Below are 55,600 nucleotides of genomic sequence, written 5' to 3'. Positions count from 1 at the left end.
GCTCGAAGGCTGCGCCGACGAAGATCGTCACCACCAGCACCGGACGGATCCTGCGCGTGAGCGCGGATGCGGAATCGGTTCCCGCCGTCCCGGCGGCCCCCACCCCGGCGCAGGCCGAGGCGTCCGACCCGGCGCGCCGCGCCGATGTGCTCTTCCGCAAGCGACGCGACGAGGGCCACGAGCTCAGCGCCTGGTGGATGATCGGCGCCTTCCTGGCGACCAGCGGCCTGGTCATCGTCCTGCTGAGCGGCGTGCCCGGCATCGCCTGACCTCGCCGCGGCACGCGGCTGCTCGACCGGCACGGTCGGAGCACCTCAGTCCCGGTCTGATCGGTCACCGCCAGGCGTCGCGGAACCGATCCTCCTCGGCCTCGGCCTCGGCCTCGGCCTCGGCCTCGGGCGGGGTCTCGTCCTGCTCGAGCGCCACCTCGACCGCCTCGGATGAGGTGGCGCTCGCAGCCGCATCCAGACGAGCGCGCACCTCGCCGATCTCCGCACGGGCCACCGCCGCAGGGGCGACCTCCTCGACGAGTTCGGGTGCCGTGAACCGCCGGGCTGTGCTCACGATGCGCTGCGGCTCGGCGTCGAGCGTCGTGCCCTCGATCCCGGGGAACTGGCGAGCCGTGACCAGCACCCGCGTCTCGAGCGAACCGGCGAACCGGTTGTAGCTGTCGACCGTGCGCTCCAGCGCTCGGCGCAGGTCGTCGGCGTGACCGGCGAGCGTGCCCAGGCGTTCGTACAGTTGCGTCCCCAGCGCGAGCAGCGTCTTGGCCTCGGCCGAGACCTCCTGCTGGGTCCAGGTGTAGGCCACGGTCTTCAGCACCGCCCACAGGTTGACCGGCGAGGCCAGGGCCACACGGCGACCGAATGCATAGTCGAGCAGGGTCGGATCCTCGTCGATCGCCGCAGCGAGCAGCGACTCGCTCGGGAGGAAGCAGATGACGAACTCCGGGCTCGACTCCAACCCCGCCCAGTACGCCTTCTTCGCGAGGGCGTCGATATGCGCGCGCACGGCCTTCACGTGCTTCTGCATGTGCCCGCGGCGCTCCACGGCGTGCGCGTCGCCGTCGGGGACCGCGGATGCCTCGAGGTAGGCGTCGAGGGGAACCTTGGCGTCGACCGCGATGGACGCCCCGCCCGCCAGCCGGATGACCATGTCGGGTCGCCCGCGGCCGTGGTCGGAGGAGATGGTGGTCTGCAGGTCGAAGTCGACGTGCCGGGTGAGACCGGCAGCCTCGACGACGCGGCGCAGCTGCGTCTCGCCCCAGACTCCGCGGGTGGCCGTCGAGCGGAGGGCGCCCGCGAGAGACTCGGTGGTGGCGCGCAGCGCCTCGTCGGACTCCTGCGCGCGGCGCAGCTGCTCGGCGAGCGAGCCGAACTGCGCGTGCCGCTCCTGCTCGAGCGAAGTCACCTTCTGCTGCATCTGCTGCAGGGATTCGCGCACCGGGGCGAGCGCCGTGAGCACGGCGTTCTGCTGCTGCACGCGCAGGGCCTCGGCGCGCTGCTCGGCGCGCGTGTGCTCGATCGCGTCGCGGTAGAGGTCGTACTGGCGGTCTCGGTCCTCGCGGGCGGCGTCGAGCTCGGCCCCGAGGCGGGCCACGTCGGCGGCGCCCCGTGCGGCGCAGACGAACCACCCGGCGGCGACTCCCGCGCACAGCGCGGCGAGGACGAGGAGAACGATCAGCGGAGCATCCATGCGCCCATGATGCTCCGGGCCTCCGACATCGGGGTGCGGGCTCGCGGGTTCAGGCGACCGCGCGTTCGGCGACCCCGGCCAGCACGGGCTCGGCGACCGCAGACGGCGCGCCAGACAGGCGCAGCCCGAGCAGCTCGGCCAGGGAGTGCACGTCGGATGCGCCCGCGCGCCGCGCCGCATCGATCACGATCTGGGCGCAGGCCCGGGCGTCGGCGAGCGCGTCGTGGTGCGCGAACTCCTCGAAGCCGGCCGCCTCGGCGGCCTTCGGGAGCCGGTACGACTCGAGCTGATAGGTCTTGCGTGCGACCTGGAGGCTGCACAGCGAGCGGAACGGAGGGCAGACGCCGCCCGTCGCCTCGGCCGCGCGGCGGAGCACGTTGAGGTCGAAGCCCGCGTTGTGGGCCACCAGCACGTCGGCGCCCGCGAAGTCGCACAGGCGCTCGAACTGGTCGACCCACCGTGCGGCCGAGAGCACGTGCTCGGGGCGGATGCCGTGGATGCGGACGTTCCACTCCTGGAACTCGTCGTGCCCGGGCGGCGGCTGGATGAGCCAGCCGGCGGTGGCCACGACCACCCCGTCGCGGACGCGGACCAGACCGACCGCGCAGGCGGAGGCGGGGCTGGAGTTCGCGGTTTCGAAATCGATCGCGGTGAAGTCCAGGGGCACGTCCTCACTCTCGCGCCCTCGGGGCTGTTCCGCCGGGAAGGCGCGCCGTAGGCTGACGACATGCCGGATCCGAGAGCCACGTCCTTCGGCGCCCAGGCCGGGGCGTACGAGTCGAGCAGGCCCGAGTACCCCTTCGAGGCCGTGGCCTGGATGCTGGACCTTGCTCCGCTCGGTGCGCGTCGGGTCGCCGACGTGGGCGCCGGGACCGGCAAGCTCACGCGGGCCCTCCTGGCTGCCCCGGACGCCGAGGTCGTGGCGGTGGATCCGGACCCCGAGATGCTGGCGACGCTCCGCGCGAACGTGCCGGGGGTTCCCACGTTCCTGGGCCGGGCCGAGCGGCTTCCGCTGCCCGATGCGAGTGTGGACGCGGTCGTGCTCGGGCAGGCGTGGCACTGGGTCGATCCGGAGCCCGCGTCGCGGGAGGTCGGGCGGGTGCTGCGGCCCGGAGGGGCGCTCGGCCTCGTCTGGAACCTGCGCGACGAGCGCGTCGACTGGGTACGCGAGCTGAGCGCCATCATGCATCGCAGCGCCGCCGAGGAGATGCTCTCCGCCGGGGACCCGGTCGTGGGGAGTCCGCTCGGACCGCTCGAATCCGCGTCGTGGGAGTGGTCGCGCCCGGTCACCCGCGAGGAGCTGCACGGGCTGGCGTCGTCGCGGAGCGCCGTGATCACGGCATCCGAGGAGGAGAGGGCGCGCATCCGACAGGAGATGGACGCGCTGTTCGACGACCTCGGTCTCGGAGACGGCACCGTGGACCTGCCGTACACGACCCGCGCCTTCCGCGCGCGGCGGGCGTAGCACGGCCATGGCACGGCGGCCCCGAGAGTATGCGGACGGGCGGCGTCGCCGTCGCCCCGTCCTCGTGGTCCTGGCCGCGGTCGCGGTCATGGCCGCCCTGGTCGCGGCGGACGGCATCCGCAGGTATGTCGAGGGCGAGGCCGAGCTCCGCACCGATCCGGCGTTCTACGCGCTGCCCACCGCGATCCCCGACGGGAAGCCCGGATCCCTCATCCGCAGCGAGCCGATCGCGAGCGCGCCCGCCGGTTCGACGGCGTGGCGCGTCGTCTACCGTTCCCAGGACATGGCGGGCGCCGAGGTCCCCGTGTCGGGCGTGGTGCTCGTGCCGAACACCCCCGCCCCGCCGGAAGGCAGAACGGTGGTGGCGTGGGGCCACCCGACCACCGGGGCCGCACCGCAGTGCGCGCCCTCGCTGGGGCTCGATCCCTTCCAGTACGTCGAGGGCATGCACGAGCTCCTCGCCGAGGGGTACGCCATCGCCGCGACCGACTACCCGGGGCTCGGCATCCCCGCGGCATCCTCCTATCTGCTCGGCATCCCCGAGTCGAACAGCGTCCTCGACATCGTGCGCGCCGCGGGGCACATCGAGGAGGCGCAGACCGGAGACGACGTGATCCTGTGGGGGCATTCGCAAGGCGGTCAGGCCGTGCTCTTCGCGGCCGAGCGCGCCGCGGAGTACGCGCCCGAGCTGACCGTCCGCGGAGTGGCGGTGGCCGCGCCCGCCGCCGACCTGATCGCGCTCATGAGCGACGACATCAGCGACATCTCGGGCGTGACGATCGCGTCCTTCGCCATCCCCGCCTACACGCAGGCCTATGCCGATCGTTTCGGCGAGGACGCGATCGAGGCGATCCTGACCCCTGCGGGCGCCGAGGCCACGCCCCGCATCGCGGAGCTGTGCCTGCTCACCCAGAACGAGAAGATCCACGCGATCGCCGGGCCGCTCGTCGGCGGCTACGTCACGAGCAACCCCGCGACCACGGAGCCGTGGAAGACGATGCTCCAGGAGAACAGCGCCGGGGGTACGCCGCTCACGGTGCCGGTTTTCGTCGGCCAGGGCGAGGCCGACGAGCTCGTCATCCCGGCCGCGACCGAGAAGTACGTCTCCCTGCTGTGCTCGCAGAAGGCGGACGTCTCGTTCCACCGGTTCCCGGGGATCGACCACGGGCTCGCGGCCTACGCCTCCGTGCCGGAGCTGCTGCTGTGGCTCGACGCGCTCGAAGCGGGCACGCCGCCGAGCACTTGCCCGTGAGCCGCCGGCGACGGGCCTTCCGAGCCGCCGGGTAGACTCGTACCCCGTGGCTCTCACTATCGGCATCGTCGGCCTGCCCAACGTCGGCAAGTCCACCCTCTTCAACGCACTCACCAAGAACGACGTGCTCGCGGCGAACTACCCGTTCGCGACGATCGAGCCCAACGTCGGCGTGGTGAACCTCCCCGACGCGCGCCTCGACAAGCTGGCCGAGATCTTCGGCAGCGAGCGCATCCTCCCCGCCGCCGTGTCGTTCGTCGACATCGCGGGGATCGTCCGCGGCGCCAGCGAGGGCGAAGGGCTGGGCAACCAGTTCCTCGCGAACATCCGCGAGGCCGACGCGATCGCGCAGGTCGTCCGCGGTTTCGCCGACGACGACGTCGTGCACGTCGACGGCGCGGTGAACCCGGCATCCGACATGGAGACCATCAACGCCGAGCTCATGCTCGCCGACCTCCAGACTATCGACAAGGCGATCGTGCGCTACGAGAAGGAGGTCCGCGGCAAGAAGATCGATCCCTCGGTCCTCGAGGCCGCGAAGGCGGCGAAGGATGCTCTGGAGCGCGGACAGCTCCTCTCGACGAGCGGTCTCGACCTCGCGCCGATCAAGGAGCTCGGCCTCCTCACCGTGAAGCCCGTCATCTTCGTCTTCAATGTCGACGAGGGCGTGCTCACGGACGACGCGCGCAAGGCCGAGCTCGCCGCCCTCGTGGCGCCGGCGCAGGCCATCTTCCTCGACGCGAAGATCGAGTCCGAGCTCAAGGACCTCGATCCCGAGGATGCCGCCGAGCTGCTCGCGTCCACGGGGCAGGACGAATCCGGCCTCGACCAGCTCGCCCGCATCGGCTTCGACACCCTCGGGCTGCAGACCTACCTGACGGCGGGTCCGAAGGAAGCGCGCGCCTGGACGATCCCGAAGGGGTCGAAGGCTCCGCAGGCCGCCGGCGTGATCCACACCGACTTCGAGAAGGGCTTCATCAAGGCGGAGATCGTCTCGTTCGACGACCTCGTCGAGACCGGGTCCGTCGTCGAGGCACGCGCGAAGGGCAAGGCCCGCCTCGAGGGCAAGGACTACGTCATGCAGGACGGCGACGTCGTGGAGTTCCGCTTCAACAACTGAGCCCGGATGCGGGTCGCGGCCCCGCGGCGACCCTCGCGTGTCAGTAGTGGTACCGCGCCTGGAGGAGTTGACGGGCGTTCTCCGGTGAACGGAGCAGGTAGCCCGTCTCGACCAGGGAGTCGTATTCGTCCTTGGAGAGGAACACGGCAGAGCCGCGCTTCGAAGTGATCTCGATCTCGGAATGGTCGAGGTTCACGCGCTCGATCAGCCCGAAGAGATCGCGTCGAGCCTCGCTCGCGGTGATCGCCATGTCTCCTCCTGAAGTGGTACCGGAAATGGTGCCATTCCGAGGCGGAGCGAGGTCCGCCGGATGCCGGGCGATCATCCGGTGCGCGTCGGGTCGATGATCTCGTCGACCAGCGACACGCCGCCGGTGCTGCTCAGGGTCTGCGACAGGGCGTTGATCCACGCCGGGTTGAGGGCCGGAGGCTCGGTCGCCTCGAAGACGAACCGCAGAGGGATCGAGGGGTGCAGCCAGATCGTGGATCGGCCGGGGGCCTCGCCGTCCTTGTGCACCCAGGAGAGGGTGAAGCTCTCCTGACGGCGCAGCTTCGTCACGATGACGACCTTCAGGTGCGCGAGCGCGCGGTCTTCGATGAGAATCGGGGTGAGTGAAGCCCCGTACATGAGCTTTCCCATCCCTCCACGGTACGCGCGCCGCGCGAGCGGGTGTAGTGGTCGTCGAGCGGTTCGATGCGGGCCCGCCGGGTCGATTACGCTGGGTCCGACCCCCCCTCACTCAAGGAGACTTGCCGGAACATGGTCGACACTCAGATCTTCGAGCCCGACGCGCGCGCCATCCCCTATGCCGTGGAGGGCGAGGGTCCCGCGCTCATCCTGATCGCCGGGCACGGGCTGAACGTCACCTACCTCGAGCTGCTCTCGCACTCCGTCTCGGAGGAGGACTTCCGGGTCGTGCGCATCGGCTCCCGTCGGTCGACCGACGCGTCCGTCTCGATGAACGACCTCGCGCAGGACGTCGTCGACATCATGGACCATCTCTCGATCGCCGACGCGTGGGTCGGGGGTCACGCCTTCGGCGGCGCCGTCGCCCGAGTCGTCGCGCTCGATCACCACGATCGCGTCAACGGCGTGCTGCTGCTGGGCGTCGATGAGGCCGGCCCCTCCGCCGAGGCGCTCGCCTCGATCCCGGCGCCCGCTCGGGACGCGGCGGTCGACGCCGTGCAGGCGGCCGCATGGCAGGCTCCCGCTCCGCTCGCCGCGGGCGTTCCCGTGCTCGTCGTGCAGGGCACGGAAGACCCGATCGCGCCGGCCGCGAACGGCGAGGCGCTCCAGGCCGCCGCTCCGGATCGGGTGAGCGTCGTGGCCGTCGAAGGCGGCGGCTACCTGTTCCCGTTCACCCACATGGGTGCCACCTCGTGGGCGATCGAGGACTACCTCGACTGGGACTGATGCCGGCGTCTGACGGGCGGAGCCGATGACCGCCACGATCGTCGCCCGCAGCCTGACCGGAGGGCACGGCCACCGTGTGCTCTTCGAGGACCTGGATCTCACGGTCGCGCCGGGCGATGTGATCGGCGTGGTCGGCGCGAACGGGGCGGGCAAGACCACGCTTCTGCGCCTGCTCGCCGGGGCCGATGAGCCGATCTCGGGCACCGTGTCTCTCGCGCCGTCCGATGCCTTCGTCGGATGGCTGCCGCAGGAGCATGAACGGGTGGAGGGGGAGACCATCGCCGCCTACATCGCTCGGCGCACGGGGTGCGCCGAGGCGACGAGGCAGATGGATGCCGCGGCTGCCGCTCTCGCCGATCCCTCGCTCGCCGCGGCCGGGGTCGATCCGGCCGACGCCTACTCTTCGGCTCTCGAGCGCTGGCTGGCCAGCGGCGCGGCCGATCTCGACGAACGTCTGCCGGCCGTGCTCGCCGATCTCGGCCTCGCGAGCGGGGGAGCGTTGAGCGCGCAGTCGCTCATGACCTCCCTGTCGGGCGGGCAGGCGGCGCGCGTGGGCCTCGCCGCGCTGCTGCTCTCGCGGTTCGACATCGTGCTCCTCGACGAGCCCACGAACGACCTCGACCTCGACGGCCTGGACCGGCTCGAGGCGTTCGTCCGCGGCCTCCGCGGCGGTGTCGTGCTGGTCAGCCACGACCGTGAGTTCCTCGCCCGCAGCGTCACCGACGTGCTCGAGCTGGATCTCGCGCAGGGCACGAACCGGCTGTACGGCGGCGGGTACGACGCGTTCATCGAGGAGCGGGCGACCGTCCGCCGGCATCTGCGCGAGAAGTACGACGAGTTCGCCGAGAAGAAGGCCGACCTCGTCGCGCGCGCACGGACCCAGCGCGAATGGTCGAGTCAGGGCGTGCGCAATGCCCTGAAGAAGTCGCCCGACAACGACAAGATCAAGCGCCGGGCGTCGATGGAGTCCAGCGAGAAGCAGGCGCAGAAGGTGCGGCAGATGGAGAGCCGCATCGCGCGCCTCGAGGAGGTGGAGGAACCGCGCAAGGAGTGGCAGCTGGAGTTCACGATCGGGTCCGCCCCTCGCTCCAGCACCGTGGTGGCGACGCTGAACGAGGCGGTCGTCCGCCAGGGTTCCTTCGCCCTCGGGCCCCTGTCGCTCCAGGTGAACGCCGGCGACCGTATCGGGATCACCGGTCCGAACGGCGCCGGGAAGTCAACGCTGCTGCGCACCCTGCTCGGAACGCAGCGGCCCGACGAGGGTGAGGCGAGCCTCGGCACCAGCGTGCAGATCGGCGAGATCGATCAGGCACGTTCACTCCTGGTCGGCGATGCGCCGCTCGCCGGCGCCGTCGAGGCGCTCGTCCCGGAGATGTCGTCCGCCGACGTCCGCACGCTCCTCGCGAAGTTCGGCCTCCGTGCGGATCACGTCACGCGCCCCGTCGACGGTCTGTCGCCCGGAGAGCGCACGCGTGCCGCCTTGGCGCTGTTGCAGGCCCGCGGGGTCAACCTCCTCGTCCTCGACGAACCGACCAACCACCTCGATCTGCCCGCGATCGAGCAGCTCGAACAGGCGCTCGAGTCGTACTCGGGCACGCTGCTTCTCGTCACGCACGATCGGCGGATGCTCGACACCGTGCGCACGACGCGGCGCTGGCAGGTCGTCTCGGGCCGGGTGGCAGAGCTCTGAACGCTCAGCGACCCTGACGCTTCTTGTACGGCTTGGGCTGTCCCTTGACGATGGGCGCGCGCCCCTTGCCCTTCGACGCCTTCGCCTTTCCGCCGGCGGGCGCCACGTTCTTGGGCGCGGGCGGGGGAGCCGCGGCGACGGCGGCGCGAGCCTCGACGAGGAAGAGCTCTCCGACGTTCGTCAGTCGGGGCGTTCCCTCCCGGTTCACGAGCGCATGCCCGACCTCGGCCTCGAGCTTGTCGAGCGAGGTGTAGAGCGACGCGAGGGGGATGCCGAGGGCCTCGGCGGCACGGGAGAAGTGCAGCGTCTCGGCGAGGACGACATAGCGGCGCAGCAGGGCGATCTTCATGGGTGTGCCTCCACGTCCGCGCCGATCGCGGCTCTTGTTCCAACCTACGGCGTCCGACGGGGGAGGCGGATGCCGCGGCTCCGGTCCGCGGCATCCGGGGTCCGGCGGTCAGTCGACCTGCGACATGACGGCGAAGGAGACGGCGCCCTCGTCGTCGACGCCGGCGTCCAGCACCTTGTCGTCGAGCGCGGCAGCGGCCGTCTCATCGAGGAAGAGGCGGGCGCCGGAGACCTCCACGACCTGGTCCGCCGGTTCCGGGTCGGGGGCGACGAGGACCGCCAGGCGCGATTCGCCGCTCGGACCCTGGCCTTCCGTGGAGTGGATGCGCAGGCCCGCGTCGGGCGCCTCGCTCTGTCGGGTCACCAGGGTGGAGACGATGGCGGAGGCGTTGTCGGTGAGGGTGAGCACGAGACTCTCCTTCCGGTCGGGGCATGCCGCGGTCGCGACACGTCCGGGCCACGATTCCCCAGCCCGCCGTCGCGATCAAGCCGGGCGCGCCGGTTCGGAGGACTTTCTCACCCGGCGAGGCTCTTGCGGAGGAAGACCTGCTCGGTCCCGTCCCCGTCGGGGACCCTCTCGCTCACCTCGTAGCCGCACGATTCGTAGAGGCGGAGGTTGGCTTCGCTCAGGCTGCCGGTGAAGAGCTCGGAGACCGGCGCGGAGGACGACTGCTCGGCGGCCTGCAGCAGCGCTCGTCCGATCCCCGACCCCTGCATGTCGGGGGCGATCGCGATCCGACCGATCAGCAGCAGGTCCTCGGTCTCGCGGAACCGGATGGCGCCGACCAGGCGGCCGTCCACCCGCGCACCGAGTCCGGTGCCCATGCGGAGCTCGGCGCGCATCTCCTCCAGCGTCTGCGTGAGCGGGGGCATGTCGGCGCTGCCGTAGATCTGCGCCTCAGACACGAAAGCCGCGCGTTGAATGGTCAGCACCTCCCCGGCATCCGCCTCGGTGAGCGGGGCGATGGCGATTTCGGGGTGCGGGTCGTGCGATGTCATTCGTGCTCCTTCCGCTCGCCACCTTCGAGCGCGGCGCCGCGGCTGTCAACCCCCTCGAACCGTCCGGGGAGAGCGGCTAGCGTCGCGATCAGGAGGTACATCATGGCAACCAAGACAACGTCGAAGTCGAAGTCGAAGTCCACCGAGTCCGCGTCCGCTCAGGCAGGGGTGAAGACCACCCGTCGTCAGAACGCCGAGAAGGGCTTCACCGCCTCGCCGACGCTGGCGGCGAACCTGCAGGCCGTGCTCGTCGACCTGCTCGAGCTCGCGTTGCAGGGCAAGCAGGCGCACTGGAACGTCGTCGGACGCAACTTCCGCGACACGCACCGCCAGCTGGACGAGATCATCGAAGACGCCCGCACCTTCAGCGACACCATCGCGGAGCGCATGCGCGCACTGCACGCCGTGCCCGACGGGCGCAGCGCCACGATCTCGGCCACCACCTCGCTGCCGGAGTTCCCGGCGGGCGAGGTGTCGACCACCGAGACCATCGACCTCGTGACCGAGCGCCTCGAGGCGTGCGTCGGCACGATGCGCAAGGTCCACGACGACGTCGACGAGGAAGACCCGACGTCGGCCGACCTGCTGCACGCCATCATCGAGCGTCTCGAGCAGTTCGCCTGGATGGTGAGCGCCGAGAACCGGAGCCCGGCAGGGCGATGACGCCGGAATGACCACCCGTACGGGGAGCGACGCGGTGGATCGCGGCCGGGGTCAGTCCGACGGGACTCGCCCCGGCCGCTCAGCGCGCCGGATGACCCGCGGCAGAACGAGCCACAGGGCGAGCACCGCGATGAGCGACGAGATGAGCGCGACGATCCCGGCGGCGCGGTCGACCGTGAAGTCGATGATGAGCGTCGTGACGCCCGCCGTGAGCGCCCCGATGACCACCAGGTCGATCTTCACGATCCGCGCGGCCACGCGGACGAGCTCCGGCTTGCGGCGTCGCCCGAAGAAGGCGCGGTGCATGCCGACGGGAGCGAGCGCCAGGATCGTCGCGAGCGCGGCCAGGGCCACGAGCACGACGTACAGGTCGCGCTGGAACTCGTCCATGTCCTCGAAGCGCGGCTGGAAGGCGACGGCGAGCAGGAATCCGGTCAGGATCTGCGTACCCGTCTGCATCACGCGCAGCTCCTGCAGCAGCTCGTCCCAGTTGCGGTCGGCGCGCTCATTCGCCGTCTCGTCGCGACCATCGGGTCGGTCGTCGTGGCCGACATCGGGTATGTTCTCACCACTCATGCGCTCAGTCTCCCGAACACCGGAGACGCCTGTCCAGACTCTTGCATTCACCGAAGGAAAGAGGCACTCATGACGCTTCCCCCCATCCACGAATGGTGGCCGCACCTCTCCGTCGAGGCGCGCCACGAGGTCATCGACGACGGTTCACCGCATCTCGGCGAGAAGGTGCGCGAGGAGATCCGCCAGATCACCGGCGCCGTAGTCGGTGTGCAGGAATCGCTCTCGGCGGAGGACGTCGAGTACGCGCGCACCCAGATCGAGCAGGTCGACTGAGCCCACGCCCGTCGGCGAGGTCGATCCGCCGGAGAGCTCTACGCCTCGGGCGTCGTCGCGGGGCGGGACAGCGCCTCGGCGAGGTCGGCGCGAAGGCCCGGCATCGCGTCGGTCGGCACGGCGAGGGCCAGCAGGGCCCGGCTGAAGTAGTTGCGCGCCGCGGCGGCGAGGGTGAGGTCGACGATCTGCCGGTCGGAGTACCCGACGTCGCGAAGCGCCTGCGTATCGGCATCCGTCATCGACGACGGATCCGTGGAGAGCTTCTCGGCGTACCGGATGACCGCCCTCTCCTCGGGGCGGAAGCCGCTGTCGTCACCGTGGGCGAAGGATTCCAGACCCTCTTCATCGACGACACCCGCGCGCAGCGACCGGCGGCCGTGGGCGAGCAGGCAGTGGGTCGATCCGAGGGCGCGGGCGGCTCCGAGCGTCGCGGCCTCGTACCCGCGGATGCCGATCGAGGGGACGACGGCGTGGACGAGGTCCTCGAACGCCGCGTAGGCCTCGGGATTCACGGCCATCGCCCGGGTGTGGCTGAAGACCAGCCCGTCCTCGGCGAGGTCGTCGGCGTACATCTGCGCCGCCCCGCCTTCGGCGGACTCCGGGCTCGGCGGAGTGATGATCATGCGGACTCCTTCCCTGAGGCGACGCCCGTGCGCTCGTCGCGGTAGTCCGCACGATACGCCGGGCACGACCGCCGGGGAAGTGGCCTCGGCGCCACCGCCCCCCGACAGGCGTAGCATCGAGGGATGACCGATTCGCAGGGACAGACCACCGGACAGGACGCGCCTCTCGGGCTGCAGCCGCTCTCCGGCACCCTCCATCTGCTCGACGCGGATGCCGTCGGCTGCTGCGGCGGTGGCGCCTGCCACCTTCCGTCTCCTCAGGCCCCGTAGAGCTTCCCCACCCGGCGACGTCCGCGGCCGCCGGGCGTTCGGCCTCAGTGGCCGCCGTGGAACCCGCCGCCGGCTTCTTCGACCGGCTTGCGCACGAACGGGCTGAGAGCCACGGCCGCGAGCGAGATGATCGCCGCGATGAGGAACGCCGTACGGGCGCCGGGCGCGCCGGCGACGGCGGTCGCGAGTCCTTCGTGCTCACCCGCGTGCAGGATCGACGAGTAGGTCGAGAGCAGCACGGCCACGCCGGCGGCTCCGGCGACCTGCTGCAGCGTGTTCAGCACGGCGGATCCGTGCGAGTACAGCGTGCGCTGGAGCGAGCCCAGAGAGGCGGAGAACAGCGGGGTGAACGACATGGCCAGGCCGACCGACATCATGGCCTGCACGATGATCAGCACCCAGGGCTCGGTGTGCTCGGTCACCGTCGAATAGAAGAACAGGGAGGCCGACACCATGACCGTGCCGGGGATCAGCAGCGTGCGCGTGCCGCGGGCGTCGTACACCCGCCCCATCACGGGTCCGAGCAGGCCCATCAGCACGGAGCCGGGGAGCATGATCAGGCCCGCGTCCAGCGGAGACAGCCCGACGACGTTCTGCAGGTACTGCGGGAGCAGCGTCAGCGTGCCGAACATCGACAGCGCGAGGATCGACATGATGACGACCGCGATCGAGAAGTTCGCCGAGCGGAAGACCCGCAGGTCGAGCAGCGCGTCGTCGACCCGCTGGAGCATCAGCTGACGCCAGACGAACAGGGCGAGCGAGACCGCGCCCACGACGAGCGCGATGATGCCCGTCACCTCGCCCGAGGCGCCTTCGCCGCCGAACTGGCTCAAGCCGAAGACCACGCCGCCGAAGCCGAGGGCCGCGAGGGGGATCGACAGAATGTCGAGAGGCAGGCTGCGCGTCTCGCCGAGATTCGTCATCCACCGCACGCCCATGGCGAGGGCGATGAGCGCGATCGGCAGGATGATCGCGAAGAGGGCCCGCCAGCTGAACACGCCGAGCACAGCGCCGGCGAGCGTCGGCCCGAGGGCCGGCGCGAGCGAGATCACCAGGCCGACGCGGCCCATCATGCGCCCGCGGGAACGAGCGGGGACGACGTTCATGATGGTGGTCATCAGCAAAGGCATCATGATGCCGGTGCCGGCCGCCTGGATGACGCGGCCGACCAGCAGCAGGGCGAACCCGGGCGCGACGAGGCAGACGAGGGTTCCGAGCGAGAAGGCGACCATCGCGGCGGTGAAGACCTGACGCGTGGTGAACCGCTGCAGGATGAATCCCGTGATCGGGATCACGACGGCCATCGTCAGCATGAAGGCGCTCGTCAGCCACTGACCGAGCTCGGGCGGGATGCCGAGATCCGCGTTGAGATGCGGGATCGCGATGCCCATCGTGGTCTCGTTGAGGATGGCGACGAAGGCGGCGACGAGCAGAAGCCAGATCACCCTCATGTCGCTGCGGGCGATGCCGGAATCGGCGGAGGCGTGGGTGGTCGGGATCGAACCGGTGTCGACGGCGGACATGCGGCCTCCTGGGCATGAGTGTCGTGGAGAAGAGGGCGCGAGCGCGCGGAGAACATTCAGCCTAACCACAGGTTCCGACATTTCATTCCGCGATCGGCGAGATCCGTCCGCGGCCCGCGGCCCGCGGTGTCCTCGGGCCTGGATACGCTGACGGGATGAGCATGGGTGGCATGGGCGGTGGCGGGCATCGCGCCGCGTTCCGAGGGGTGGACGAAGACGCGCAGCGCCGGCTCAACGCGGAGGCGCCGCAGATCCGCAACCTCGGCGGCCGCGTCGTCGCGCTGTTCCGCCCCTACCGGTGGCGCATCCTGCTCACCGGCGTCCTCGTCGTCGTCGGGGCCGGCGTCGCCGTCATCCCCCCGCTGATCGTGCAGCGCGTCTTCGACGAGGCGCTGTTCCCCGTCGACGGGGGCGGCCCCCATCTGCAGCTGCTGGTGGGCCTCGTGACGGCGATGATCGCCCTGTTCCTCGGCTCGGCGGCACTGGGAGTCGCCCAGACCTGGCTGACGTCGACGGTGGGCAACAACGTCACCGGAGATCTGCGCGTCCGGCTGTTCGAGCACCTCCAGGCCATGGAGCTCGGGTTCTTCACCCGCACGAAGACCGGCGTGATCCAGTCGCGCCTGCAGAACGACGTCGGCGGAGTCTCGGGGGTGCTGACGAACACCGTGACGAGCATCCTCGGCAACGTCGTGACGGTGATCGCCTCCTTGGTCGCGATGATCCTCATCGACTGGCGACTCACCCTCATCGCCGTCGTGCTCATGCCGTTCCTCGTCCTCGTGCAGCGCCGTGTCGGGCAGGTGCGCGCCCGCATCGCCGGCGAGACGCAGGAGTCGCTCTCCGAGCTGACCTCGATCACGCAGGAGACGCTGAGCGTGTCGGGCATGCTCCTGTCGAAGGCGTTCAACCGGCAGCGCACAGAGTCCGAGCGCTACCAGGCCGAGAACCGGAACCAGGTGGTCCTCCAGGTCCGCCGTGCCATGAGCGGGCAGGGCTTCTTCGCGGTCGTGCAGGTGATCATGGCCAGCGTGCCGGCGATCATATACCTCGTCGCGGGATACCTGATCGCGGGCGGCACCGGGGCGATCACGGCCGGCACCGTCGTCGCCTTCACCACGGTGCAGGCGCGGCTGCTCCAGCCATTGATGGGACTCATGCGCGTCTCCCTCGATCTGCAGACGTCCTCGGCGCTCTTCGCCCGGATCTTCGAGTACCTCGACCTCGTGCCCGAGATCCAGGACGCACCGGACGCCATCCCGGTCGACCGCGCCCCCGGACCCCGCGGCCGCATCGAGTTCGCCGACGTCGTCTTCCGGTATCCGGATGCCGCGGACGACGCGCGCCCGACCCTGGACGGGGTGTCCTTCGTCGCCGAGCCCGGCCAGCACGTGGCATTCGTGGGTCCGTCGGGTGCCGGCAAGACCACGGTGCTGTACTTGGCGCCCCGGCTGTACGAGGCGCACGGCGGTGCGGTGCTGTTCGCCGGCGCGGACGTGCGCACCCTCACCCAGGAGTCGATCATCGACGACGTGGGCATCGTCTCGCAGGAGACCTACCTGTTCCACGCGACGATCCGCGAGAACCTGCTCTACGCCAAGCCGGACGCGACCGAGGACGAACTGGTGGCCGCCTGCACCGCCGCCAACATCCACCACATCATCGCGGGCTTCGAGCAGGGCTACGACACGGTGGTCGGCGAGCGCGGCTACCGCCTCTCCGGGGGTGAGAAGCAGCGGATCGCGATCGCGCGCGTGCTCCTGAAGGATCCGCCGATCCTGCTGCTCGACGAGGCGACGTCGGCGCTGGACACGGTGTCGGAGCGCGTCGTGCAGGAAGCCCTCGACGAAGCCGCGCGCGGCCGGACCACCATCTCGATCGCTCATCGGCTGTCGACCGTCATGGGCGCCGATGTGATCCACGTGCTGGAGGCGGGTCGCATCGTCGAGTCGGGCACGCATACAGAGCTGCTCGCGCACGACGGCCTGTACGCCGAGCTGGCCGCCCAGCAGATCGCCGCCACCCGGGTGCTCGCGACCGAGGCCGTCGTCGAGCAGCAGGTGTCGGGCGGGGTGGGGAGCGCCTTCGCCGATCGCCGCGCGGACCGCGCTCCCGAGGACTCGGCAGCACGCGACGCGGCCGCCTCGCTGACGGCATCCGTCCCCCTCGCGGGCGACCTGCGTCCGGGGACCTACCCGCCGGAGCCCTGAGCGGCGGAGACAGGACGCGGTGCCTCGCCGTGTTCTGATCGGGCGACATACTGGGGGAATGGATCAGGGCGCACATCGCGGACTCGCACTCCGCAGGATGACCGTGAGCGATCGATTGGCGCGACTGTTCTCCACCGCCTCCCGCGCGTTGCCGATCGTGGGCGCCGTGGCGGTCGCGCTCGCCGTGGTCACCGTCGTGTCCGAGAGCGATGCGCCCCGCGGCACCCCCGTCGTGCAGCAGGTCCTGCGTGGCGTCCTCTTCGTGCTCTCCTGCTTCGTCGGCTCCTACGTGCCGGCACCGGGCCAGCCCGACGAGCCCTCGCTCCTGGGCACACTCGTGCTCGTCCTGGCGCTCGCGACGTCGCTGGGCGGCGTGGCGCTCGCCGTCGTGTCGGTCTTCGCCCGGGAGCTCGCGCTCGGGGCGTCGCTGCTGCGGAGGTCGAGAGTCGTGGTGGTGGGGGAGTCGGACGCGGCGAAGACCCTCGCACTCCGGTTGCGTCGGGTGCACCGCAACGTGATCACGGTGGGATACGACGAAGGCGCGATGATCCGCGTCGCCGACAGGGAGGAGATCATCCGAGACCGGCGTGTGCGCCGCGCCCTGCGCGGCGCGGAGAGGGCCTACGTGCTGCACGAGTCGAGCGTTCACGGAGCGCTCACGGCCGCCGAGATCCGAGCGCTTCCGCGCAGCCCGCAGACGTTCCAGATGTTCGACTGGGCGCTGGACCGGCTGGTGTTCCGAAGGGACATCGAGAACGGCCGCCTCCCCCGGATCGAGACTTTCTCGCCCGTCGAGATCACGGGCATCCATCTCGCCCATCTCATCGAGCATCTCGTCCGAACGAGGCAGCGGGAACTCCGGATCAGCGTGCGCGGCGACCATCAGGCCCTGGGCATCCTCTCCGAACGGCTCGGATTCATGGAGGGCGTGCTCGCCTTCAACGGCGGAGTCGCCTTCGTCGGCGCCGACGAGCCGGCGGATGTCAGCGTTCTCGGCGTCACCCAGAGCGAGTACGTGACTGCAGTGGAGTCGGCGCTGGAGCGGACGCCGCTCGTGCTGTCCATCGCGCCGGAGCAGTACTTCGCCGCCGTGGCCGGACGGATCTCGGCGCTGTCGGGTCGAGCGAGTGGCTCGCCGACCGGGACCGCTCGGGAGTGATCGTGTCCGCCGCGAAGGTCGTCCTGGTGGACGAGTCCCGCGTGGGACTGGAGGTGACGGAGGTGTCGTTCGGCGTGCGCGACCGATGGGCACGGGAGTTCCACAACGCCCACTCCGATTTCGGCGCCCAGGGTCGGACCGTCGCGGCCTGGCCGAATCGGTGGCTGGATCGGCCGCCGCACGAACGGCTGCGCACGATGGCGCGCGCAGCCGTCGACCTCATGCTGCGCGACCTGGACCAGTGCGGCTATCACCTGGCGGTGCGCGACGGACCGCATGACCGCCTCACCGACGCCGAGGTGGAGGTCTGTGCACGGAACATCCATGATCAGTACCTCTCGTTGACCTGGCGCGACGAGAGCGGGGCGATGCGGCGGTGCGCCGAGCACTTCGTCGACCCGGACGGGGTTCTTCGCCCCACGACTCCTCCGCCGAGCTGGGAGGCCGACGATCCGGACGGACGCGAGAGGAACCGTGCCATGGTGCGCTCGGTGTATCCGGCGCTCGCCGCCACCTTCGGCTATCGCATCACGCGCCGCCGCGACGAGCCGTCCGAGGACACGTCAGTCGACCGCGGCGAACTCCCGTAGCCGCAACTCGAAGCGGCGATGCGCATCGCTCAGCACGTCGGCCGGGCGGACGGCGGAGTCCTCGAGGGATGCCAGACCGTGCATTCGCGAGAGAAGATCCTGGATCGCCATGTCGTCCGCGAAGACGATCCGTTCCGCGAACGCCGGCACCAGGGAGCGCAGCGCCGCGCCGATCTTCCCATACGAGTTCTCGAAGACGACGACGGGTCGCCCGGCGATCAGCGCGAAGAGAGCGCCATGCAGCCGGTCGGTGACCACGAGGTCCGAGGCGTGGAACTCGTCGATCTTGTCGTAGACGAGCTTCGCGCCGAGTTCGAGATTGCTGAACCGCACGTCGGGAACCACGGTGTCCGTGACGACGGTGCGGATGCCCGCGTCGGCGGCGGCGGCCCGCAGCTCGGCGATCCGTGATCCGGGCCTCCTCTCGAGATCCGCTCGTTCGGCGAACAGGGTCCGCGACAGGCGGGGCCGGAACGGGAACGGGTAGAGCTGTCGGGTGGCGAGCTCCTCGGCGCGGACGACCGATTCCTCAGCGAGGTGCGAGCGCGCGATGTCGAGGGACGGGTCGTCCCGGACGGTGAGCAGCAAGCGGGGATGCCTGTCGTATGCCGCCATGGATGCTCGGAGGTTCGCCGTGTCGCGGAAATGGATCGACTGGGGGAGAGACACGATGCGGTTGTGTGGGAAGCGCGCGACGACGGCCAGCCGGGCCGCCTCCTCGTGGGGCCAGAGGTCGCCGAGGTTCCCGCCCCCGTTCACAGCGATGAGATCGTGCGCGTCGACCGCGTCGGTCAATCGCTGCCAGTTGGCGGCGAGAGCGCTGCGCGAGATCGCGAAGACGGGGCGGTCGGGGAAGGCGCTCTCCAGCAGCGCCACGGCGTTGTAGTTGATCGCCAGGTCGCCGAGATTCCCCCACTCATGCGTGCACAGGAGGAAGACGGTCGGAGCGTTCCGGTCTCTCTTCAAAATCGCCTCGAAGGATCGACCGAGCAGCTTCTTGTCGATGGCGTCGAGAAGGAGGGCGTCATCGGCTCGCATGGTCATCGACTTTCTCGGAGGAGACGGGAGGGGACCAAGCCGAGCATAGCCGCGTGACGACGCGGCGCCCGGACGACCCCGTCAGCGCAGCACCGCGCGCACCGACTCCGCGACCAAGGCCGCCAGGCGCTCCGGGGCGTCGGACGGGAGCGGGTCTCGGGAGAACGTGAAGCGGACGGAGGTCTGCGCCACCGCCGGATCCACACCGCAGGCGAGGAGCACCGGGGAGGGCTCGTCGTCGCCCGCGGCGCAGGCGGATCCGCTCGACGAGATCACCCCGCGCCGCTCGAGCTCGAGGAGCACCGACTCCCCGCTGGTTCCCGCGAACGTGAAGCTGGCGGTGGCGGGCAGCCGGTGGACCGGATCGCCGGTGAGCCGGGCCTGCGGCACCGCGGTGAGCACGGCGGCGACGAACCGGGCGGTCGCGGCGCCCACCCGCTCGGCCGTCGGCTCGCGCTCGGCTTCGGCAAGGTCAAGGGCGGTCGCGAGAGCGACCGCCCCGGCGACGTTCTCGGTGCCCGAGCGGCGTCCGCGCTCCTGGCCGCCGCCGTGCAGCAGCGGTTCCAGCGGCACCCGCCCGCGCACCGCGAGCGCGCCGATGCCCTTCGGTGCGCCGAGCTTGTGCCCGGCGATCGACACCGCGTCGGCGCCGAGGTCGTGCAGAGGCAGCCATCCCGCCGACTGCACGGCGTCCAGGTGCAGCGCGACGCCCGACTCGCGCGTCACGCGTGCGAGGTCGGCGGCGTCCTGCACCGTGCCGATCTCGTTGTTCGCATGGCCGATCGACACGAGGGCGGTGTCGGGCCGGATCGCCGCGCGCAGCGCGTCGGCATCGATCCGTCCGACCGCGTCGACCGCGACGGACGACACCTCGACGCCGTGGAAGCGCCGCAGGAACTCGGCCGACTCGCGGATCGACTCGTGCTCGATGGGCGACACCACGAGATGGCGGCGTCCGCGGGCGAGGGCAGCAAGCACGATGCCCTTGACCGCGAGGTTGTTGGCCTCGGTGCCGCCGCCGGTGAAGACCACGTCGCCCGACCGCATGCCCAGGACGCGGGCGACGCGACGCCGGGCATCCTTCAGGGCATGCGATGCCGCCTCGCCCGCGGTGTGATGACTCGAGGGATTGCCGAAGACGCTCGTCAGATAGGGGCGCATGGCGTCGAGCACCTCCGGGCGGACCGGCGAGGTGGCGGCGTGGTCGAGGTACAGCACGGCGTCAGGCGATCCGCAGATCGAGCCCCAGGTCGAGCGCTCGGGCCGAATGGGTGAGCCCGCCCACCGAGATCACGTCGACGCCGGTCGCGGCGATGTCGGCGATCGTCTCGAGGGAGACCCCGCCGGAGGCCTCGACCGTCGCGCGACCGGCGATCAGCCGCACGCCCTCACGGAGGTCCTCCAGAGTGAAGTTGTCGAGGAGCACGGTGTGGGCGCCGCCTTCCAGCACCGCGGGGATCTGGTCGAGACGATCGACCTCGACCACCACATGCGCCGTGTGCGGCAGTCGGCCGAGCGCCTCCCGCAGGGCGGTCGCGAGATCGGCGCCCGAGCGGGTGAGGACGGCGAGGTGGTTGTCCTTGGCCATCACCGCGTCGGACAGCGAGTAGCGGTGGTTGCGTCCTCCGCCGCTCAGCACGGCGTGCCTCTCGAACGCCCGGAGGCCCGGCGTCGTCTTGCGGGTGTCGGCGATGCGCGCGGTCGTCCCCTCCACGGCACGCACGTAGGCGGCGGTGACCGTGGCGATGCCGCTCATGCGCTGGGTGAAGTTGAGCGCCACCCGCTCGGCGGTGAGGATGCTGCGCGCCGAGCCCGAGACGGAGGCGAGCACGTCGCCCGCGCCGAACTCGTCGCCGTCCCCGACGTGCAGGTCGACCGTGAGCGCCGGGTCGGTCAGGGTGAAGGCGTGGGCGAACGCGGCCCCGCCGCTGAACACCCCCGGCTCGCGCGCGACCAGGTCGGCAGTGGCGATCGCCTCCTCGGGGATCAGGGCGGTGCTGGTGAGGTCGCCCCACGGGGCGTCCTCCTCGAGCGCGGCCCCGACGACGCGGGTGAGGGTGGTGGGGGTGAGCATCAGACTCCGATCAGGGCAGGTTCGCGGAAGTGGGCGCCGACCGAGACGGGGCGGGCGAGCGCCGCGGATGCCGTCGCCTCGGCGAGCAGGAGGAGGTTGGCGTCCTCGTGGTCGGCGAGGGTGCGCGGCGAAGGGCAAGAGGTCCGCCAGCCGCGGACCGTCTCGAGCGCTCGCCGCAGGCCGTCCTCGGTGCGCAGCAGTCCGACGTCCTCCCACATCAGCTGTTGGAGGGCGGCGCGGCGGAAGGGGTCGACGGGGGAGCGCGCGGGCTCGGTCGTCGTCGCGAGGGAGGTCCGCGGCGCCACGTCGGGCCACGGCGCGGTGAGAGCGGCGGCGGCCCGGGCGCCGAAGACGGCGGCCTCGAGCAGCGAGTTGGAGGCGAGGCGGTTCGCACCGTGCACTCCGGTGCGGGCGACCTCGCCCACGGCGAAGAGACCAGGGAGAGACGATCGCCCCTCGAGGTCGGTCGCGACGCCGCCCATGAGGTAGTGGGCGGCCGGCGTGACCGGGAGGGGCACCCGCGACCAGTCGAAGCCGCGCTCGCGGGTGACCCGGTCGATCGTGGGGAAGCGGCGGGCCAGGCGTTCTGCTCCGAGCATCGTGGCGTCGAGGCGCACGGGCGCCCCCTGCACCGCGGCTCTCCGCGCGATCGCGCGCGCCACGACATCACGGGGCGCGAGCTCGCCGTCGGGGTGGACGTCGAGGGTGAAGCGCCGGCCCTCCTCGTCGATCAGCGTCGCCCCCTCGCCCCTCACGGCCTCCGAGATCAGGAACGCCGGCCCCGCGGCGAGGATTGTCGGATGGAACTGCACGAACTCGAGATCGGCGACCGTCGCCCCGGCCCGCAGCGCGGCCGCGATGCCGTCGCCCGTGGCTCCCGGGGGATTGGTCGTGTGCCGGTAGAGCTGTCCCGCCCCTCCGGTGGCGAGGATGACGGCATCCGCCTCGAGGTCGCGGATCCCCTCCGCCTCGAGCAGGCGGATGCCGCGCCCCACGCCGCGTTCGACGAGCAGATCGACGAGGAACGCGTGCTCGCGGATGCCGATCTCCGAGGCGCGCACGGCCGCCGACAGGGCGCCGGCGATCGCGGCTCCCGTCGCATCGCCGCCCGCGTGCGCGATGCGCGCGTGGCTGTGCGCCGCCTCCCGGCCGAGGAGGAGCTCGCCGTCGGCGGAGCGGTCGAACGCGACGCCGCGGGCGACGAGCTCGGCGATGCGCGCCGCAGCCTCGGTCACGAGCACCTCGACGGCCGGGACCGACGAGAGGCCGGCGCCCGCGGTGACGGTGTCCGCCGCGTGGGCACGAGGGGAGTCGCCCGCGCCGTGCGCTCCGGCGATCCCGCCCTGCGCGAGCGGCGTGCATCCCTCCCCGAGGGCGCCCTTCGTGACCAGCGTCACGGCGTGACCGGCCTCGTGCGCATGGAGCGCCGCGGTGAGACCGGCGATGCCGGACCCCACCACGACGACGTTCATCGCACGACCGGCTTCGCCGCCAGCATCCGCTCCAGGGCGACTCGGGCGGGCTGCGCCACGTCGTCAGAGACGGTGATGCGGTTCGGGGTCCGGCCGGCGACGAGCTCCTCCAGCACCCAGGCGAGGTAGCCGGGGTGGATGCGGTACATCGTCGAGCAGGGGCATACGACGGGGTCGAGACAGAAGATCTCGTGCTGGGGGTACTGCGCCGCGAGGCGGCGGACCAGATTGATCTCGGTGCCGATGGCGAAGGTGGTCGGCTCTGTCGCGGCGTCGATGGCCCGGCGGATGTAGTCGGTCGACCCCGCCTCGTCCGCCGCGTCCACGACCTCCATCGGGCACTCGGGGTGCACGATTACGCGCACGCCGGGGTGATCGAGGCGGGCCTGCTCGATCTGCGGAACCGTGAACCGCCGGTGGACGGAGCAGAACCCGTGCCACAGGATCACGCGGGAATCCTGCAGCTCCTGGGCCGTCGAGCCGCCGAGCGGCCGGCGCGGGTTCCACATCGGCATCTGCGTCAGCGGCACGCCCATGGCCTTCGCGGTGTTGCGGCCGAGGTGCTGGTCGGGGAAGAAGAGCACCCGGCGCCCGCGGGCGAAGGCCCATTCCAGCACCGTGTGCGCGTTGGACGAGGTGCACACGATGCCGCCGTGCCGGCCCACGAACCCCTTGATCGCCGCCGAGGAGTTCATGTAGGTGACCGGGATGACCGGCACGCGCCCCTCGCTGTCGACCGCCTCGAGGTCGCCGAGGACCTCCTCCAGCTGCTCCCAGCAGCCCTCGACCTGATCGATGTCGGCCATGTCGGCCATCGAGCAGCCGGCCGCGAGGTTCGGCAGGACGACCGCCTGGTCGGGGCCGGACAGCAGATCGGCGGTCTCGGCCATGAAGTGCACGCCGCAGAACACGATCGCCTCGGCATCCGGGCGGCCCTTCGCCGCCGTCGCGAGCTGGAAGGAGTCGCCCACGTAGTCCGCGTGGCGCACGACCTCCTCGCGCTGGTAGAAGTGCCCGAGCACCACGACGCGCTCGCCGAGGGCCTCCTTGGCGGCGCGGATGCGCTCGTCGAGCTCGGTCTCGTCGGCGTCGCGGTACCGGGCGGGCAGCTCGCCCTGACGCGGTGCGCCGACGGGGATGACGTCGCCCATGGACGACCCGGGCCCGTATCCGGGTCGGGTGTCGAAGTCCCAGGGACCCACCGCGAGGTCGGTGGTGCAGGTCGCGTCGGTCGACGTGCCGGCAACGATCGCCTGGATGGCGTGGTCGACGGAGCCGTCGGCGACGGTCGGGGTGAGGACCGAACCGTCGGTCTGCGCAGGGGTCATCGGATGCTCGTCTCCTCGGGGTCGAGCGGGCCGCGGTCGGCCAGCTCCACGTCGGTGTTGTGGCGGTAGAGCCGCGCGGGTCGGTGGCTGCCGGTGCGGAACCGGTCGGTCGCCGTGAGGCTCCCGGAGGTCTCGACCTGGCGTCGGAAGTTGGCGGGATCGAGGTGGCGCCCGAGGATCGCCTCGTAGGCTTCGCGCAGCTCGGCGAGGGTGAACTCCTGCGGGAGGAAGCCGTGCGCGACTCGGCTGTACCCGATCTTGTTCCGCAGGCGCCAGAGCGCGTACTCGACGATGTCGAGGTGGTCGAACGCGAGGTCGGGGAGGGCGTCGACGTCGAACCACTCGACGTTCTCCGGGGCGTGGCCCGACGCGCGGTGCGCGGCGCTCTGGGCCTGCACGTCGTCCTGACGCAGCAGCGCCCAGTAGACGATCGACACGACGCGGGTGGGCGAGCGGTCGACGGCCCCGAAGGCGTACAGCTGCTCGAGGTAGGTGGGGGAGAGCCCGCTCGTCTCGGCGAGGGTGCGCGCCGCCGCGTCGACCGGCGACTCGCTCGCGGAGAGCCAGCCCCCGGGCAATGCCCATCGGCCGGCGAACGGCTCGCGCGTGCGCCGGACGAGGGGCAGGGCGAGCACGGGGGATCCCTCGTCGGGCAGGCGCAGCGTGAAGATCACCGTCGACACGGCGACACGGATCTGCGCACTTCGGGTCATGGCGACTCTAACCTCCGCGCACGATCTTAGTGTCATCGCGACATTTAGTGCCAATCAACGACCTGAGCGACCCCGAGTCCGAAACGTTATCTTGCGGCCGGAAGAACCCTTGTCGACCGAGCAGTGGTTTGTTAGGTTACTGTCCTAACAAACCCGAGCCGGTGGCAGCGCAGCCCCGGCGGGTCCGGTCCTCACTCCCGAGGATCGGCTCCACCCGGAGATCCCTCCATGCAGTGCAGCACCGAGAGGAAGCAAGAATGACCCGTAACGGCACGCGCAAGATCGCGCTCACCGCGGCGGCGGGGGCGACCGTCCTCGCCCTGGGCCTGACCGCCTGTGGTTCGGGCGGGAGCGCCGACTCCGACGCGAACGGCGACCGAGCCCTCCGCGTCTGGGCCGGAAGCCAGACCCCGATCACCGCGAACTACAACCCCTTCGCCCCGACGGTGCTCCACGGCGCCCTCGGACCCATCTACGAGCCGCTGTTCTTCTTCAACAAGACCGCCGACTCCGAGCCGATCGGCCTCATCGGCGACTCGTACGAGTACAACGAGGACGGCACGGCGATCACCATCACGATCAAGCCCGACCTGAAGTGGAGCGACGGCGAGCCGCTCACCGCCGCCGACGTCGCGTTCTCGTTCAACTACGAGGCGAACAACCCGGAGGGCAACGGCCTCGTCTCGGCCGAGGCGACCGACGACACCACGGTCGTGCTGACGTACTCCACGGCCCAGTACACGACCGAGTTCCAGCGGCTCGGATCGACGTACATCCTGCCCGAGCACATCTGGAAGGACGTCACCGACTTCGCCAACTTCGCGAACGAGGAGCCCGTCGGATCCGGCGCCTACGTGGTCGACAAGACCACGAGCGAGTCCTACACGCTCGTCGCCAACGAGAACTTCCGCGACGCCGACGACCTCGGGGTCACGAAGGTGCAGTACATCGCCGTCGACAACAACCAGACCGCACAGGACCTCCTCGCCGCGGGCGAGCTGGACTGGACCGGCATGTTCATCCCGAACCCGGACGACGTGACCGGCAACGGGGCGATCGAGTGGATCAACACCCCGCAGGACCCGACGGTGCTCTACACCTGCGCGAACGTCGACCTCGGCTGCACCGGACCGCAGACCGACGTCGCCGTGCGTCAGGCGCTCAATGCGGCCATCGACCGCAGCACCATCAAGGAGAAGGCGTTCGTCGGCCTGACCGGAGACATCTCGCCGACCTACGCGCTGCTGCCCCGCGACGAGAAGTGGGTCGCCGATCCCGCCAACGAGGTCAGCCCGCAGGAGGCGAACGCGGAGGACGCCGCCGGCATCCTCGAGGCCGCCGGCTACACGAAGGGATCCGACGGCATCTACGAGAAGGACGGCACCCCCGTCGAGCTCAGCCTGATCTCGGTCGACGGCTGGACCGACTACAACGACGCCGCCAAGCTCATCGCGGAGCAGGCCGAGGCGGCGGGCATCAAGATCAACGCCTCGACCGTGCAGTGGCAGGAGTTCTCCGACGCCCGCCAGGGCGGCGACTTCCAGCTCATCGTGGGAGGGATGATCGGCACCTCGGTCGCCGACCCGTTCCAGATCTACCGCGACTGGTTCGGCGGCACGCAGGTGCAGTCCACGAGCCCCGTCGGAGCGGAGGTCCCGGCCGGACGCTGGAACTTCAGCCGGTACGACAACCCCGTCGTCGACGCGGCGATCCAGTCCGCCATCAGCACCGATGACGAGGCGGCCAAGAAGGAGCTGTACGGCACGATCCAGTCCGAGATCGTGCGGGACCTGCCCTACATCCCGCTCGTGATCAACGCGACCCAGACCTTCTACAACACGAAGGACTACACCGGCTGGCCGACGGAGGACGACCTCTACGCCTTCCCGCCGTCGTGGGGGGCGATCGCCGCCGGGTACGTGCTGACGCAGCTGCAGCCGGTCGGCTGACCGGTCGTCGGGGAGGCAGGAAGTCGAGGAAGACGCACTCATGAAGTTCTACGCACGACGGATCGGGTTCTACGCGTTCACGCTGTGGGCCGCGATCTCCCTCAACTTCCTGCTTCCCCGCATGATGCCCGGCGACCCCGCCGACATCATGATCGCCAAGATGCAGCGCGCGGGCGGAGAGGTGTCCGAGAACACCATCCGCAACATCAAGCTGCTGCTCGGCGGCGACGACGCGTCCCTCTGGGAGCAGTACCTCTCCTACTGGGGACGGATGTTCCAGGGTGATCTCGGCGTCTCGGTGACGAAGTTCCCCACCCCGGTCTCCGAGCTCATCGGGCAGGCGCTGCCGTGGACGCTGATTCTCGTGGGCACCGCGACCGTGATCTCCTTCGTGCTCGGCGTCGTGCTCGGCGCCTGGGCGGGATGGAAGCGGGGCACGTGGGTCGACCACGTGATCCCGGCGACCACGGTCCTGCAGTCCATCCCGTACTTCTGGATGGCGCTGATCCTCGTCGCGGTGTTCGCGGTCGGGCTCGGCTGGTTCCCGATCTTCGGCGGCTACGACGTGTTCGACTTCCCCGACGGCCCCGAGCCGACCTGGGCCTTCTTCTCGAACGCGCTCTCGCACGCGATCCTCCCCGCGCTCACGATCGTGATCAGCTCGGTAGGCGGCTGGCTGTTCGGCATGCGCAACATGATGGTGTCGACGCTTGCCGAGGACTACGTGCTCACCGCCGAGGCGAAGGGGCTGCACCCCCGCCGCATCCTCACCACCTACGCCGCGCGCAACGCCGCGATCCCGTCGGTCGCCGGATTCTCGATCACCCTCGGCTTCGTCGTGGCGGGCTCCATCGTGATGGAGCAGGTGTTCACCTATCCCGGCATCGGCAAGCTCATGTTCCAAGCCGTCACCAACAACGACTACGCCCTCATGCAGGGGCTGTTCCTGGTCATCACGATCACCGTGCTCGCCGCCAACTTCTTCATGGACCTGATCTACGGATTCATCGACCCGAGGGCTCGCCAGAATGTCTGACACCAAGCTCGTCCCCCTGCAGATCGTCACGGAGCAGCCGGCCGAGGAGCCGGCGACCACCGCGACCCTCGCCACGCAGCGTCCGCGACGGGGACGCGGACTCCTGCCGACACGCTCGCCCAAGTTCGTCACGGGGCTCGTGCTGGTCGTCGCGATCACGCTGTTCGCGGTCATCGCGCCGCTCTTCGCGCAGAACCCCCGCAGCACCGACAACGCCGCGCTCCAGCCGCCCTCCGCCGAGCACTGGCTCGGCACGACCAAGCTCGGGAACGACATGTTCGCGCAGCTCGCCACCGGCGCCCAGGGGTCGCTCCTCGTGGGAGTGGTGGCGGGCGGGATCGCGATCGTGCTCTCGCTCCTGTTCGGCGTGCTCGCCGGATACCTCGGCGGCTGGCGGGAGGACGCACTCGCCCTCCTCACCAACGTGATGCTCGTCATCCCCGGCCTGCCGCTGGTCATGGTGATCGCCTCGTTCGTGCCGCAGCGCAGCTGGCAGCTGGTGGCCGTCGTCCTCGGCATCACCTCCTGGGCGGGCGCCGCCTACGTGCTGAGGCTCCAGACGCGCTCGCTGCGCACCCGGGACTACGTGTACGCCGCGAAGGTCGCGGGGGAGCGGTCGTTCCGCGTCATCCTCGTCGAGATCATGCCGAACCTCCTGCCGCTGCTCACCGCGCAGTTCCTGTTCGCGATCATCTTCGCCATTCTCGGCGAGGCCGGTCTGTCGTACCTGGGGCTCGGGCCGAACTCGTCGATCACGTGGGGCACGATCCTCAACGACGCCCAGTCCGGGCAGGCGCTCGGACGCGGTGCCTGGTGGTGGTTCGTCCCGCCGGGCATCATGATCGCGCTGCTCGGGGCCGGCCTCGCCCTCATCAACTTCGCGATCGACGAGGTCATCAACCCCAAGCTGCGCAACGCCCCGGATGCGGCCCGGCGCGTGCGCAGGGCCGCGAAGACGAAGGGGGTGACCGCATGAGCGCGCCCGTCCTGACCGCCCGCGACGTGTCGATCGAGTACGAGGTCGATCCGCCTGTGAAGGCCGTGCGCAACGTCTCCCTGACCCTCCACCGCGGCGAGATCCTGGGTCTCGCCGGGGAATCCGGATGCGGCAAGACCACGCTCGCGTACGGCATGAACCGGCTGCTCAAGGCTCCGGCTCTCATGACGAGCGGGGAGATCGTGTTCCACGACCGCGACGGCCGCGACATCGACGTCGTCGGGCTCGAGGCCGACGGCCTCCGCGCCTTTCGGTGGGACAAGATCTCGATGGTGTTCCAGGGAGCGATGAACTCGTTGAACCCGGTGATCAGCGTCAAGGCGCAGATCTTCGACATCTTCGACACACACCGTCCGGGGATGTCCCGCGCCCGCAAGCAGAAGCGCGCGGAGGAGCTGCTCACGCTGGTCGGCGTCGACCCGACGCGGCTCACCAGCTTCCCGCATGAGCTCTCGGGGGGCATGCGCCAGCGCATGATGATCGCCATGGCGCTCGCCCTCGACCCGCAGGTCATGATCATGGACGAGCCGACCACCGCGCTCGACGTCGTGGTGCAGCGCGGCATCATCCGCGAGATCATGCGCCTGCGGGAGAAGCTCGGCTTCGCCGTGATCTTCATCACCCACGACCTCCCGATGCTGATCGAGATCTCCGACCGGATCGCCGTGATGCTGCAGGGGGAGATCGTCGAGGAGGGCACGGCCGAGGAGATCTACCGCACGCCGCGGCATCCGTACACGCAGAGGCTGCTGTCGAGCTTCCCGAGTCTCCGCGGGGACCGCGGAGACTTCGTGCGCACGGGGATGCAGGAGAGTCAGGAGCAGGTCCGATGAGTTCCGCCCACGGTGCCGAGGCCGGGAGGCCGACGCTGGAGGCCCGCCACCTCTCGAAGGACTTCACCCTCCGATCCGGGTTCCGCACCGACGTCCTGCATGCCGTGAAGGACGTCTCCTTCACGCTCGAGGCGGGCCGCACGATCGCGCTCGTGGGCGAGTCCGGGTCGGGGAAGTCGACGATCGCACGGATGCTCATGAAGCTGGAGAGGCCGACGAGCGGGCAGATCCTGCTCGACGGCGTGGACTCCGGCGTCCGCGGGCGTGCCCTGGCGCGCTACCGCTCCGACGTGCAGATGGTGTTCCAGGACCCGTTCGCGTCGCTGAACCCCTTCCACTCGATCGTGCATCATCTGGAGCGTCCGCTGCGCATCCACCACCCGCATCTCAGCGCCGCGCAGGTCCGTGAGCGGGCGCTCGAGCTGCTCGAGCGCGTGCGGCTGACCCCGGCCGAGAGCTTCGCCGAGCGGCGACCGCACGAGCTGTCCGGCGGGCAGCGCCAGCGGGTCGCTATCGCCCGAGCTCTCGCGCCCGGCGCGCGGTTCATCGTCGCCGACGAGCCGGTGTCGATGCTCGACGTCTCGATCCGCCTGGGCGTGCTCAACCTGCTTGCGGCCCTGCAGCGCGAGGACGACCTCGGCGTGCTGTACATCACGCACGATCTCGCGACGGCCCGCCACTTCTCCGACGAGATCATGGTGCTGTACAAGGGCGACGTGGTCGAGCGGGGTCCCGCCGACCGGGTCATCCTCGACCCGCAGCACGCGTACACGAAGACGCTCCTGGGCGCGGCGCCCGAGCCGGAGAACCTCGGACGCCTGCGCGACGAGGTCCGCCGCGAGCTGGCAGGGGAGACCCGCTAGACTGGCCGCACAATCGAACACGGGCCGAATGACCCCCGCGGGAGAGCCCCGGCGAACGCAGCCGGGCACCGAAGGAGCAAGCCTCCCCGCCAATCTCTCAGGTACGCGTACCGCGCGGTTCCGGCCACTCTGAAAAGCGATCCCGAGCTGCTGCGGGATCCGCCGACGGTGAAAACCCGCCTCCGCGCGCGGGTGAAGCTCTCAGGCCCATGACAGAGGGGGAGTTCCGAGGAGCGGCGATGCCGCCGCTCCGCCCGCACGCATCCGGGAGAACTCATGCCAGACCCCCGTTACACCCCGCTCCGCGAACGCCATGAGGCGCTCGGCGCCTCCTTCACCGACTTCGGCGGGTGGCAGATGCCGGTGCGCTACACCTCCGACCTCGCCGAGCACCACGCCGTGCGGCAGGCGGCGGGCATCTTCGACATCTCGCACATGGCCGAGTTCCTCATCACCGGCGACTACTCGGGGGACTTCCTCGATCACGCGCTCGCCGGGCGGCTGTCGACCCTGCCGGTCGGCAAGGCGAAGTACTCCCTCCTCCTGTCCGAGCAGGGCGGCATCGTCGACGACGTGATCGTCTACCGACTCGCCGAGGATCGCTATCTCGTGATCGCCAACGCCGGCAACCGCGGCTACGTCGACTCCGCCTTCGCCTCCCGCGTGCGCTCGTTCCCCTCGATCCTCGAGCGGGAGATGGCCCCCCGGGCCGAGGGTGAGGAGCGCAGCTTCGCCGGGTTCCTCGGCGATCGCGGGGTCGATGTGGAGGACGTGTCGGACTCCTTCGCGCTCATCGCCGTCCAGGGGCCGGCGGCGCAGGGCATCCTCGCCGCCACGGAGGGCATCGAAGCCCTCGGCACACCCTGGTCCGAGCAGAGGTACTACGCCTGGACGGATGCGTCCTTCCGCGGCGCGCCGCTGCTCATCGCCCGCACCGGGTACACGGGCGAGGACGGCTTCGAGCTGATGATCCGCGTCGACGACGCCGGCGCCCTGTGGGACGCCGTACTCGCCGCCGGGGCGCCGCACGGTCTGGTGCCGGCGGGCCTCGCCGCGCGCGACACGCTCCGCCTCGAGGCGGGCATGCCGCTGTACGGCCACGAGCTGACGACCGCGACCAAGCCGGCACAGGCGGGTCTCGGCCGGGTGGTCGCGAGGGACAAGGCGGGGTTCGTCGGCAAGGAGGCCGTGGATGCCGCGGCCGATGCGCCGGTGCTCGTGGGCCTCGTCGCCGAAGGCCGTCGCGCCGGCCGCGCCGGCTACGCGGTGGTGGACGCCGAGGGCGCCCCTCTCGGCGAGATCACCAGCGGCGCCCTGAGCCCCACCCTCGGCCACCCGATCGCGATGGCCTACATCATTCCTTCCTCCGCGGAGGAGGGGACGAACGTGTTCCTCGACGTGCGGGGGACGAGGATGTCCGCGACCGTGACCGCCCTGCCTTTCTACCGGAGGACCATATGACCGACCTCAACGCGCTGCACTACACCGACGAGCACGAGTGGATCGCCGCCGACGGCGACACCGTCACGATCGGCATCACCGACTACGCCGCCGACAAGCTCGGCGACGTCGTGTTCGTCGAGCTGCCCGCGGTCGGCACCGCGCTCTTGGCGGGCACGGTCGTGGGCGAGATCGAGTCGACCAAGTCGGTCGGGGAGCTGTACGCCCCCGTCGCCGGCACGGTCGTCGAGGTCAACGACGCCGTGGTCGACGACCCCTCGCTGGTGAACGCGGAGCCGTTCGAGGGCGGCTGGCTGCTCAAGGTGTCGGTCGCCGAGGGTGCCCTCGACGGCCTGCTCGACCGCGACGCCTACGTCGCACTCACCGAGGGCTGATCCGGACGTGGTTCCCTTCGCCGACCGTCACATCGGACCCACGCCCGCCGCCCAGCGGCAGATGCTCGACGCCCTGGGCATCGCCGGCGACGCCGCCGCCGAGGGACCGCTCGAGGCGCTCATGACCGAGGCGGTGCCCTCGTCGATCTTCACGCCCGCGGCATCCGAGTCCGAGCTCGCCGGCAGCAGCATCCCCGCCGCCGCGAGCGAGACCGAGACGCTGCACGAGCTGCGCGCCCTCGCGTCCCGCAACACCGTGAACCGCGCCATGATCGGCCTCGGCTACTACGGCACGATCACCCCGCAGGTCATCCAGCGCAACGTGTTGGAGAACCCGTCCTGGTACACGGCGTACACGCCGTACCAGCCCGAGATCTCGCAGGGGCGCCTCGAAGCCCTGATCAACTTCCAGACGATGGTCGCCGACCTGACCGGTCTGTCGACGGCGAACGCCTCGATGCTCGACGAGTCGACGGCGGTCGCCGAGGGGATGCTCCTCGCCCGCCGGGCGTCGAAGGTCGCGTCCCCCGTGTTCGCCGTCGACGCGGATGCCCTCCCGCAGACGCACGCCCTGCTCCGCAACCGCGCGGACGCCGTGGGCATCGAGCTGGTCACGGTCGACTTCGCGGCGGGCGAGGAGCTCCCGGCCGAGCTGTTCGGCGTCTTCATCCAGTACCCGGGTGCATCCGGCCGGATCTGGGACCCCTCGGCCGTCATCGACGCGGCGCACCTCGCGGGCGCGCTCGCGGTGGTCGCGGCCGACCTCCTGGCGCTCACCCTGATCACCTCACCGGGCTCCCTGGGCGCGGACGTCGCGGTGGGGACGACGCAGCGCTTCGGCGTGCCGATGGGCTTCGGCGGCCCGCACGCGGGGTACATGGCGGTCCGCGCGGGTCTCGAGCGCCAGCTCCCGGGGCGCCTCGTCGGCGTCTCGGTGGATGCCGACGGCAAGCCGGCATACCGGCTCTCGCTGCAGACGCGCGAGCAGCACATCCGCCGCGAGAAGGCGACCTCGAACATCTGCACCGCCCAGGTGCTGCTGGCCGTGATGGCCTCGATGTACGCCGTGTACCACGGTCCCGACGGGCTGCAGGCGATCGCGCGGCAGGTGGCCGACAAGGCCCGGCTCCTGCGCGACTGGCTCGTCGAGGCCGGGGCCGAGGTCGTGCACGACGCGTTCTTCGACACCGTCCGGGTGCGGGTGCCCGGGCGCGCGGCGGAGTACGTCTCCCAGGCCCATCACGGCTACGGCATCCTGCTCCACGCCGCGGACCCCGACACCGTCGGCATCTCGGTCGACGAGACCACGACGCACGACGAGCTGCACCAGGTCGCGCGCGTGTTCGGGGGCAAGGCCGACCGGGCGTTCGGGTTCTGGGCGAGCGGTTCGCAGGGAGCCGTCCCGAGCGGCCTGGTGCGACAGGACGAGTACCTCACGCACCCGGTCTTCCACGCGCACCGCAGCGAGACCGCGATGATGCGCTATCTCAAGAGCCTCGCCGATCGCGACTACGCGCTCGATCGCGGCATGATCCCGCTCGGGTCGTGCACGATGAAGCTCAACGCCGCGACCGAGATGGCGGCGATCACGTGGCCCGAGTTCGCCGTGATCCACCCCTTCGCCCCGGCATCCGACGTGGCCGGGTACCTCGAGCTGATCGACCAGCTCGAGTCCTGGCTCGCCGAGGTCACCGGCTACGACGCCGTGTCGCTGCAGCCCAACGCCGGATCGCAGGGGGAGCTCGCCGGGCTCCTGGCCATCCGCGGCTACCACCTCGCGAACGCCGACGAGCAGCGGACGGTGTGCCTGATCCCCTCGTCGGCCCACGGCACGAACGCCGCATCCGCCGTCCTCGCCGGCATGAAGGTCGTCGTCGTCGCCTGCGACGAGCTCGGCAACGTCGACCTCGACGACCTGCGGGCGAAGATCGCCGCGCACGCCGACGAGCTGTCGGCTCTGATGATCACGTACCCCTCGACGCACGGCGTGTACGAGCACGACGTCGTGGAGATCACCGCGGCGGTGCACGAGGCCGGGGGCCAGGTCTACGTCGACGGCGCGAACCTGAACGCCCTGCTGGGCTACGCGCGGTTCGGGGACCTCGGCGGAGACGTGTCGCACCTCAACCTGCACAAGACGTTCGCCATCCCGCACGGCGGCGGCGGACCCGGTGTCGGGCCGGTCGCGGCCAAGGCGCACCTCGCCCCGTTCCTCCCGTCGCACCCGCTCGCCCAGCGCTCCGAGCACGCGGGCGGGCACGTGTTCGACGGCGGGGTCGTCTCGGCGGCGCCGTACGGCTCGGCGGGTGTGCTGCCGATCTCGTGGGCGTACGTGCGGATGATGGGGGCGGACGGCCTGCGCCGCGCCACCGCCGCGGCCGTGCTCTCGGCCAACTACGTCGCGGTGCGGCTCGCCGACCACTACCCGGTGCTCTACACGGGCGAGAACGGACGCGTCGCGCACGAGTGCATCCTGGATCTGCGTCCGCTGAAGGAGGCCACCGGGATCACGGTCGACGACGTCGCCAAGCGCCTCATCGACTACGGCTTCCACGCACCCACCATGTCGTTCCCCGTCGCGGGGACCCTCATGGTCGAGCCCACCGAGTCGGAGGATCTCGGCGAGATCGAGCGCTTCATCGAGGCCATGATCCAGATCAAGGCGGAGGCGGATGCCGTCGCGGCGGGTCGCTGGCCGGCGCACGACAACCCGCTCGTGGGCGCCCCGCACACCGCGGTCTCGCTGATCGCGGGGGAGTGGACCCACGCCTACACGCGCGAGGTGGCCGCCTACCCCGTGCACGCCCTGATCGCCGGAAAGTACTGGCCGCCCGTGCGCCGGATCGATCAGGCGTACGGAGACCGCAATCTGGTGTGCGCATGCCCGCCGGTGGAGGCCTTCGCCTGACCCGGGCATCCGACCACGACGGCGCCGCGGCTCTTCGGAGCCGGCGGCGCCGTCGTGTTTCCTGAATGTTTCCTATGGTCACCACTCAGTAACGGTTGATTAGCCGAATGCGCCGCCTGCTGCATGCCGAGATACCCTGAACTATCCCTACGCGTTCAATGAGGAGCGCGCAGTCTGAAGTACACGTCCACAGGAGGACACATAGTGAAGCGCAACAAGATCGCCCTTGCGGGCACCGCGCTGTTCGCGATCGGCGCCCTGGCGCTCGCGGGCTGCGCGAACGGTGGCGGCGGCAACTCCGACGGCGGAAGCGCCGGCGGCGAGGTCGACCCGGACGCCATCATCACGACCAACGGCTCCGAGCCCGAGAACCCGCTGATCCCGACCAACACCAACGAGGTCGGCGGCGGAAAGATCCTCGACGAGATCTTCGCCGGGCTCATCTACTACGACGCCGAGGGCAAGCCGGTCAACGACATGGCCGAGGAGATCACGACCGAGGACCCGCAGCACCTCACGGTCAAGCTCAAGGAAGGCCAGACCTTCACCGACGGCGAAGAGGTCACCGCCGACAACTTCATCAAGGCCTGGAACGAGGGCGCCAAGGCCTCGAACCAGCACCTCTCGAGCTACTTCTTCGAGGACATCGAGGGCTTCAGCTGGGACGAGGACTCGGAGCTCACCGGTCTGCAGCAGGTCGACGACTACACGTTCACGATCGCGCTCAACAAGCCGGCCTCCGACTTCGCCCTCCGCCTGGGCTACTCGGCGTTCTACCCGCTCCCCGACGTCGCGTTCGAGGACATGGAGGCGTTCGGCGAGAACCCGATCGGCAACGGCCCGTACATGCTCGACGGCGAGGGCGCGTGGCAGCACGACGTCCAGATCGACCTCGTGCGCAACGACGACTACCAGGGCGGCCGCAAGGCGCAGAACGGCGGTCTGACGATCAACTTCTACGCCACGCAGGAGGCCGCCTACGCGGACCTGCAGGGCAACCAGGTCGACGTCATCGACCAGATCCCGGCCGCATCGCTGCCGACCTTCCAGGACGACCTGGGCGACCGTGCGGTGAACCAGCCGTCGGCCGTCTTCCAGTCGTTCACGATCGGTCAGTTCCTGCCGCACTTCTCCGGTGAGGAGGGCATCCTCCGCCGCCAGGCGATCTCGATGTCCATCGACCGCGAGCAGATCACGGAGAAGATCTTCTCCGGCACCCGCACCCCGGCCTCCGACTTCACGTCGCCGGTCATCGACGGCTGGTCGGACTCCGTCCCCGGCAGCGAGGTCCTCGGCTACGACCCGGAGAAGGCGAAGGAGCTGTGGGCCGAGGCCGACGCCATCGCGCCGTGGGAGGGCTCGTTCCAGATCGCGTACAACTCCGACGGAGGCCACCAGGAGTGGGTCGACGCGGTGACCAACCAGATCAAGAACACGCTCGGCATCGACGCCTCGGGTGCACCGTACCCGACGTTCGCCGTCATCCGCGAGGAGATCAACAACCGCACGATCAAGACCGCGGCCCGCTCCGGCTGGCAGGCGGACTACCCGGGTCTGTACAACTTCCTGGGCCCGCTCTACGCGACCAACGCCGGTTCCAACGACGGCGACTACTCCAACCCGGAGTTCGACGAGCTGCTCTCCGCCGGCATCAGCAACCCTGACGCCGACGTGCAGATCGAGGACTTCACCAAGGCGCAGGAGATCCTGTTCAACGACCTGCCCGCGATCCCGCTGTGGTACTCCAACGTGACCGGCGGTTACGGCGACAGTGTCGACAACGTCACCTTCGGCTGGAACTCCGTCCCGCTGTACTACGAGATCACGAAGACCAAGTAAGGTCCGACGCGCAACAGCCCGCGAGGCGGTGACGGAGATCGTCACCGCCTCGTAGGCTGTTGTCACCCGACCTGCTCGCGTTCCTCAGAAAGGGACAGCGGATGCTCTCTTACATCCTCAGACGACTCCTGCAGGTGATCCCGGTCTTCTTCGGGGCCACCCTGCTCATCTACTTCCTGGTCTTCGCCATGCCCGGAGACCCCATCCTCGCCCTGTTCGGCGACCGGACGCCGAACCCGGCGCTCGTCGACGCCCTGCGCGAGCAGTACCACCTGAACGACCCGTTCATCGTGCAGTACTGGTACTACATCACCGGCGTGTTCCAGGGCGACCTCGGCACGACCTTCTCGGGTCGCCCGGTCTCGGCCGTCCTCGCGGACACCCTGCCCGTCACCGGCCGTCTCGCGGTCATGGCGATCGGCATCGAGTTCACGCTGGCGATCATCATCGGCACGATCTCCGCCCTGCGCAAGGGCAAGGTCTTCGACAACGTCGCCCTCCTGGTGGCGCTCGTCGCGATCGCGATCCCGATCTTCGTGCTCTGCTTCCTGGCGCAGTACTTCCTCGCCATCCAGTGGGGCTGGTTCAGCCCGACCGTCGGCGCCGACAACGACTGGGGCGGCCTGTGGCTGCCGGCGATCGTGCTCGGGTTCAGCCTCTTCGCGGTGAGCATGCGTCTGATGCGCAGCTCGGTCATCGAGACGCTGAACCAGGACTGGGTGCGCACCGCCTACAGCAAGGGGCTCTCGCGCGGACGCGTGATCCCCGTGCACGTGCTGCGCAACTCGCTGATCCCGGTGATCACCAACTCCGCCACGAACTTCGGCGTGCTGCTCGTCGGCGCGACCGTCACCGAGGGCATCTTCAACGTGCCCGGCGTGGGCAACACCCTGTTCCAGGCGGTCCAGCGCGGTGAGGGCCCGACCGTGGTCTCCTTCGTGACCGTCTTCGTCATCCTGTACGTGCTGGTCAATCTCGTCATCGACCTGCTCTACGGTCTGCTCGACCCGAGGATTCGCTATGTCTGATCCCACGACTCAGAAGCACTACGTGGCCCCCGTCGAGACGGAGTCGATCGCCGTCGACGCCGTCCGCATCGCCGAGAAGCCCAGCAACCTCTGGCGCGACGCCTGGCGCGACCTGCGCCGCCGCCCGCTGTTCTGGTTCTCGGTCGTCCTCGCGACCCTGTTCGTGGTCATCGCCGCCTGGCCGTCGCTGTTCACCAACGTCGACCCGCGCAGCTGCGACCTCATGTTCAGCAACGAGGGACCGGCAGACGGGCACCCGCTCGGCTACACGTTCCAGGGCTGCGACATCTACTCGCGGCTGATCTACGGCGCGCAGACCTCGCTCGCGGTCGGCATCATCGCGACCCTGATCTCGGCCTTCCTCGGCCTGATCATGGGCGCCCTCGCCGGCTTCTACGGCGGGTGGCTCGACGCGCTGCTGTCGCGCATCGGCGACATCTTCTTCGCCATCCCGTACATCCTGGCCGCCGTCGTCGTCATGACGGTGTTCTCGGACGCGCGGTCGGTGTGGACGCTGGCGCTGGCGATCGGCGGGTTCGCGTGGGCCTCGACGGCCCGTGTCGTCCGCGCCGAGATCCTGCGGGTGCGGCAGGCGGACTTCGTCGTCGCCTCGCGCTCGCTGGGCCTGTCGAAGTTCCGCACGCTCGTGAACCACGTGGTGCCGAACGCCATCGCGCCACTGCTCGTGGTCTCGACGCTGGCCCTGGCCGCGGCGATCGTCGCGGAGGCGACGCTGTCGTTCCTCGGCGTCGGCCTCGGCAGCAACGTCATGTCGTGGGGCAACGACATCAGCCAGGCCCAGGCCGCGCTGCGCGTCGCCCCGATGGCGCTCATCTATCCGTCGATCGCGCTGACCCTCGCGGTGCTCGCGTTCGTGACCCTGGGCGAGCTCATCCGAGACGCCCTCGACCCGAAGGCGAGGGCCCGCCGATGAGCGACCGCATCACCGACCAGGTCCCCCTGCTGAGCGTCCGCGACCTCACGGTCGCCTTCCGCACCCAGGAGGGCATGCGCGAGGTCCTGCACGGCGTCAGCTTCGACGTCATGCCGGGCGAGACCGTCGCGATCGTGGGCGAGTCCGGCTCGGGCAAGTCCACCACCGCGACCGCGATCGTGGACCTCCTGCCGGGCACCGGCACCGTCACCGGCGGCTCCATCACGCTCGAGGGCCGCGAGCTCACGACGCTCAGCCGTACGGCGATGGAGAACGTCCGCGGCCGCGACGTCGGCTTCGTCCCGCAGGATCCGATGTCGAACCTGAACCCGGTGTGGAGCATCGGCTTCCAGGTGAAGGAGGCGATCCGCGCCAACGGCATCGCCCAGGGACGCCAGGGCGTGAAGGACCGCGCCGTCGAGGTGCTCCAGCAGGCCGGCCTGGCCGACGCCGAGCGGCGCCTGCACCAGTTCCCGCACCAGTTCTCGGGCGGCATGCGCCAGCGTGCGCTGATCGGCATCGGCCTCGCGGCCGACCCGAAGCTGCTGATCGCCGACGAGCCGACCTCGGCCCTCGACGTGACGGTGCAGCGGGTCATCCTCGACCACATGGCGTCGCTCACGCGCGACAAGGGCACCTCGGTGCTCCTGATCACCCACGACCTCGGCCTCGCGGCCGAGCGCGCGGAGAAGATCATCGTGATGAACGGCGGCAACATCGTCGAGGCCGGGCCCAGCCGCCAGATCCTCGAGGATCCGCAGCATCCCTACACGAAGCGCCTGGTCGCCGCCGCGCCCAGCGTCGCCTCGCAGCGCATCCAGGCGGTGGTGGAGGATCGCGGCGTCGAGACCCTCGAGGACCTCGCCGACATCCCGCCCACGGTGCGCGTGGCCGGACTCACCAAGGACTACCGCATCCGTCAGGGCGGCTTCCGCAGCGAGGCGTTCCGCGCCGTGGACGACGTGTCGTTCGAGATTCCCAGGGGCAAGACGCTCGCCCTCGTCGGCGAGTCGGGGTCGGGCAAGTCCACCGTCGCGAAGATGGTGCTCAAGCTCGAGGAGCCCACGGCCGGCACGATCGAGATCGACGGGCAGGATGTCTCCGGGTTCTCGAACGCGCAGGCGTTCGGCCTCCGCCGCCGCATGCAGCCGGTCTTCCAGGACCCGTACGGGTCGCTGGACCCGCTGCGCAACATCGGCAACACGATCGCCGAGCCGCTGCAGATCCACGGCGTCGGCGACCGGGCGTCGCACCGGGCGCGGGTCGAGGAGCTGCTCGACCAGGTCGCGCTGCCGCGGGCCCTCGCGACCCGGTACCCGAACGAGCTCTCCGGTGGTCAGCGTCAGCGTGTCGCGATCGCCCGGGCTCTCGCGCTCAAGCCCGACATCGTCGTGCTCGACGAGGCGGTCTCGGCTCTCGACGTCCTGGTGCAGGACCAGATCCTGAAGCTGCTCGCCGACCTCCAGTCGGAGCTCGACCTCACGTACCTGTTCATCACGCACGACCTCGCGGTGGTGCGCGTCTCGAGCGACCTGGTCTGCGTCATGGAGCGCGGCAAGGTGGTCGAGCAGGGCACGGTCGACGAGATCTTCGCGAACCCGCAGCAGGAGTACACGGAACGTCTGCTCCAGGCGATTCCGGGCGCATCCATCACGCTCGGCGGACACTGACCGTGACGAACCCCGAGCGTCCCGAGGACGCGCGCGTCTACCGCGCGTCCTCGGGACCCGTCGTCCTCGTCCTCACCTCGCTGCTCGCGCTGTTCCTGCTCGGCGACACGGTCGTGCGCGGCAGCTGGATGCAGATGCTCCTCGTGGCGCCGTGGGTGCTGCTGGGGCTGTGGGCGGTGTACGAGCTGAGCTTCGTCTCCGCCGTGCGCGTGGACGCACAGGGCGTGGTGGTGCAGAACATGCTCCGACGCACGAGCTTCGGCTGGCGGCGGGTGCGCGACATCGACTTCCGGTGGCAGCTGCAGTTCTCGCTCGACGACGACTCGGTCGTCACGTGCTACGGCGGACCGGCCCGGTCGCGCCCGCCGCGCAAACGGGGGAGCGAGGGAGAGACCGCCCAGGCGCCGACCGGCATCCTCGCCCTCTCCGACATCCGGGGCCGCTGGGAGGCGGCGCCCGCCTCGGCGGATGGCCCGATCCGGCGCGAGTGGGATGTGCGGGCGCTCATCGCCCTCGCCGCCCTCGTGCTGTGGGCCGTCGGCGCCGTGCTGGTCGTCAACGCCGGCTGAGCGGCGGCCGCGCGGTGCGCGCGGCGCTCGGCTACCCGGGGAGGCCGAAGAGCTCGGGCCACGTCGCCGCGGCCCAGGGATAGCCCACGAACACGGTCGCGTCGATCAGGAAATGCGCCACCAGGAACGGCAGTAGGCGGCCCGTGCGCAGGTAGAGCCACCCGAACAGCAGGCCCATGGCCAGGTTGCCGATGAACGCACCCGGGCCCTGGTAGAGGTGGTAGGTCGCGCGCAGCACCGAGGTCGCGACGACGATCCAGACCGGGCTCCAGCCGAGTCGGCGGAGCCGCGCGAAGAGGTACCCGAGCACGACGAGCTCCTCCTCGAGCGAGGCCCGGGCGGCCGCCAGCAGCAGGATCGGCACCGTCCACCAATGCGCGTCGAGGCCGGCGGGGTCGACGGCGACGAAGATCCCCAGAGCGCGCCCGACGACATAGAGGGCGAGGCCGGGGATGCCGATGGCGAGCACGAGGAGGATGCCGCGGCCGACGTCGCGACCGATCCGGGTGCCGTCGAGCCCCAGCCTGCCGAGATGCGGACGCCGGCTCTGCCACAGGAGGAACCCGACCAGCAGCACGGGCACGAGCGAGAAGCCGATCGAGAGCAGTTGGTAGATCAGGTCGAAGACCTCGCGGTCGCTGCGCGAGGGGTTGAGGGTGGCGGTCTGGTCGGCGAGCGGGGTCTCGTCGGTCAGCCGGTACGCGAGCTGCACGACGGCGTAGACCGCGGACTGGCCGAGCCCCAGTGCCAGCACGATGACGATCTCCCACCGCAGCCGGACGCGCCAGGGCGCCGCTCCGCGCGACGAGGAGGCCGCGGCATCCGTCTCCGGGCGCTCGGGGACAGCGGGTGCAGGAGTCATTTTCCCGATGGTACGGCCTCCGTCCAGCCGTGGGCCGTGCGCGTGCGTTATCCTGGAACGTCGGCTTCCCGGCGCACACCCACACCCTTTTAGGACTCCTGCATGGCGCACGCCCTCCGCTCTGACCTTCGAAACGTCGCAATCGTCGCCCACGTCGACCACGGCAAGACCACCCTCGTCGACGCGATGCTCCGTCAGACGGGCTCGTTCGGCGAACACTCGCACGTCGAGGAGCGCGCGATGGACTCGAACGACCTCGAGCGGGAGAAGGGCATCACGATCCTCGCCAAGAACACGGCGATCACCTACAAGGGCAAGCACGCCCAGGGCCAGGAGATCACGATCAACGTGATCGACACCCCGGGCCACGCCGACTTCGGCGGCGAGGTCGAGCGCGGTCTCTCGATGGTCGACGGCGTCGTGCTGCTCGTCGACGCCAGCGAGGGTCCGCTGCCGCAGACCCGCTTCGTGCTGCGCAAGGCGCTCGAGGCGAAGCTGCCCGTCATCCTCCTGGTCAACAAGACCGACCGCCCCGACGCGCGCATCGCCGAGGTCGAGGAAGAGGCGCACGACCTGCTGCTCGGGCTCGCCTCCGACCTGGTCGACGACGTTCCCGACCTCGACGTCGACGCCCTGCTCGACGTTCCCGTGGTCTACGCCTCCGGTCGTGCCGGCGCGGCCTCGAGCAACCGTCCGGCCGACGGCTCGCTCCCCGACAACGACGACCTGGAGCCGCTGTTCGAGGCGATCCTCGAGCACGTGCCGGCCCCGGCCTACGACGACGAGGCCCCGCTGCAGGCCTGGGTCACGAACCTCGACTCCAGCCCGTTCCTCGGACGCCTCGCGCTGCTGCGCGTCTTCAACGGCACGCTCAAGAAGGGCCAGACCGTGGCCTGGGTGCGCGCCGACGGCACGACCAGCAACGCCCGCATCACGGAGCTCCTGAAGACCCGTGCGCTCGAGCGCTACCCGGCCGAGTCCGCCGGCCCCGGCGACATCGTCGCCGTCGCCGGGTTCGAGAACATCACGATCGGCGAGACCATCGCCGACCCCGAGGACGTCCGGCCGCTGCCGGCGATCACGGTCGACGACCCCGCCATCTCCATGACCATCGGCACGAACACGTCGCCGCTCATGGGCAAGGTCAAGGGGCACAAGCTCACCGCGCGCATGGTCAAGGACCGCCTCGACAAGGAGCTCATCGGCAACGTCTCGCTCAAGGTGGTCGACATCGGCCGGCCGGACGCGTGGGAGGTGCAGGGCCGCGGCGAGCTGGCGCTCGCGATCCTCGTCGAGAACATGCGCCGCGAGGGCTTCGAGCTCACGGTCGGCAAGCCGCAGGTGGTCACGAAGAAGATCGACGGCAAGACCTACGAGCCCTTCGAGCACCTCACGATCGACACGCCGGAGGAGCACCTCGGCGCCATCACGCAGCTCCTCGCGAACCGCAAGGGCCGCATGGAGAACATGACGAACCATGGCACCGGATGGGTGCGCATGGAGTTCATCGTCCCGTCGCGCGGCCTCATCGGATTCCGCAGCGAGTTCCTCACCACGACGCGCGGCACCGGCATCGCGAACGCGATCTCGCACGGCTACGAGCCGTGGGCCGGTCAGATCACCACGCGCCAGAACGGCTCGATAGTCGCCGACCGCATGGGCGTCGTCACCCCGTTCGCCATGATCGCCCTGCAGGAGCGCATGTCGTTCTTCGTGCAGCCCACGCAGGAGGTCTACGAGGGCATGGTGATCGGCGAGAACTCGCGCGCCGACGACATGGACGTGAACATCACCAAGGAGAAGAAGCTCACGAACATGCGTGCCGCGAGCTCCGACACGTTCGAGTCGATGACGCCGCCGCGCGTGCTCACGCTCGAGGAGAGCCTCGAGTTCGCCCGTGACGACGAATGCGTCGAGGTGACGCCCGAGATCGTGCGCATCCGCAAGGTCAACCTGGACGCGAACACCCGTGCGCGCGAGGCGTCTCGCCTCAAGCGCCAGGACGCGAACGCCTGAGTCTCTTCGAGACCCGAGAGAGGGCCCCGCGCCGCCGTCTGGCGGTCGCGGGGCCTTTCTCATGAAAAGGCCAGGTCCCGCCAAGGTTCTGTCCAGCCCCGACAAAGGGGTCGTCCAGAGTGGGGGTGCAGAATCGATGACTTGCGCCCGCCGAGTCGGCTCCCGATGTGCCGCCCTGCACGCAGGTCCGGGCGCTCGACGACCCGAAAGTCGATTCCTTGCTGCATCATCCCCACACCCGTGCTTCCCGGCGCGCCCACGAGGCCGCCTCCGCCCTTTCCGCCGTGCGGTCGCGCCGCCCCGCGCTGATCCTCACCGCGGCCGTCGGCGCCGCGCTCGGCGCAGCGCTCACCGCCGGCCTCGTGTCGGCGCCCGCGGCCGGAGCCGAGCGCGCCGACCTCTCGGCGAGCGGCGCGGCCGCGAAGGTCGCCTGGCCCTCCTCGCACATGATCCAGGTGCCCGACCAGCCCGCCAAGGCGCTGCGGACGGCGCAGGACTCCCTCACCGCCGCCGAGGCGCTGAACGCCGACGTCGCCGCGTCCGGCCTCGATCTCGGCGCGACCCCGACGGCCGTGGACACCGCCGCCCTCCAGGAGGACATGGAGACCCTGGCCGAACGTGCCGAGACTCCCGCGCTCGAGCTCGCCGTCGTCGCGGTCGAGGCCGAGAGCCGCAGTCAGGAGGTCGCCGGTGCAACCGCAGAGCTGCAGACCGCGTTCTCCGCCGCGCAGGAGAAGAAGGCGGCCGAGGATGCCGCGGCTGCCGCCATCGCGCAGGCCGAGGCCGAGGCGGCCGCTCTCGCCGCCGCGAACACCCCGGATGGCGCGAAGGCGACCGCTCGGTCGATGGCGGCGAGCACCTACGGCTGGGGCGACGACCAGTTCTCCTGCCTGAACTCCCTGTGGCAGAAGGAGTCGAGCTGGAACTACCGGTCGTACAACGGGGGCAGTGGAGCCACCGGCATCCCGCAGGCTCTCCCGGGCAGCAAGATGGCCTCCGCGGGCAGCGACTGGGAGACCAACGCGGCCACCCAGATCGCCTGGGGGCTCGGGTACATCTCGTCCGTCTACGGCACCCCGTGCAGCGCCTGGGGCCACTCGCAGGCGACCGACTGGTACTGACGCCCGACCGCGGTCAGCGGAGTTCCGAGATCAGCACCGCGTTGGTGCCCGGCGCCGTGGCCTCGAAGACGTGCGGGGCATCGCCGGGATAGGTGAGGTAGTCGCCCGGGGAGAGGAGCGCGGGTGCGTCGGCGGGGCCGACGTGCGCCGCACCGGACATCAGCACGACGTGCTCGATGGTGCCCGGGTGGTGCGGGTCGGAGCGCCGGGCCGCACCGGGTTCGGCCGTGATGAGGTACAGGTCCCGCCGTGCTCCCGGAGGACTGGCGGCCAGCAACGTGGCGCTGTAGGCGGCGGCCGCGGAGGGCACGCCGGCGAGGTCGGCCGCGCGGATCAGGGTGGGACCGTGCGACGGCGGGTCGACGAAGACGGCGAACGGGACGTCGAGCGCGACGCCGAGCGCCCAGAGGGTCTCGACGCTCGGGTTGCCGGCACCGCTCTCCAGCTGGGAGACCGTGGCCTTCGACACCCCGGCCCGGCGTGCCAGCTCGGAGACCGAGAGTCCGGCGGCCTCGCGCTCGCGGCGGAGGGTGCGGGCGATGCGGGCGCGGAGGTCATCCATCCGTTCATCATGTCAAACGATCGTTCGCTTGACTAGGCGCTCCGGTGTGTTCACAATGATGACCATGTGTTCACTGTGTCGAACGATGCGGACGGCCGCCCGATGAGCGCCGAGCGCGAGGTCTGGCGCGAGGCGCTCGGGGTCGTCCTCGCGACCAGCGCGTACGGCATCTCGTTCGGTGCCCTGGCGGTGGCCGCGGGACTGGACGTGTGGCAGACCTGCGTGCTGAGCCTGCTGATGTTCACCGGCGGATCGCAGTTCGCCTTCGTCGGCGTCTTCACGGCCGGCGGACTGGCCGCGCTGCCCTCCGCCATCGCCTCCGCCGCGCTCCTCGGCGTCCGCAACGTCGCCTACGGCATGCGGATGGCGCCCGTCGTCGCGGGGAGCCCGGCCCGCCGCGCCCTGGCGGCGCACTTCACGATCGACGAGTCCACGGCGGTCGCGATCTCCCAGGGCGATCCGCGGCTGCGACAGGTCGGCTTCTGGGTGACCGGTGTGGGCATCTTCGTCGGATGGAACGTCACGACCCTCGTCGGGGCTCTCGTGGGCGACGTCCTCGGCGACCCGAAGACCTGGGGGCTCGACGCCGCTGCCGCCGCGGCCTTCCTCGCCCTGCTGTGGCCGCGGCTGCAGCGTCGCCAGGCCGTCGCCGTCGGCGTCGCGGCAGCCGTCGTGGCGGCCGCCCTGACGCCCTTCCTCATGCCGGGGCTCCCGGTGCTCGTGGCGGCGCTCGTGGCGATCGCGGTCGGGTGGTTCAACTGGTGGTCTCCGCCCGCGCCGGGCGGAGACGCCGTGCAGGAAGGACCCGCATGAGCCTCTGGAGCGCCATCCTGCTCGCCGCGCTGATCTGCCTGGCGCTGAAGGCCGTCGGCTACCTCGTCCCCCCGCGCGTGCTCGAGGCGCCCCGGCCCGCCCGCATCTCGGACCTGCTCACGGTCGCCCTTCTCGCGGCGCTGGTCGCCGTGCAGACGCTGGGCGACGGCCAGGCGATCGTGGTCGACGCCCGCGTGCCCGCCCTCCTCGTCGCGGCCGGCCTGCTGTGGTTGCGCCAGTCGTTCCTCGTCGTCGTGTTCGCCGCCGCGCTCGTCGCGGCGCTCCTGCGGCTGCTGGGCCTGGCCGTCTGAGGGGAGGAGACGCGCGTAGGATCGGAACGTGCGCGTCAGCTGGGTGTCGAGGATCGTGTCGTGGGTCGCCGTGGCCCTGGTGGGCGGCGTCTACGGGGTCGCGGGGACCATCGGCCACAGCCTCGCGTGGGGTCCCGTGCCGGTCGGCCTGATCGTGGGGGCCATCGCCTGCGCCGCCATCCTCATCGCGGTGCGCGCCCTGACGCACGACCGCGGGGCCGCGCTCGCCGCAGGCCTGGGGATGCTCGGGATGCTCGTGCTGATCTCCGGCGTCGGGCCCGGCGGATCGGTGGTCGTCGAAGACACCGTCGCGGGCCGCATCTGGACCTACCTCATCGCCGGCATCGTGCTGCTGGTCGTCGCCTGGCCGTCGTTCCGGCGCCCGGAGGCGCGTTCGGAGACTCCGGCGTCCGACATCCCTCCGCCGCCGCTGATCACCTCGGTGCCCTCCGCGCCGACCTGGTCGCCGCACCCGGGCGGAGGCCGCGCCGACGGGCACGGGAAGTAGACTGGAGCGGTGACGTATGTGATCGCCCTGCCGTGTGTCGATGTGAAGGACCGCGCCTGCATCGACGAGTGTCCCGTCGACTGCATCTACGAGGGGGAGCGGTCGCTGTACATCCACCCGGACGAGTGCGTGGACTGCGGGGCGTGCGAGCCGGTGTGCCCGGTCGAGGCGATCTACTACGAGGACGATCTGCCCGACGAGTGGCAGGACTACTACAAGGCGAACGTGGAGTTCTTCGACGAGATCGGCTCGCCCGGCGGGGCGGCCAAGGTCGGCGTGATCGCCCACGACCACCCCATCATCGCCGCGCTCCCGCCCCAGGGCGAGTGAACCGGGGATGAGCGTCCACGACCTGGCCGACTATCCCTGGGATGCGGTCGTCCCGTTCCGCGAGTTGGCGGCACGGCATCCTGACGGCATCGTCGACCTGTCCGTCGGCTCGCCCGTCGACCCCACGCCGGAGGTCGTCCGCCGCGCGCTCGCCGAGGCGACCGACGCCCACGCCTACCCGCAGACCGTCGGCTCCGTAGCGCTGCGGGAGGCCATCGTCGACTGGTACGCCCGTCGCCGCGGCGTTGCCGACCTCACGACCGACAACGTGCTGCCGACGATCGGCTCCAAGGAGTTCGTCGCGCTGCTCCCGACCCTCCTCGGTCTCGGGCCGGGGGACGTCGTGGTGCATCCGCGCGTCGCCTACCCCACGTACGAGGTCGGGGCGCGCGTGGCCGGCGCCAGCCCCATGCCGGCGGACGACCCCTCGGACTGGCCCGAGGGCACGAAGCTGATCTGGATCAACACCCCGGGCAACCCGGACGGGCGCACCTGGACGGTCGCCGAGCTGAGCGCCGCCGTCGCCCGCGCTCGCGAACTCGGAGCCGTCCTCGCGAGCGACGAGTGCTACGCCGAGCTCGGGTGGGACGGCGCGTGGGCCTCGCAGCCGGTCCCGTCGGTCCTGGATCCCCGCGTCACCGGAGGCTCCCGCGCCGGACTGCTGAGCGTGTACTCCCTGAGCAAGCAGTCGAACCTCGCGGGGTACCGCGCCGCCTTCGTGGCCGGATGCTCGCGGATCGTGGCCGGGCTCCTCACCGCCCGCAAGCACCTCGGGCTCATGCCGCCGGCCCCGGTGCAGCACGCCATGGCCGTGGCGCTCGCCGACGACGCGCACGTCGCGGCGCAGAAGGAGCTGTACCGCGAGCGGCGTGACCTCCTCCGCCCCGCCGTCGAGGCCGCGGGCTTCCGGATCGACGGGTCCGAGGCCGGGCTCTACCTCTGGGCGACCGAGGGACGCGATGCGTGGGACACCCTTCGGAGCCTCGCCGAGCTCGGCATCCTCGTCGGACCGGGGCCCTTCTACGGGACGAGCGCCGCACAGCACGTCCGGCTGTCGCTGACCGCGCCGACGGAGCGCGTGGCCGCGGCGGCGCGCCGTCTCCACGACGCCGCTCGATAGGGGTTCTGTAGGTTTCCCCCTCGTGACGGCCATCCGTTTGGCGGATGCAACAGTAGGCGCATGCGCCTACTAGGCTGTAGAGGCGATTCGGTCGTGACCCGGCCTGGTGCTGAGCGCCGAGTGATCGCCCGCCCGCATGCGGCTCGGTTCCAAGGATGACCGGCCCGCTCGGGCGAGACGAGACAGACTGACGGGCAGAAACCCAGAGGAGGTCCGCGTGAGTGCAGCGGCAGACCAGCAGGCCACGGCGAAGCTGACGATCGGCGACACGACGGCCGAATTCCCCCTGCTGCAGGGCACTGCCGGCCACAACAGCATCGACTTCTCGACGCTGACGCGGCAGACCGGCTACACCGGCCTCGACTACGGCTTCGTGAACACCGCCTCGACGAAGTCCGAGGTCACGTTCATCGACGGCGACAAGGGCATCCTGCGCTACCGCGGATACCCGATCGAGCAGCTGGCCGGGCAGACGAGCTACCTCGAGGTCGCCTGGCTGCTGATCTACGGCGAGCTGCCGTCGGCCTCCGAGCTGGCCGAGTTCGACGAGAAGATCCGTCGTCACACGCTTCTCCACGAAGACCTCAAGCACTTCTTCTCGGCGCTGCCGCACACGGCGCACCCCATGTCGGTGCTGTCGTCCGCCGTCGCGGCCCTGTCGACCTACTACGAGGGCCAGACCGACCCGCACAACCCCGAGCACGTCGAGCTCAATATGATCCGCATGCTCGCCAAGCTGCCGGTCATCGCGGCGTACGCGCACAAGAAGAGCGTCGGTCAGGCATTCCTGTATCCCGACAACTCGCTCGGGTTCGTCGAGAACTTCCTGAAGCTCAACTTCGGCGTGCACTCCGAGCCCTACGAGATCAATCCCGTCATGGCGCGGGCACTCGAGCTGCTGCTGATCCTGCACGAAGACCACGAGCAGAACGCCTCGACCTCGACCGTCCGTCTGGTCGGCTCGACCGGCGCGAACCAGTTCGCCTCGATCTCCGCCGGCATCCAGGCTCTCTCCGGCCCCCTCCACGGCGGCGCCAACGAGGCGGTGCTGACCATGCTCGGCCAGATCCGCGACTCGGGCCAGAGCGTCGCGCGCTTCGTGGAGCGGGTGAAGAACAAGGAAGAGGGCGTGAAGCTCATGGGCTTCGGGCACCGGGTGTATAAGAACTACGACCCGCGCGCGAAGCTCGTCAAGGAGGCCGCCGACGAGGTGCTCGCCTCGCTCGGGGTCACCGACCCGCTGCTCGACCTCGCGAAGGAGCTCGAGGAGATCGCGCTGGCCGACGACTACTTCCGCGAGCGTCGCCTCTACCCGAACGTGGACTTCTACACGGGTGTGATCTACAAGGCCATGGGCTTCCCGACGCGCATGTTCACCGTGCTGTTCGCGATCGGACGACTGCCGGGCTGGCTCGCCCAGTGGCGAGAGCTGCAGCTCGACCCTCAGACCAAGATCGGCCGCCCGCAGCAGCTGTACGTGGGTTCGCCCGAGCGCTCGTTCCCGACCCGCTGAGCCGACCCGGCGAGCGTCCGATGCCCGTCGTCCATGCGGAGGCCTTCGTGCCGGTCGATCCGGCCACAGCCTTCGCCGTCTCGCAGACCACGGGAGCGACGCGCCGGCACTGGGATCGCTTCATCAGCGAGCAGCACTTCCTCGACGGGGCCGAGGCGCCCGCGAAGGACGTGCGCACCTTCACGCGCCAGAGGTTCGGGTTCTCGACGGTCAGCAGGTACGTCTCCTACGCCCCGCCGTCGAACGTGGGGATGGTGATGGAGCGCGGACCCTGGTTCTTCGAGAAGCTGGGCGGCGGATGGCGCTTCACGCCGTCGGAGGACGGCACGGGGACGCTCGCCGTCTGGAAGTACAACTTCACCTGCCGCCCCGCATGGCTGGCGCCGGTCGCGGAGCGCATCGGTGCGGGGATCCTCGGTTTCGAGATCCGCCGCCGGCTGGACGACTTCGTCCGCGGCTGCGGCGATCCCGAGGTGCTGCGAGCCGTCCGGAGCGACGCGGCAGGCTCGGTCTGACGCCGTCCGCGCCGACGGAAAGGGCCGCCCTCCGGGGAGAGCGGCCCTTCACGGTACGGGGTGAGGCGTCGGGTCAGCGCCCCTGGTAGCCGCGGCCGCCACCGCCCTGACGGGACTGGCCGCCCTGGCGCGACGAACCGCCCTGATGGGAGAGACCGCCCTGGCCCTGGCCGCCCGAACGCGGGCGACGACGGCGCCGCGACGGGGGAGTGGCCGCGCTGGATTTCTCGCCGCCGACGGGGCGCTGCTTCGGAGCCTGTCGCTGGACGGGCTGGGCCGGCGCGGGGCGCACGTGCGCCGCGCGCTCGGGGACGAGCTCGGTCACGGCATCCGTCGTGAGGTTCTCGAGCGGAGCCGAGATGGCGGCCTTGCGCAGGAGGTCCTTGACGTCGCGACGCTGCTCGGGCAGCACCACGGTCACGACCGTGCCCGCGGCGCCTGCGCGGGCCGTGCGGCCCGAGCGGTGCAGGTACGCCTTGTGCTCGACGGGGGGATCGACGTGCACGACGAGGTCGACGTTGTCGACGTGCACGCCGCGCGCGGCCACGTCGGTCGCCACGAGCACGCGCACGCCGCCGTCCTCGGGAGCCGTGGAGAAGGCGCCGAGGTTGCGCTCGCGGGCGTTCTGCGACAGGTTGCCGTGCAGGTCGACGGCGGGGATGCCCGAGGCGGTGAGCTGCTTCGCGAGCTTCTTCGCCTGGTGCTTGGTGCGCGTGAACAGGATGCGCCGTCCGGTTCCGGAGGCCAGGTCGCGCACGAGCGCGGTCTTGTTCTCGGTGGAGTCGACGACCAGCACCCGGTGCGTCATCTCGCCGACGGGGACGCTGGCCTCGTCGACCTCGTGACTCACCGGGTTCACGAGGAAGCGGCGGGCGAGGGTGTCGATGCCGCGGTCGAGCGTGGCGCTGAACAGCAGGCGCTGACCCCCGGCCGGGGTGGCGGCCAGGATGCGTGTGACACCAGGCAGGAAACCGAGGTCGGCCATGTGGTCGGCCTCGTCGAGCACGGCGACCTCGACGGCGCTGAGCCGCACGATCTGCTGCTTCATGAGGTCTTCGAGGCGACCCGGGCAGGCGACGACGATGTCGACGCCGCCGCGAAGCGCCTGCTCCTGCGGGCGCTGGCTGACGCCGCCGAAGACCGTCGTGACGCGCAGGCCCACGGCCTCCGCGAGGGGAGCGACGGTGGCCGCGATCTGCGTGGCCAGCTCGCGCGTCGGGGCGAGGACGAGTCCGCGCGGGAGGCCCGCACGGCGGGCCTTGCCCGAGGCGGCGAGCCGTGCGACGAGGGGCAGGGCGAACGCGATCGTCTTGCCGCTGCCGGTGCGGCCGCGGCCGAGGAGGTCGCGGCCGGCCAGGGAGTCGGGCAGGGTGTCGCGCTGGATGGCGAACGCTTCGGTCTTGCCGGAGTCGGCGAGGACGGCGGCGAGTTCGGCGGGCACGCCGAGGTCGAGGAAGGTGGGCATGGATGCTCCGTCCGTGCGCACGCAGCGCACGATAGTGGGGTGAGGTGGGCGAACGCGCTCGTCGGGGACCAGCGCTCCGGTTCGCCGTACGAAAGGCCAGCGAATGCTGGTGGGGGGAGCCGGGTGACTCGCTCCGGTCCTCAGAGACCCCGTGACGACGACGATCTGCCGGACCGGCGGTCCGGGCAACGATTCATCCTATCAGCGCCGCCTGCGAGCGGGCTGCAGGCGGCGCGGTCGGTGCGCTCAGGCGTGCAGCGCCTCGTTCAGGGTCACGCCGACACCCGCGCGGCGCACGGCCTCGACCGCGCCGCTGAGCGAGTTGCGCCGGAAGAGCAGGCCGTTCCGCCCCGACAGCTCCGCGCCCTTGACCGTCGTGCGGGTGCCGTCGGCGGTGACCGGGCCGTCGGCCAGCACGACCTTGGTGCCGGCGGTGACGTACAGGCCGGCCTCCACCACGCAGTCGTCGCCGAGAGAGATGCCGATGCCGGCGTTCGCGCCGAGCAGGGTGCGGGCGCCGATCGACACCCGGTGCGAGCCGCCGCCCGAGAGCGTGCCCATGATCGACGCGCCGCCGCCGATGTCGCTGCCGTCGCCGACCACGACCCCCTGCGAGATGCGCCCCTCGACCATCGAGGCGCCGAGGGTGCCGGCGTTGAAGTTCACGAACCCCTCGTGCATCACGGTCGTGCCTGGGGCGAGATGCGCGCCGAGACGCACGCGCGAGGCATCCGCGATGCGGACTCCCCGGGGCTGCACGTAGTCGGTGAGCCGCGGGAACTTGTCGAGTCCCTGCACCTGGATCCCCACGCTCTGCAGCAGCGGGCGCAGGCGGGCGGCGTCGTCGGGGTGCACGGGACCGGCGTTGGTCCAGGCGACGTTCGGGAGGTGCGCGAAGATGCCATCGAGGTTCAGCTCGTTGGGGCGCACCAGCAGATGCGAGAGCGCGTGCAGACGCAGGTACGCGTCGGCCGTCGAGGCAGGAGCGACATCGAGGTCGATCTCGAGGCGCACGGTCTCGACGGTCACGTTCCGACGCTCGTCGGGACCCGTCTGACCGTCTCCGGTGAACCCGCTGCTCTCGGGCAGCGCGCCGGTGCCCAGCTCTGCGAACCAGGCGTCCAGGACGGTGCCGTCCCCGGCCGTCGTGGTGAGTCCGATACCCCATACCGTGCGCGTCGCAGTCATGCTCCCACGCTAGCGTCTCGGAGGTATGCGCCCGCTGCGTGCGCGGTGCACAGCCGTGCAGCCCGACGTCCTAGGCTGGGGGAATGGTGCTCGATCTGACCGCATCCTCCGTCGACCTCACGCGCGCGATCTGCGACATCCCCAGCGTGTCCGGCGACGAGAACACCCTTGCCGATGCCATCGAGGAGGCGCTGACCCCCTTCGCGCACCTGGAGGTGCTGCGGCACGGCAACACCGTGGTGGCCCGGACCTCTCTCGGCCGTGCGCAGCGCGTCGCGATCGCCGGGCACATCGACACGGTGCCGATCAACGCGAACCTGCCGACCCGCCTGGTGGCGATCGAGGGTCAGCCGCATCTGTGGGGCCGCGGCACGGTCGACATGAAGGGCGGGACGGCCGTGCAGCTCAAGCTGGCGGCCGAGCTCACCGAGCCCGCGGTCGACATCACCTGGATGTGGTACGACAACGAAGAGGTCGAGGCCTCCAAGAACGGGCTGGGGCTGCTCGCGGCCGATCGTCCCGACCTGTTCCACGCCGACTTCGCGATCCTCGGCGAGCCGTCCAACGGCGAGGTCGAGGGTGGCTGCAACGGGACCCTCCGCGCCATCGTGCGCACGAGCGGCGTCCGCGCGCACAGCGCCCGGGCGTGGATCGGCGAGAACGCCATCCACCGCGCCGCTCCGATCCTCAGCCGGCTCGCGGAATACCGCGCCCGCGAGGTCATGGTCGAAGGCCTCCTGTACCGCGAGAGCCTCAGCGCGGTCCGCATCTCGGGCGGCGTCGCCGGCAACGTCATCCCGGACGCGTGCGAGGTCGAGGTCAACTACCGCTTCGCCCCCAGCAAGACGGCGGCGGATGCCGAGGCGCACATCCGCAGCGTGCTGGCCGGTTTCGACGTCGAGATCACGGATGCCGCCGAGGGCGCGCGACCCGGACTCGATGCGCCGATCGCGCAGCAGTTCGTCGAGGCGGTCGGCGCCGAGCCGCGGCCCAAGTACGGCTGGACCGACGTCGCCCGCTTCTCGGCCCTCGGCATCCCGGCCGTGAACTACGGCCCGGGCGACCCGCACCTGGCGCATCACGACGAGGAGCGCGTGCCTCTCGCCCAGATCGATGCCGTGGAGCGGGGGCTCCGGGCGTGGCTGACCTCGCCCTGACCGCGGCGCGACGCTGGGCGGGGATACCGCTGGCCGCCCGGATCGCCGTCGTCTATCTGATCGCGCGCGTGATCACGACGGGGTTCCTCCTCGCCGCGGCGTCGCTCTCGACCTCGCTGTCGCGCTTCGGGGCCGGCGCGGGCCTCGTCGACTTCGTCGTCGGCTGGGATGCGCAGTGGTACTGGCTCATCGCCGAGCAGGGGTACCCGACCGAGCTCCCGCTCGGACCCTCCGGCGAGGTGCGGGAGAACCCGTGGGCGTTCATGCCCGTCTTCGCGTACGCCGCCAAGGCCCTCGGTGTCGTCTTCGGGTCGTGGGGCATGGGGGCGTTGCTGCTCTCGGTCGTCGCCGGATACCTGGCGTGCCTGGCGCTGCACCGTCTGCTGCGGGACCGGATCGGCGGGTCGGCGGCGATGTGGGCGGTGGTGTTCTTCGCCACGGGGCCGCTCGCGGCGCTGTTCCAGGTGGGGTACGCCGAGACGCTGTTCCTCCTGCTGCTGTTCCTGGCATTGGACGCGGTCGCCCGACGCCGGTACGCCCGGCTGTACCTGCTGATCCCGGTGATGGCGTTTACGCGCCCCGGCATCCTCGCCTTCGCCCTCTTCCTCGGGCTGCACGGCATCGCACGCTGGCGGGGTCGTCGCACCGAGCCGCTCCGGCGCTCGGAGGTCGTGCACATCCTCGCGCTCGGCGCGCTCGCCACCGTGGCGGGGTTCTCCTGGCAGGTGATCGCCGGGATCGCGACCGGCGAGGCGGGGGCGTACCTGGCGACCGAGCTCGCCTGGCGCCGCCCCTGGATCGGGGGCGGCGCCGGAGGGTTCGTGCCCTTCGAGGGATGGATCCAGGCCTCCGGCTTCTGGTTCACGCAGTGGGGGATGCCGTCGGCCTGGGGTCCGGTGGCGCTGGTGCTGCTGGTGGCGCTCGCAGCGCTCGCCCTCCTGGCCCTGCCGGCGGTGAAGGCGCTGGGGGCGGACCTGCGGCTCTGGACGGCGAGCTACCTCGTGTACCTCCTGGCCGTGTTCTTCCCGCAGTCGAGCACGTTCCGCCTCCTCCTTCCGGTCAGCCCGCTGTGGGGCGCGGCGGCCGTGCCCCGCTCGCGCACGTGGCGGCTCGTCGTGCTGGCCGGCTGCCTCGCGCTCCAGTGGGTCTGGATCCACGCCATGT

The 55,600-nt window shown here is 70.6% G+C and carries 56 protein-coding genes and 2 riboswitches (2 of these 58 cut by a window edge); of the genes, 36 read left to right on the top strand and 20 right to left on the bottom strand.

The features are described from left to right. Positions 1-269 carry the 3' portion of a hypothetical protein gene (locus AB3M82_RS03535; protein ID WP_412955602.1) on the top strand. It extends 22 nt beyond the left edge of the window, so the window shows 269 of its 291 coding nt (coding positions 23-291); its start codon lies beyond the left edge, outside the window; it ends in the stop codon at positions 267-269. Positions 270-333: 64 nt separating this feature from the next. Here the strand turns inward: AB3M82_RS03535 and AB3M82_RS03530 are convergent, their stop codons facing one another. Both AB3M82_RS03530 and AB3M82_RS03525 read right to left on the bottom strand, forming a co-directional pair. After that, a complete protein-coding gene (locus tag AB3M82_RS03530) occupies positions 334-1,695 on the bottom strand; it encodes a DNA recombination protein RmuC (protein WP_412955601.1) in 1,362 nt (453 codons plus the stop codon). A 49-nt stretch (positions 1,696-1,744) separates the two neighbouring features. Continuing rightward, a complete protein-coding gene (locus AB3M82_RS03525; protein ID WP_412955600.1) occupies positions 1,745-2,362 on the bottom strand; it encodes a 3'-5' exonuclease in 618 nt (205 codons plus the stop codon). A gap of 60 nt (positions 2,363-2,422) precedes the next feature. On the opposite strand from AB3M82_RS03525, the gene AB3M82_RS03520 reads away from it, so the two are divergent. Genes AB3M82_RS03520 through ychF form a run of 3 tightly spaced genes read left to right on the top strand, consistent with a single transcriptional unit; the run spans position 2,423 to position 5,532 of the window. After that, positions 2,423-3,160, top strand: coding sequence for a class I SAM-dependent methyltransferase (locus tag AB3M82_RS03520; RefSeq protein WP_412955599.1), 738 nt, complete (start codon positions 2,423-2,425; stop codon positions 3,158-3,160). A 7-nt stretch (positions 3,161-3,167) separates the two neighbouring features. Continuing rightward, entirely contained in the window at positions 3,168-4,412 is a 1,245-nt protein-coding gene (locus AB3M82_RS03515) for an alpha/beta fold hydrolase (protein ID WP_412955598.1), read from the top strand. Between the two features lie 46 nt (positions 4,413-4,458). Next, positions 4,459-5,532, top strand: coding sequence for a redox-regulated ATPase YchF (gene ychF, locus AB3M82_RS03510; protein ID WP_412955597.1), 1,074 nt, complete (start codon positions 4,459-4,461; stop codon positions 5,530-5,532). Positions 5,533-5,572: 40 nt separating this feature from the next. Here ychF and AB3M82_RS03505 read toward each other — a convergent pair whose 3' ends face one another. Both AB3M82_RS03505 and AB3M82_RS03500 read right to left on the bottom strand, forming a co-directional pair. Then, positions 5,573-5,782, bottom strand: a complete 210-nt coding sequence (locus AB3M82_RS03505; RefSeq protein WP_412955596.1) for a type II toxin-antitoxin system Phd/YefM family antitoxin — start codon at positions 5,780-5,782, stop codon at positions 5,573-5,575. A gap of 71 nt (positions 5,783-5,853) precedes the next feature. Next, positions 5,854-6,171, bottom strand: coding sequence for a DUF7882 family protein (locus AB3M82_RS03500; RefSeq protein ID WP_412955595.1), 318 nt, complete (start codon positions 6,169-6,171; stop codon positions 5,854-5,856). A gap of 120 nt (positions 6,172-6,291) precedes the next feature. Between AB3M82_RS03500 and AB3M82_RS03495 the strand changes: the two genes are divergently transcribed. Then, positions 6,292-6,945 carry an alpha/beta fold hydrolase gene (locus AB3M82_RS03495; protein ID WP_412955594.1) on the top strand — a complete coding sequence of 218 codons (654 nt, stop codon included), beginning with the start codon at positions 6,292-6,294 and terminating at the stop codon, positions 6,943-6,945. A 25-nt stretch (positions 6,946-6,970) separates the two neighbouring features. Further along, the gene (locus AB3M82_RS03490; protein WP_412955593.1) at positions 6,971-8,635 is read left to right on the top strand and encodes an ABC-F family ATP-binding cassette domain-containing protein; all 1,665 of its coding nucleotides are present in this window, start codon (positions 6,971-6,973) and stop codon (positions 8,633-8,635) included. Positions 8,636-8,639: 4 nt separating this feature from the next. Here AB3M82_RS03490 and AB3M82_RS03485 read toward each other — a convergent pair whose 3' ends face one another. The 3 genes from AB3M82_RS03485 to AB3M82_RS03475 form a co-directional block, all read right to left on the bottom strand. Further along, positions 8,640-8,984 carry a LysR family transcriptional regulator gene (locus tag AB3M82_RS03485; RefSeq protein WP_412955592.1) on the bottom strand — a complete coding sequence of 115 codons (345 nt, stop codon included), beginning with the start codon at positions 8,982-8,984 and terminating at the stop codon, positions 8,640-8,642. 108 nt (positions 8,985-9,092) lie between these two features. Then, positions 9,093-9,392 (bottom strand): Fe-S cluster assembly protein HesB, encoded by a 300-nt coding sequence (locus AB3M82_RS03480; RefSeq protein WP_412955591.1) that lies wholly within the window; start codon positions 9,390-9,392, stop codon positions 9,093-9,095. Positions 9,393-9,499: 107 nt separating this feature from the next. After that, the gene (locus AB3M82_RS03475) at positions 9,500-9,982 is read right to left on the bottom strand and encodes a GNAT family N-acetyltransferase (protein ID WP_412955590.1); all 483 of its coding nucleotides are present in this window, start codon (positions 9,980-9,982) and stop codon (positions 9,500-9,502) included. Between the two features lie 102 nt (positions 9,983-10,084). Between AB3M82_RS03475 and AB3M82_RS03470 the strand changes: the two genes are divergently transcribed. Next, positions 10,085-10,645, top strand: a complete 561-nt coding sequence (locus AB3M82_RS03470; protein WP_412955589.1) for a Dps family protein — start codon at positions 10,085-10,087, stop codon at positions 10,643-10,645. 51 nt (positions 10,646-10,696) lie between these two features. Here AB3M82_RS03470 and AB3M82_RS03465 read toward each other — a convergent pair whose 3' ends face one another. After that, on the bottom strand, positions 10,697-11,221 hold the full coding sequence (locus tag AB3M82_RS03465) for a DUF6328 family protein (RefSeq protein WP_412955588.1): 525 nt from the start codon (positions 11,219-11,221) through the stop codon (positions 10,697-10,699). Between the two features lie 69 nt (positions 11,222-11,290). On the opposite strand from AB3M82_RS03465, the gene AB3M82_RS03460 reads away from it, so the two are divergent. Next, positions 11,291-11,494 (top strand): hypothetical protein, encoded by a 204-nt coding sequence (locus AB3M82_RS03460; RefSeq protein WP_412955587.1) that lies wholly within the window; start codon positions 11,291-11,293, stop codon positions 11,492-11,494. 38 nt (positions 11,495-11,532) lie between these two features. Here the strand turns inward: AB3M82_RS03460 and AB3M82_RS03455 are convergent, their stop codons facing one another. Further along, a complete protein-coding gene (locus tag AB3M82_RS03455; RefSeq protein WP_412955586.1) occupies positions 11,533-12,117 on the bottom strand; it encodes a carboxymuconolactone decarboxylase family protein in 585 nt (194 codons plus the stop codon). A 123-nt stretch (positions 12,118-12,240) separates the two neighbouring features. On the opposite strand from AB3M82_RS03455, the gene AB3M82_RS03450 reads away from it, so the two are divergent. Continuing rightward, on the top strand, positions 12,241-12,387 hold the full coding sequence (locus tag AB3M82_RS03450; protein WP_412955585.1) for a hypothetical protein: 147 nt from the start codon (positions 12,241-12,243) through the stop codon (positions 12,385-12,387). A 44-nt stretch (positions 12,388-12,431) separates the two neighbouring features. Here AB3M82_RS03450 and AB3M82_RS03445 read toward each other — a convergent pair whose 3' ends face one another. Further along, positions 12,432-13,910, bottom strand: coding sequence for an MDR family MFS transporter (locus AB3M82_RS03445; protein ID WP_412955584.1), 1,479 nt, complete (start codon positions 13,908-13,910; stop codon positions 12,432-12,434). A 161-nt stretch (positions 13,911-14,071) separates the two neighbouring features. Here AB3M82_RS03445 and AB3M82_RS03440 point away from each other — a divergent pair, with 161 nt between their 5' ends. The 3 genes from AB3M82_RS03440 to AB3M82_RS03430 all read left to right on the top strand — a co-directional run bounded on the left by AB3M82_RS03440 (position 14,072) and on the right by AB3M82_RS03430 (position 17,869). Next, positions 14,072-16,120, top strand: a complete 2,049-nt coding sequence (locus tag AB3M82_RS03440) for an ABC transporter ATP-binding protein (protein WP_412957995.1) — start codon at positions 14,072-14,074, stop codon at positions 16,118-16,120. 103 nt (positions 16,121-16,223) lie between these two features. Further along, entirely contained in the window at positions 16,224-17,279 is a 1,056-nt protein-coding gene (locus AB3M82_RS03435) for a hypothetical protein (RefSeq protein WP_412955583.1), read from the top strand. Positions 17,280-17,281: 2 nt separating this feature from the next. Then, a complete protein-coding gene (locus AB3M82_RS03430; RefSeq protein ID WP_412955582.1) occupies positions 17,282-17,869 on the top strand; it encodes a hypothetical protein in 588 nt (195 codons plus the stop codon). On the opposite strand, the gene AB3M82_RS03425 is transcribed toward AB3M82_RS03430, so the two are convergent. The 6 genes from AB3M82_RS03425 to AB3M82_RS03400 all read right to left on the bottom strand — a co-directional run bounded on the left by AB3M82_RS03425 (position 17,843) and on the right by AB3M82_RS03400 (position 24,494). Next, positions 17,843-18,913 (bottom strand): polysaccharide pyruvyl transferase family protein, encoded by a 1,071-nt coding sequence (locus AB3M82_RS03425; protein WP_412955581.1) that lies wholly within the window; start codon positions 18,911-18,913, stop codon positions 17,843-17,845. The two genes, AB3M82_RS03430 and AB3M82_RS03425, sit on opposite strands and share 27 nt — an antisense overlap. A 75-nt stretch (positions 18,914-18,988) precedes the next feature. Continuing rightward, positions 18,989-20,125 carry a cysteine desulfurase family protein gene (locus tag AB3M82_RS03420; RefSeq protein ID WP_412955580.1) on the bottom strand — a complete coding sequence of 379 codons (1,137 nt, stop codon included), beginning with the start codon at positions 20,123-20,125 and terminating at the stop codon, positions 18,989-18,991. A gap of 4 nt (positions 20,126-20,129) precedes the next feature. After that, positions 20,130-20,981, bottom strand: a complete 852-nt coding sequence (nadC, locus tag AB3M82_RS03415) for a carboxylating nicotinate-nucleotide diphosphorylase (RefSeq protein ID WP_412955579.1) — start codon at positions 20,979-20,981, stop codon at positions 20,130-20,132. Then, positions 20,981-22,453, bottom strand: coding sequence for an L-aspartate oxidase (gene nadB, locus AB3M82_RS03410; protein ID WP_412955578.1), 1,473 nt, complete (start codon positions 22,451-22,453; stop codon positions 20,981-20,983). Before nadB ends, nadC begins: the two co-directional genes overlap by 1 nt. Then, entirely contained in the window at positions 22,450-23,781 is a 1,332-nt protein-coding gene (gene nadA / locus AB3M82_RS03405) for a quinolinate synthase NadA (protein WP_412955577.1), read from the bottom strand. The genes nadB and nadA overlap by 4 nt, the downstream gene beginning before the upstream one ends. Beyond that, the gene (locus tag AB3M82_RS03400) at positions 23,778-24,494 is read right to left on the bottom strand and encodes an NUDIX hydrolase (RefSeq protein ID WP_412955576.1); all 717 of its coding nucleotides are present in this window, start codon (positions 24,492-24,494) and stop codon (positions 23,778-23,780) included. The genes nadA and AB3M82_RS03400 overlap by 4 nt, the downstream gene beginning before the upstream one ends. A gap of 257 nt (positions 24,495-24,751) precedes the next feature. Between AB3M82_RS03400 and AB3M82_RS03395 the strand changes: the two genes are divergently transcribed. The 13 genes from AB3M82_RS03395 to AB3M82_RS03335 all read left to right on the top strand — a co-directional run bounded on the left by AB3M82_RS03395 (position 24,752) and on the right by AB3M82_RS03335 (position 40,955). Continuing rightward, positions 24,752-26,443: an ABC transporter substrate-binding protein gene (locus tag AB3M82_RS03395; protein ID WP_412955575.1), complete on the top strand. Its 1,692-nt coding sequence runs from the start codon at positions 24,752-24,754 to the stop codon at positions 26,441-26,443. Between the two features lie 40 nt (positions 26,444-26,483). Further along, positions 26,484-27,479 (top strand): ABC transporter permease, encoded by a 996-nt coding sequence (locus tag AB3M82_RS03390; protein WP_412955574.1) that lies wholly within the window; start codon positions 26,484-26,486, stop codon positions 27,477-27,479. After that, positions 27,472-28,455, top strand: coding sequence for an ABC transporter permease (locus AB3M82_RS03385; protein ID WP_412955573.1), 984 nt, complete (start codon positions 27,472-27,474; stop codon positions 28,453-28,455). Before AB3M82_RS03390 ends, AB3M82_RS03385 begins: the two co-directional genes overlap by 8 nt. Then, positions 28,452-29,309, top strand: a complete 858-nt coding sequence (locus AB3M82_RS03380) for an ABC transporter ATP-binding protein (RefSeq protein ID WP_412955572.1) — start codon at positions 28,452-28,454, stop codon at positions 29,307-29,309. Before AB3M82_RS03385 ends, AB3M82_RS03380 begins: the two co-directional genes overlap by 4 nt. Continuing rightward, complete coding sequence (locus AB3M82_RS03375) at positions 29,306-30,172, top strand: ABC transporter ATP-binding protein (protein WP_412955571.1); 867 nt, start codon at positions 29,306-29,308, stop codon at positions 30,170-30,172. The genes AB3M82_RS03380 and AB3M82_RS03375 overlap by 4 nt, the downstream gene beginning before the upstream one ends. 28 nt (positions 30,173-30,200) lie before the next feature. Further along, a riboswitch (glycine riboswitch) is annotated at positions 30,201-30,295 on the top strand. 1 nt (position 30,296) lies between these two features. Then, a riboswitch (glycine riboswitch) is annotated at positions 30,297-30,395 on the top strand. 53 nt (positions 30,396-30,448) lie between these two features. Next, positions 30,449-31,633, top strand: a complete 1,185-nt coding sequence (locus AB3M82_RS03370) for a glycine cleavage system aminomethyltransferase GcvT (protein ID WP_412955570.1) — start codon at positions 30,449-30,451, stop codon at positions 31,631-31,633. Beyond that, entirely contained in the window at positions 31,630-32,007 is a 378-nt protein-coding gene (gene gcvH, locus AB3M82_RS03365) for a glycine cleavage system protein GcvH (RefSeq protein WP_412955569.1), read from the top strand. Before AB3M82_RS03370 ends, gcvH begins: the two co-directional genes overlap by 4 nt. A 61-nt stretch (positions 32,008-32,068) precedes the next feature. Continuing rightward, positions 32,069-34,915 carry an aminomethyl-transferring glycine dehydrogenase gene (gcvP, locus tag AB3M82_RS03360; protein WP_412957994.1) on the top strand — a complete coding sequence of 949 codons (2,847 nt, stop codon included), beginning with the start codon at positions 32,069-32,071 and terminating at the stop codon, positions 34,913-34,915. 204 nt (positions 34,916-35,119) lie between these two features. Then, complete coding sequence (locus AB3M82_RS03355) at positions 35,120-36,754, top strand: peptide ABC transporter substrate-binding protein (RefSeq protein ID WP_412955568.1); 1,635 nt, start codon at positions 35,120-35,122, stop codon at positions 36,752-36,754. 101 nt (positions 36,755-36,855) lie between these two features. Continuing rightward, the gene (locus AB3M82_RS03350) at positions 36,856-37,782 is read left to right on the top strand and encodes an ABC transporter permease (RefSeq protein ID WP_412955567.1); all 927 of its coding nucleotides are present in this window, start codon (positions 36,856-36,858) and stop codon (positions 37,780-37,782) included. After that, on the top strand, positions 37,775-38,716 hold the full coding sequence (locus tag AB3M82_RS03345) for an ABC transporter permease (protein WP_412955566.1): 942 nt from the start codon (positions 37,775-37,777) through the stop codon (positions 38,714-38,716). Before AB3M82_RS03350 ends, AB3M82_RS03345 begins: the two co-directional genes overlap by 8 nt. Continuing rightward, positions 38,713-40,386, top strand: a complete 1,674-nt coding sequence (locus AB3M82_RS03340) for a dipeptide ABC transporter ATP-binding protein (protein ID WP_412955565.1) — start codon at positions 38,713-38,715, stop codon at positions 40,384-40,386. Before AB3M82_RS03345 ends, AB3M82_RS03340 begins: the two co-directional genes overlap by 4 nt. 2 nt (positions 40,387-40,388) lie before the next feature. Then, positions 40,389-40,955 carry a PH domain-containing protein gene (locus AB3M82_RS03335; protein ID WP_412955564.1) on the top strand — a complete coding sequence of 189 codons (567 nt, stop codon included), beginning with the start codon at positions 40,389-40,391 and terminating at the stop codon, positions 40,953-40,955. Between the two features lie 31 nt (positions 40,956-40,986). Here AB3M82_RS03335 and AB3M82_RS03330 read toward each other — a convergent pair whose 3' ends face one another. Continuing rightward, positions 40,987-41,817: a CPBP family intramembrane glutamic endopeptidase gene (locus AB3M82_RS03330; RefSeq protein ID WP_412955563.1), complete on the bottom strand. Its 831-nt coding sequence runs from the start codon at positions 41,815-41,817 to the stop codon at positions 40,987-40,989. 102 nt (positions 41,818-41,919) lie between these two features. Between AB3M82_RS03330 and typA the strand changes: the two genes are divergently transcribed. After that, positions 41,920-43,833: a translational GTPase TypA gene (typA, locus tag AB3M82_RS03325; protein WP_412955562.1), complete on the top strand. Its 1,914-nt coding sequence runs from the start codon at positions 41,920-41,922 to the stop codon at positions 43,831-43,833. A gap of 218 nt (positions 43,834-44,051) precedes the next feature. Beyond that, a complete protein-coding gene (locus AB3M82_RS03320; protein ID WP_412955561.1) occupies positions 44,052-44,954 on the top strand; it encodes an aggregation-promoting factor C-terminal-like domain-containing protein in 903 nt (300 codons plus the stop codon). Positions 44,955-44,967: 13 nt separating this feature from the next. Here AB3M82_RS03320 and AB3M82_RS03315 read toward each other — a convergent pair whose 3' ends face one another. After that, on the bottom strand, positions 44,968-45,516 hold the full coding sequence (locus AB3M82_RS03315; RefSeq protein WP_412955560.1) for a helix-turn-helix domain-containing protein: 549 nt from the start codon (positions 45,514-45,516) through the stop codon (positions 44,968-44,970). A 102-nt stretch (positions 45,517-45,618) separates the two neighbouring features. On the opposite strand from AB3M82_RS03315, the gene AB3M82_RS03310 reads away from it, so the two are divergent. The 7 genes from AB3M82_RS03310 (at position 45,619) to AB3M82_RS03280 (ending at position 50,626) form a co-directional block, all read left to right on the top strand. Then, complete coding sequence (locus AB3M82_RS03310) at positions 45,619-46,329, top strand: AzlC family ABC transporter permease (RefSeq protein ID WP_412957993.1); 711 nt, start codon at positions 45,619-45,621, stop codon at positions 46,327-46,329. Continuing rightward, positions 46,326-46,640 (top strand): AzlD domain-containing protein, encoded by a 315-nt coding sequence (locus AB3M82_RS03305; RefSeq protein WP_412955559.1) that lies wholly within the window; start codon positions 46,326-46,328, stop codon positions 46,638-46,640. Before AB3M82_RS03310 ends, AB3M82_RS03305 begins: the two co-directional genes overlap by 4 nt. 28 nt (positions 46,641-46,668) lie before the next feature. Beyond that, positions 46,669-47,148, top strand: coding sequence for a histidinol dehydrogenase (locus tag AB3M82_RS03300; protein WP_412955558.1), 480 nt, complete (start codon positions 46,669-46,671; stop codon positions 47,146-47,148). 9 nt (positions 47,149-47,157) lie between these two features. Continuing rightward, entirely contained in the window at positions 47,158-47,478 is a 321-nt protein-coding gene (fdxA, locus tag AB3M82_RS03295) for a ferredoxin (protein WP_404917461.1), read from the top strand. 7 nt (positions 47,479-47,485) lie between these two features. Then, a complete protein-coding gene (dapC, locus tag AB3M82_RS03290) occupies positions 47,486-48,598 on the top strand; it encodes a succinyldiaminopimelate transaminase (RefSeq protein ID WP_412955557.1) in 1,113 nt (370 codons plus the stop codon). 217 nt (positions 48,599-48,815) lie between these two features. After that, complete coding sequence (locus tag AB3M82_RS03285; protein WP_412955556.1) at positions 48,816-50,111, top strand: citrate synthase; 1,296 nt, start codon at positions 48,816-48,818, stop codon at positions 50,109-50,111. 20 nt (positions 50,112-50,131) lie between these two features. Then, positions 50,132-50,626, top strand: coding sequence for an SRPBCC family protein (locus tag AB3M82_RS03280; RefSeq protein ID WP_412955555.1), 495 nt, complete (start codon positions 50,132-50,134; stop codon positions 50,624-50,626). A 73-nt stretch (positions 50,627-50,699) separates the two neighbouring features. Here the strand turns inward: AB3M82_RS03280 and AB3M82_RS03275 are convergent, their stop codons facing one another. Then, positions 50,700-52,091 (bottom strand): DEAD/DEAH box helicase, encoded by a 1,392-nt coding sequence (locus tag AB3M82_RS03275; protein ID WP_412955554.1) that lies wholly within the window; start codon positions 52,089-52,091, stop codon positions 50,700-50,702. A gap of 246 nt (positions 52,092-52,337) precedes the next feature. Next, positions 52,338-53,279 carry a 2,3,4,5-tetrahydropyridine-2,6-dicarboxylate N-succinyltransferase gene (gene dapD / locus AB3M82_RS03270; RefSeq protein ID WP_412955553.1) on the bottom strand — a complete coding sequence of 314 codons (942 nt, stop codon included), beginning with the start codon at positions 53,277-53,279 and terminating at the stop codon, positions 52,338-52,340. A gap of 83 nt (positions 53,280-53,362) precedes the next feature. On the opposite strand from dapD, the gene dapE reads away from it, so the two are divergent. Further along, positions 53,363-54,436, top strand: coding sequence for a succinyl-diaminopimelate desuccinylase (dapE, locus tag AB3M82_RS03265; protein WP_412955552.1), 1,074 nt, complete (start codon positions 53,363-53,365; stop codon positions 54,434-54,436). After that, a protein-coding gene (locus tag AB3M82_RS03260; RefSeq protein WP_412955551.1) for a hypothetical protein crosses the window boundary here: on the top strand, positions 54,418-55,600 show its 5' portion. It continues 35 nt past the right edge of the window; the window shows 1,183 of its 1,218 coding nt (coding positions 1-1,183); it begins with the start codon at positions 54,418-54,420; its stop codon lies off the right edge, out of view. Before dapE ends, AB3M82_RS03260 begins: the two co-directional genes overlap by 19 nt.

The organism is Microbacterium californiense (assembly GCF_047246625.1).
GTDB lineage: Bacteria > Actinomycetota > Actinomycetes > Actinomycetales > Microbacteriaceae > Microbacterium.
Note: the sequence above shows the minus strand (reverse complement) of the source record. Positions and strands in the feature narration are given on the sequence as shown.

Bases quoted from the DNA above. Each gene is read 5' to 3' on its own strand.
- typA (WP_412955562.1), top strand. From the start codon at position 41,920: ATGGCGCACGCCCTCCGCTCTGACCTTCGAAACGTCGCAATCGTCGCC.
- AB3M82_RS03465 (WP_412955588.1), bottom strand. From the start codon at position 11,221: ATGAGTGGTGAGAACATACCCGATGTCGGCCACGACGACCGACCCGAT.
- AB3M82_RS03520 (WP_412955599.1), top strand. From the start codon at position 2,423: ATGCCGGATCCGAGAGCCACGTCCTTCGGCGCCCAGGCCGGGGCGTAC.
- dapC (WP_412955557.1), top strand. From the start codon at position 47,486: ATGAGCGTCCACGACCTGGCCGACTATCCCTGGGATGCGGTCGTCCCG.
- AB3M82_RS03345 (WP_412955566.1), top strand. From the start codon at position 37,775: ATGTCTGATCCCACGACTCAGAAGCACTACGTGGCCCCCGTCGAGACG.
- AB3M82_RS03445 (WP_412955584.1), bottom strand. From the start codon at position 13,910: ATGTCCGCCGTCGACACCGGTTCGATCCCGACCACCCACGCCTCCGCC.
- AB3M82_RS03440 (WP_412957995.1), top strand. From the start codon at position 14,072: ATGGGTGGCATGGGCGGTGGCGGGCATCGCGCCGCGTTCCGAGGGGTG.
- AB3M82_RS03395 (WP_412955575.1), top strand. From the start codon at position 24,752: ATGACCCGTAACGGCACGCGCAAGATCGCGCTCACCGCGGCGGCGGGG.
- AB3M82_RS03475 (WP_412955590.1), bottom strand. From the start codon at position 9,982: ATGACATCGCACGACCCGCACCCCGAAATCGCCATCGCCCCGCTCACC.
- AB3M82_RS03500 (WP_412955595.1), bottom strand. From the start codon at position 6,171: ATGGGAAAGCTCATGTACGGGGCTTCACTCACCCCGATTCTCATCGAA.
- AB3M82_RS03400 (WP_412955576.1), bottom strand. From the start codon at position 24,494: ATGACCCGAAGTGCGCAGATCCGTGTCGCCGTGTCGACGGTGATCTTC.
- AB3M82_RS03470 (WP_412955589.1), top strand. From the start codon at position 10,085: ATGGCAACCAAGACAACGTCGAAGTCGAAGTCGAAGTCCACCGAGTCC.
- AB3M82_RS03485 (WP_412955592.1), bottom strand. From the start codon at position 8,984: ATGAAGATCGCCCTGCTGCGCCGCTATGTCGTCCTCGCCGAGACGCTG.
- AB3M82_RS03330 (WP_412955563.1), bottom strand. From the start codon at position 41,817: ATGACTCCTGCACCCGCTGTCCCCGAGCGCCCGGAGACGGATGCCGCG.
- AB3M82_RS03455 (WP_412955586.1), bottom strand. From the start codon at position 12,117: ATGATCATCACTCCGCCGAGCCCGGAGTCCGCCGAAGGCGGGGCGGCG.
- AB3M82_RS03390 (WP_412955574.1), top strand. From the start codon at position 26,484: ATGAAGTTCTACGCACGACGGATCGGGTTCTACGCGTTCACGCTGTGG.
- AB3M82_RS03275 (WP_412955554.1), bottom strand. From the start codon at position 52,091: ATGCCCACCTTCCTCGACCTCGGCGTGCCCGCCGAACTCGCCGCCGTC.
- AB3M82_RS03515 (WP_412955598.1), top strand. From the start codon at position 3,168: ATGGCACGGCGGCCCCGAGAGTATGCGGACGGGCGGCGTCGCCGTCGC.
- AB3M82_RS03450 (WP_412955585.1), top strand. From the start codon at position 12,241: ATGACCGATTCGCAGGGACAGACCACCGGACAGGACGCGCCTCTCGGG.
- dapD (WP_412955553.1), bottom strand. From the start codon at position 53,279: ATGACTGCGACGCGCACGGTATGGGGTATCGGACTCACCACGACGGCC.
- dapE (WP_412955552.1), top strand. From the start codon at position 53,363: ATGGTGCTCGATCTGACCGCATCCTCCGTCGACCTCACGCGCGCGATC.
- nadA (WP_412955577.1), bottom strand. From the start codon at position 23,781: ATGACCCCTGCGCAGACCGACGGTTCGGTCCTCACCCCGACCGTCGCC.
- AB3M82_RS03505 (WP_412955596.1), bottom strand. From the start codon at position 5,782: ATGGCGATCACCGCGAGCGAGGCTCGACGCGATCTCTTCGGGCTGATC.
- AB3M82_RS03340 (WP_412955565.1), top strand. From the start codon at position 38,713: ATGAGCGACCGCATCACCGACCAGGTCCCCCTGCTGAGCGTCCGCGAC.
- AB3M82_RS03280 (WP_412955555.1), top strand. From the start codon at position 50,132: ATGCCCGTCGTCCATGCGGAGGCCTTCGTGCCGGTCGATCCGGCCACA.
- gcvP (WP_412957994.1), top strand. From the start codon at position 32,069: ATGCTCGACGCCCTGGGCATCGCCGGCGACGCCGCCGCCGAGGGACCG.
- AB3M82_RS03530 (WP_412955601.1), bottom strand. From the start codon at position 1,695: ATGGATGCTCCGCTGATCGTTCTCCTCGTCCTCGCCGCGCTGTGCGCG.
- AB3M82_RS03375 (WP_412955571.1), top strand. From the start codon at position 29,306: ATGAGTTCCGCCCACGGTGCCGAGGCCGGGAGGCCGACGCTGGAGGCC.
- AB3M82_RS03460 (WP_412955587.1), top strand. From the start codon at position 11,291: ATGACGCTTCCCCCCATCCACGAATGGTGGCCGCACCTCTCCGTCGAG.
- AB3M82_RS03315 (WP_412955560.1), bottom strand. From the start codon at position 45,516: ATGGATGACCTCCGCGCCCGCATCGCCCGCACCCTCCGCCGCGAGCGC.
- AB3M82_RS03425 (WP_412955581.1), bottom strand. From the start codon at position 18,913: ATGACCATGCGAGCCGATGACGCCCTCCTTCTCGACGCCATCGACAAG.
- AB3M82_RS03495 (WP_412955594.1), top strand. From the start codon at position 6,292: ATGGTCGACACTCAGATCTTCGAGCCCGACGCGCGCGCCATCCCCTAT.
- AB3M82_RS03370 (WP_412955570.1), top strand. From the start codon at position 30,449: ATGCCAGACCCCCGTTACACCCCGCTCCGCGAACGCCATGAGGCGCTC.
- AB3M82_RS03490 (WP_412955593.1), top strand. From the start codon at position 6,971: ATGACCGCCACGATCGTCGCCCGCAGCCTGACCGGAGGGCACGGCCAC.
- AB3M82_RS03310 (WP_412957993.1), top strand. From the start codon at position 45,619: ATGAGCGCCGAGCGCGAGGTCTGGCGCGAGGCGCTCGGGGTCGTCCTC.
- AB3M82_RS03305 (WP_412955559.1), top strand. From the start codon at position 46,326: ATGAGCCTCTGGAGCGCCATCCTGCTCGCCGCGCTGATCTGCCTGGCG.
- AB3M82_RS03385 (WP_412955573.1), top strand. From the start codon at position 27,472: ATGTCTGACACCAAGCTCGTCCCCCTGCAGATCGTCACGGAGCAGCCG.
- AB3M82_RS03350 (WP_412955567.1), top strand. From the start codon at position 36,856: ATGCTCTCTTACATCCTCAGACGACTCCTGCAGGTGATCCCGGTCTTC.
- nadB (WP_412955578.1), bottom strand. From the start codon at position 22,453: ATGAACGTCGTCGTGGTGGGGTCCGGCATCGCCGGTCTCACCGCGGCG.
- gcvH (WP_412955569.1), top strand. From the start codon at position 31,630: ATGACCGACCTCAACGCGCTGCACTACACCGACGAGCACGAGTGGATC.
- nadC (WP_412955579.1), bottom strand. From the start codon at position 20,981: ATGCTCACCCCCACCACCCTCACCCGCGTCGTCGGGGCCGCGCTCGAG.
- AB3M82_RS03380 (WP_412955572.1), top strand. From the start codon at position 28,452: ATGAGCGCGCCCGTCCTGACCGCCCGCGACGTGTCGATCGAGTACGAG.